The sequence below is a fragment of the Endozoicomonas sp. 4G genome (assembly GCF_023822025.1).
GTDB lineage: Bacteria > Pseudomonadota > Gammaproteobacteria > Pseudomonadales > Endozoicomonadaceae > Endozoicomonas_A.
The window spans coordinates 5088583-5146253 of record NZ_CP082909.1 but is presented as its reverse complement, the minus strand read 5'-3'; the positions used below and the strand labels follow the sequence as shown (position 1 = coordinate 5146253).

The 57671-nt window shown below is 48.4% G+C and carries 56 protein-coding genes and 1 pseudogene (2 of these 57 only partly in view); 32 read left to right on the top strand and 25 right to left on the bottom strand.

Going from position 1 to position 57671, the window contains the following annotated elements; translation table 11 throughout:
- The 3 genes in view from K7B67_RS20365 to K7B67_RS20355 are tightly spaced (at most 10 nt apart) and all read left to right on the top strand, a layout consistent with a single transcriptional unit that may run on beyond the window.
- Positions 1–599 carry the 3' portion of an NUDIX domain-containing protein gene (locus K7B67_RS20365; protein ID WP_252177685.1) on the top strand. The gene continues 16 nt to the left of window position 1, outside the view, so only the last 599 of its 615 coding nucleotides appear in the window; the start codon falls outside the window, past its left edge; the stop codon is at positions 597–599.
- A complete protein-coding gene (locus K7B67_RS20360) occupies positions 589–1170 on the top strand; it encodes a hypothetical protein (protein ID WP_252177684.1) in 582 nt (193 codons plus the stop codon). The genes K7B67_RS20365 and K7B67_RS20360 overlap by 11 nt, the downstream gene beginning before the upstream one ends.
- A 10-nt stretch (positions 1171–1180) precedes the next feature.
- A complete protein-coding gene (locus K7B67_RS20355; protein ID WP_252177683.1) occupies positions 1181–1522 on the top strand; it encodes a hypothetical protein in 342 nt (113 codons plus the stop codon).
- A gap of 5 nt (positions 1523–1527) precedes the next feature.
- Here K7B67_RS20355 and K7B67_RS20350 read toward each other — a convergent pair whose 3' ends face one another.
- The gene (locus tag K7B67_RS20350) at positions 1528–2136 is read right to left on the bottom strand and encodes a peptide deformylase (protein WP_252177682.1); all 609 of its coding nucleotides are present in this window, start codon (positions 2134–2136) and stop codon (positions 1528–1530) included.
- Positions 2137–2210: 74 nt separating this feature from the next.
- Positions 2211–2861 (bottom strand): L-fuculose-phosphate aldolase, encoded by a 651-nt coding sequence (locus K7B67_RS20345; protein ID WP_252177681.1) that lies wholly within the window; start codon positions 2859–2861, stop codon positions 2211–2213.
- A 445-nt stretch (positions 2862–3306) separates the two neighbouring features.
- On the opposite strand from K7B67_RS20345, the gene fucK reads away from it, so the two are divergent.
- The 4 genes and pseudogenes from fucK (at position 3307) to fucU (ending at position 6798) form a co-directional block, all read left to right on the top strand.
- Entirely contained in the window at positions 3307–4725 is a 1419-nt protein-coding gene (fucK, locus tag K7B67_RS20340; RefSeq protein WP_252177680.1) for an L-fuculokinase, read from the top strand.
- A gap of 269 nt (positions 4726–4994) precedes the next feature.
- Positions 4995–5156 (top strand): hypothetical protein, encoded by a 162-nt coding sequence (locus K7B67_RS20335; RefSeq protein ID WP_252177679.1) that lies wholly within the window; start codon positions 4995–4997, stop codon positions 5154–5156.
- A gap of 12 nt (positions 5157–5168) precedes the next feature.
- Positions 5169–6293: pseudogene (fucP, locus tag K7B67_RS20330) on the top strand (L-fucose:H+ symporter permease); the annotation flags it as partial.
- Positions 6294–6369: 76 nt separating this feature from the next.
- Positions 6370–6798 carry an L-fucose mutarotase gene (fucU, locus tag K7B67_RS20325; RefSeq protein WP_252177677.1) on the top strand — a complete coding sequence of 143 codons (429 nt, stop codon included), beginning with the start codon at positions 6370–6372 and terminating at the stop codon, positions 6796–6798.
- Between the two features lie 36 nt (positions 6799–6834).
- Here fucU and K7B67_RS20320 read toward each other — a convergent pair whose 3' ends face one another.
- Entirely contained in the window at positions 6835–7848 is a 1014-nt protein-coding gene (locus tag K7B67_RS20320) for a substrate-binding domain-containing protein (protein WP_252177676.1), read from the bottom strand.
- Between the two features lie 207 nt (positions 7849–8055).
- On the opposite strand from K7B67_RS20320, the gene K7B67_RS20315 reads away from it, so the two are divergent.
- From K7B67_RS20315 to K7B67_RS20285, 7 genes are all read left to right on the top strand, one after another.
- On the top strand, positions 8056–9645 hold the full coding sequence (locus tag K7B67_RS20315) for an FGGY-family carbohydrate kinase (RefSeq protein ID WP_252177675.1): 1590 nt from the start codon (positions 8056–8058) through the stop codon (positions 9643–9645).
- Between the two features lie 60 nt (positions 9646–9705).
- Positions 9706–11355, top strand: a complete 1650-nt coding sequence (locus K7B67_RS20310) for a hypothetical protein (protein ID WP_252177674.1) — start codon at positions 9706–9708, stop codon at positions 11353–11355.
- A gap of 123 nt (positions 11356–11478) precedes the next feature.
- Positions 11479–12432 (top strand): transaldolase, encoded by a 954-nt coding sequence (gene tal / locus K7B67_RS20305; RefSeq protein ID WP_252177673.1) that lies wholly within the window; start codon positions 11479–11481, stop codon positions 12430–12432.
- 276 nt (positions 12433–12708) lie between these two features.
- Complete coding sequence (locus tag K7B67_RS20300; protein WP_252177672.1) at positions 12709–13818, top strand: glycoside hydrolase family 172 protein; 1110 nt, start codon at positions 12709–12711, stop codon at positions 13816–13818.
- Positions 13819–13961: 143 nt separating this feature from the next.
- Complete coding sequence (locus K7B67_RS20295; protein ID WP_252177671.1) at positions 13962–15359, top strand: MFS transporter; 1398 nt, start codon at positions 13962–13964, stop codon at positions 15357–15359.
- 131 nt (positions 15360–15490) lie between these two features.
- Positions 15491–17899 carry a right-handed parallel beta-helix repeat-containing protein gene (locus K7B67_RS20290; RefSeq protein WP_252177670.1) on the top strand — a complete coding sequence of 803 codons (2409 nt, stop codon included), beginning with the start codon at positions 15491–15493 and terminating at the stop codon, positions 17897–17899.
- Between the two features lie 106 nt (positions 17900–18005).
- Positions 18006–18272 (top strand): Lar family restriction alleviation protein, encoded by a 267-nt coding sequence (locus tag K7B67_RS20285; protein WP_252177669.1) that lies wholly within the window; start codon positions 18006–18008, stop codon positions 18270–18272.
- 122 nt (positions 18273–18394) lie between these two features.
- Here K7B67_RS20285 and K7B67_RS20280 read toward each other — a convergent pair whose 3' ends face one another.
- The 4 genes from K7B67_RS20280 to K7B67_RS20265 all read right to left on the bottom strand — a co-directional run bounded on the left by K7B67_RS20280 (position 18395) and on the right by K7B67_RS20265 (position 20542).
- Positions 18395–18802, bottom strand: coding sequence for a type II toxin-antitoxin system HicB family antitoxin (locus K7B67_RS20280; RefSeq protein WP_252177668.1), 408 nt, complete (start codon positions 18800–18802; stop codon positions 18395–18397).
- A 120-nt stretch (positions 18803–18922) separates the two neighbouring features.
- A complete protein-coding gene (locus K7B67_RS20275; protein WP_256484592.1) occupies positions 18923–19120 on the bottom strand; it encodes a type II toxin-antitoxin system HicA family toxin in 198 nt (65 codons plus the stop codon).
- Between the two features lie 110 nt (positions 19121–19230).
- On the bottom strand, positions 19231–20148 hold the full coding sequence (gene znuA, locus K7B67_RS20270; RefSeq protein WP_252177666.1) for a zinc ABC transporter substrate-binding protein ZnuA: 918 nt from the start codon (positions 20146–20148) through the stop codon (positions 19231–19233).
- A 214-nt stretch (positions 20149–20362) separates the two neighbouring features.
- Positions 20363–20542, bottom strand: coding sequence for a hypothetical protein (locus K7B67_RS20265; RefSeq protein WP_252177665.1), 180 nt, complete (start codon positions 20540–20542; stop codon positions 20363–20365).
- A 288-nt stretch (positions 20543–20830) separates the two neighbouring features.
- Here K7B67_RS20265 and uvrD point away from each other — a divergent pair, with 288 nt between their 5' ends.
- On the top strand, positions 20831–22996 hold the full coding sequence (gene uvrD / locus K7B67_RS20260; protein WP_252177664.1) for a DNA helicase II: 2166 nt from the start codon (positions 20831–20833) through the stop codon (positions 22994–22996).
- 53 nt (positions 22997–23049) lie between these two features.
- Here the strand turns inward: uvrD and K7B67_RS20255 are convergent, their stop codons facing one another.
- Complete coding sequence (locus tag K7B67_RS20255) at positions 23050–24465, bottom strand: hypothetical protein (RefSeq protein ID WP_252177663.1); 1416 nt, start codon at positions 24463–24465, stop codon at positions 23050–23052.
- A gap of 58 nt (positions 24466–24523) precedes the next feature.
- A complete protein-coding gene (murI, locus tag K7B67_RS20250; protein WP_252177662.1) occupies positions 24524–25354 on the bottom strand; it encodes a glutamate racemase in 831 nt (276 codons plus the stop codon).
- 159 nt (positions 25355–25513) lie between these two features.
- Here murI and cdd point away from each other — a divergent pair, with 159 nt between their 5' ends.
- Entirely contained in the window at positions 25514–26425 is a 912-nt protein-coding gene (gene cdd, locus K7B67_RS20245) for a cytidine deaminase (RefSeq protein ID WP_252177661.1), read from the top strand.
- Between the two features lie 405 nt (positions 26426–26830).
- Here cdd and K7B67_RS20240 read toward each other — a convergent pair whose 3' ends face one another.
- Positions 26831–26971: a hypothetical protein gene (locus K7B67_RS20240; RefSeq protein ID WP_252177660.1), complete on the bottom strand. Its 141-nt coding sequence runs from the start codon at positions 26969–26971 to the stop codon at positions 26831–26833.
- 354 nt (positions 26972–27325) lie between these two features.
- Here K7B67_RS20240 and K7B67_RS20235 point away from each other — a divergent pair, with 354 nt between their 5' ends.
- Both K7B67_RS20235 and K7B67_RS20230 read left to right on the top strand, forming a co-directional pair.
- On the top strand, positions 27326–28024 hold the full coding sequence (locus K7B67_RS20235; protein ID WP_252177659.1) for a hypothetical protein: 699 nt from the start codon (positions 27326–27328) through the stop codon (positions 28022–28024).
- A 116-nt stretch (positions 28025–28140) separates the two neighbouring features.
- Positions 28141–28419, top strand: coding sequence for a hypothetical protein (locus K7B67_RS20230; RefSeq protein WP_252177658.1), 279 nt, complete (start codon positions 28141–28143; stop codon positions 28417–28419).
- Here K7B67_RS20230 and K7B67_RS20225 read toward each other — a convergent pair.
- Positions 28416–29753: a hypothetical protein gene (locus tag K7B67_RS20225; RefSeq protein WP_252177657.1), complete on the bottom strand. Its 1338-nt coding sequence runs from the start codon at positions 29751–29753 to the stop codon at positions 28416–28418. The genes K7B67_RS20230 and K7B67_RS20225 overlap by 4 nt on opposite strands.
- A 295-nt stretch (positions 29754–30048) precedes the next feature.
- Between K7B67_RS20225 and K7B67_RS20220 the strand changes: the two genes are divergently transcribed.
- Positions 30049–31311, top strand: coding sequence for an FAD-dependent monooxygenase (locus K7B67_RS20220; protein WP_252177656.1), 1263 nt, complete (start codon positions 30049–30051; stop codon positions 31309–31311).
- A gap of 65 nt (positions 31312–31376) precedes the next feature.
- Here the strand turns inward: K7B67_RS20220 and K7B67_RS20215 are convergent, their stop codons facing one another.
- A complete protein-coding gene (locus tag K7B67_RS20215) occupies positions 31377–31553 on the bottom strand; it encodes a hypothetical protein (RefSeq protein WP_252177655.1) in 177 nt (58 codons plus the stop codon).
- A 273-nt stretch (positions 31554–31826) separates the two neighbouring features.
- Between K7B67_RS20215 and K7B67_RS20210 the strand changes: the two genes are divergently transcribed.
- The gene (locus K7B67_RS20210; protein WP_252177654.1) at positions 31827–33683 is read left to right on the top strand and encodes a Na/Pi symporter; all 1857 of its coding nucleotides are present in this window, start codon (positions 31827–31829) and stop codon (positions 33681–33683) included.
- Here K7B67_RS20210 and ppx read toward each other — a convergent pair.
- Positions 33669–35183 carry an exopolyphosphatase gene (ppx, locus tag K7B67_RS20205; protein ID WP_346658240.1) on the bottom strand — a complete coding sequence of 505 codons (1515 nt, stop codon included), beginning with the start codon at positions 35181–35183 and terminating at the stop codon, positions 33669–33671. The two genes, K7B67_RS20210 and ppx, sit on opposite strands and share 15 nt — an antisense overlap.
- Before the next feature lie 317 nt (positions 35184–35500).
- On the opposite strand from ppx, the gene trxA reads away from it, so the two are divergent.
- The 4 genes from trxA to K7B67_RS20185 all read left to right on the top strand — a co-directional run bounded on the left by trxA (position 35501) and on the right by K7B67_RS20185 (position 40011).
- A complete protein-coding gene (trxA, locus tag K7B67_RS20200) occupies positions 35501–35824 on the top strand; it encodes a thioredoxin TrxA (protein WP_252177653.1) in 324 nt (107 codons plus the stop codon).
- A 585-nt stretch (positions 35825–36409) separates the two neighbouring features.
- Positions 36410–37669, top strand: a complete 1260-nt coding sequence (rho, locus tag K7B67_RS20195; protein ID WP_252177652.1) for a transcription termination factor Rho — start codon at positions 36410–36412, stop codon at positions 37667–37669.
- Positions 37670–37734: 65 nt separating this feature from the next.
- The gene (gene ubiD / locus K7B67_RS20190) at positions 37735–39201 is read left to right on the top strand and encodes a 4-hydroxy-3-polyprenylbenzoate decarboxylase (RefSeq protein WP_252177651.1); all 1467 of its coding nucleotides are present in this window, start codon (positions 37735–37737) and stop codon (positions 39199–39201) included.
- A 75-nt stretch (positions 39202–39276) separates the two neighbouring features.
- On the top strand, positions 39277–40011 hold the full coding sequence (locus tag K7B67_RS20185) for an NAD(P)H-flavin reductase (protein ID WP_252177650.1): 735 nt from the start codon (positions 39277–39279) through the stop codon (positions 40009–40011).
- Positions 40012–40119: 108 nt separating this feature from the next.
- Here K7B67_RS20185 and parC read toward each other — a convergent pair whose 3' ends face one another.
- From parC to K7B67_RS20170, 3 genes are all read right to left on the bottom strand, one after another.
- Positions 40120–42369 carry a DNA topoisomerase IV subunit A gene (gene parC / locus K7B67_RS20180; protein ID WP_252177649.1) on the bottom strand — a complete coding sequence of 750 codons (2250 nt, stop codon included), beginning with the start codon at positions 42367–42369 and terminating at the stop codon, positions 40120–40122.
- 143 nt (positions 42370–42512) lie between these two features.
- The gene (locus K7B67_RS20175) at positions 42513–43046 is read right to left on the bottom strand and encodes a hypothetical protein (protein ID WP_252177648.1); all 534 of its coding nucleotides are present in this window, start codon (positions 43044–43046) and stop codon (positions 42513–42515) included.
- Positions 43047–43386: 340 nt separating this feature from the next.
- Positions 43387–43638, bottom strand: coding sequence for a type II toxin-antitoxin system ParD family antitoxin (locus K7B67_RS20170; RefSeq protein ID WP_252177647.1), 252 nt, complete (start codon positions 43636–43638; stop codon positions 43387–43389).
- Positions 43639–44079: 441 nt separating this feature from the next.
- On the opposite strand from K7B67_RS20170, the gene K7B67_RS20165 reads away from it, so the two are divergent.
- Complete coding sequence (locus K7B67_RS20165) at positions 44080–44352, top strand: hypothetical protein (protein ID WP_252177646.1); 273 nt, start codon at positions 44080–44082, stop codon at positions 44350–44352.
- 112 nt (positions 44353–44464) lie between these two features.
- Positions 44465–45598 carry a glycerate kinase gene (locus K7B67_RS20160; RefSeq protein ID WP_252177645.1) on the top strand — a complete coding sequence of 378 codons (1134 nt, stop codon included), beginning with the start codon at positions 44465–44467 and terminating at the stop codon, positions 45596–45598.
- A 43-nt stretch (positions 45599–45641) separates the two neighbouring features.
- On the opposite strand, the gene K7B67_RS20155 is transcribed toward K7B67_RS20160, so the two are convergent.
- Positions 45642–46019, bottom strand: coding sequence for a hypothetical protein (locus K7B67_RS20155; RefSeq protein WP_252177644.1), 378 nt, complete (start codon positions 46017–46019; stop codon positions 45642–45644).
- Between the two features lie 76 nt (positions 46020–46095).
- On the opposite strand from K7B67_RS20155, the gene K7B67_RS20150 reads away from it, so the two are divergent.
- Together K7B67_RS20150 and K7B67_RS20145 are read left to right on the top strand one after the other, a co-directional pair.
- A complete protein-coding gene (locus tag K7B67_RS20150; protein WP_252177643.1) occupies positions 46096–47655 on the top strand; it encodes an FAD-dependent oxidoreductase in 1560 nt (519 codons plus the stop codon).
- A 229-nt stretch (positions 47656–47884) separates the two neighbouring features.
- The gene (locus K7B67_RS20145; protein WP_252177642.1) at positions 47885–48316 is read left to right on the top strand and encodes an H-NS family nucleoid-associated regulatory protein; all 432 of its coding nucleotides are present in this window, start codon (positions 47885–47887) and stop codon (positions 48314–48316) included.
- Between the two features lie 12 nt (positions 48317–48328).
- On the opposite strand, the gene K7B67_RS20140 is transcribed toward K7B67_RS20145, so the two are convergent.
- The 7 genes from K7B67_RS20140 to radC all read right to left on the bottom strand — a co-directional run bounded on the left by K7B67_RS20140 (position 48329) and on the right by radC (position 54064).
- On the bottom strand, positions 48329–49168 hold the full coding sequence (locus K7B67_RS20140; protein WP_252177641.1) for a DUF47 family protein: 840 nt from the start codon (positions 49166–49168) through the stop codon (positions 48329–48331).
- Positions 49095–50375: a tRNA 5-hydroxyuridine modification protein YegQ gene (gene yegQ / locus K7B67_RS20135; protein ID WP_252177640.1), complete on the bottom strand. Its 1281-nt coding sequence runs from the start codon at positions 50373–50375 to the stop codon at positions 49095–49097. The genes K7B67_RS20140 and yegQ overlap by 74 nt, the downstream gene beginning before the upstream one ends.
- 171 nt (positions 50376–50546) lie before the next feature.
- A complete protein-coding gene (locus K7B67_RS20130; protein ID WP_252177639.1) occupies positions 50547–51059 on the bottom strand; it encodes a hypothetical protein in 513 nt (170 codons plus the stop codon).
- Entirely contained in the window at positions 51059–52330 is a 1272-nt protein-coding gene (locus K7B67_RS20125; RefSeq protein ID WP_252177638.1) for an ATP-binding protein, read from the bottom strand. Before K7B67_RS20125 ends, K7B67_RS20130 begins: the two co-directional genes overlap by 1 nt.
- Before the next feature lie 252 nt (positions 52331–52582).
- A complete protein-coding gene (gene rpmG, locus K7B67_RS20120; RefSeq protein WP_252177637.1) occupies positions 52583–52750 on the bottom strand; it encodes a 50S ribosomal protein L33 in 168 nt (55 codons plus the stop codon).
- Between the two features lie 20 nt (positions 52751–52770).
- Complete coding sequence (gene rpmB / locus K7B67_RS20115; protein WP_252177636.1) at positions 52771–53007, bottom strand: 50S ribosomal protein L28; 237 nt, start codon at positions 53005–53007, stop codon at positions 52771–52773.
- Between the two features lie 361 nt (positions 53008–53368).
- Positions 53369–54064, bottom strand: a complete 696-nt coding sequence (gene radC / locus K7B67_RS20110; RefSeq protein ID WP_252177635.1) for a DNA repair protein RadC — start codon at positions 54062–54064, stop codon at positions 53369–53371.
- A gap of 89 nt (positions 54065–54153) precedes the next feature.
- Here radC and coaBC point away from each other — a divergent pair, with 89 nt between their 5' ends.
- The 4 genes from coaBC (at position 54154) to slmA (ending at position 57494) form a co-directional block, all read left to right on the top strand.
- A complete protein-coding gene (gene coaBC / locus K7B67_RS20105; protein ID WP_252177634.1) occupies positions 54154–55398 on the top strand; it encodes a bifunctional phosphopantothenoylcysteine decarboxylase/phosphopantothenate--cysteine ligase CoaBC in 1245 nt (414 codons plus the stop codon).
- Positions 55395–55850 carry a dUTP diphosphatase gene (gene dut, locus K7B67_RS20100; protein ID WP_252177633.1) on the top strand — a complete coding sequence of 152 codons (456 nt, stop codon included), beginning with the start codon at positions 55395–55397 and terminating at the stop codon, positions 55848–55850. The genes coaBC and dut overlap by 4 nt, the downstream gene beginning before the upstream one ends.
- A 116-nt stretch (positions 55851–55966) precedes the next feature.
- Entirely contained in the window at positions 55967–56911 is a 945-nt protein-coding gene (gene argB / locus K7B67_RS20095) for an acetylglutamate kinase (protein ID WP_252177632.1), read from the top strand.
- Entirely contained in the window at positions 56904–57494 is a 591-nt protein-coding gene (slmA, locus tag K7B67_RS20090) for a nucleoid occlusion factor SlmA (RefSeq protein WP_252177631.1), read from the top strand. The genes argB and slmA overlap by 8 nt, the downstream gene beginning before the upstream one ends.
- 66 nt (positions 57495–57560) lie before the next feature.
- Here slmA and pyrE read toward each other — a convergent pair whose 3' ends face one another.
- A protein-coding gene (gene pyrE, locus K7B67_RS20085; RefSeq protein WP_252177630.1) for an orotate phosphoribosyltransferase crosses the window boundary here: on the bottom strand, positions 57561–57671 show its 3' portion. It continues 534 nt past the right edge of the window; 111 of the gene's 645 nt are visible here — the last part of the coding sequence; the start codon falls outside the window, past its right edge — the gene reads right to left on this strand; the stop codon is at positions 57561–57563.

The following is a 57671-nucleotide window of genomic DNA, read 5'->3' as shown; positions in this document are numbered from 1 at the left end:
TGGGAGCCGACGACGTTCGTGTTGAAAGTGAGGAGCGAGTCTGGTCTGGATTCTTCAAGCTTTGCCGATATAAAGTCAGACATGCCCTTTTTCAGGGGGGATGGAGTAAGACACTGGAGCGGGAAGCGGTTTTGCGAGTGCCTTCTGTCGGTGTCCTTCTCTACGATCCGGTTCTGGAAAAAGTCGTGTTGGTCGAACAGTTTCGCATAGGCCCTCTGGTAGGTGATGATGACCCCTGGTTACTGGAAATTGTTGCGGGCATATCCGAGCCGGGTGAATCCCTGGAATCGTTGGCAATTCGAGAAGTAAAAGAAGAAGCGAATTGTGAAGTGAAGCATCTTTTACCGGTAACCAATGTTTACCTCAGCCCCGGTGCAACCAATGAACGGTTGATGCTTTATTGCGGCATTATTGATGCCTCATCGGCTGGAGGGGTTTACGGGCTGGCGGAAGAAGGTGAAGATATCAAAGTGCATGTGTTGACCGCAGAAGAAGCCTGGCAGATGGTTGAAGATGGTCGTATTGCCAACGCTCCGGCTATCATTGCCCTGCAATGGTTAAGGCTGAACCATGGAGAACTTAAAGGTTATGTTCAATAAAATCAGGCCCGGATTGTTAACACTGATTTTTACCACCGCGCTGGCTCTGACAGGTTGTCAGTACTCAGGCTTTAACGACTCTGGTGGTCTGGGCGGTACGGCTGCTTCTTCAGGTCTCTATCTGGAAGGGTTGCCAGGCACGGCTAACTGGGCTGTCCTGCCTTTTGTCAATCACAGTAAAGCGAGCAATGTCACCACCCAGGTAGAAAGAATACTGATGGTTAATTTGCCTTCACAGGGCATTGAAGAGGCTCGTTTGTATCCTGAGTCAGAAGTAACGACCGCCTCAAAATCACTGGCATCGGCGCATCGCTACCAGAATGGCAAGCAGTGGGCTCTGCAAAACGACATCAGCTTTGCCATCGCCGGAGAGATTTTCGAGTGGTATTACGACGACACTGGTCGACCAAAAGTAGCCATGGGGCTCACGGTGATTGATATCCGCAGTGGTGAAGTGATCTGGGATACAAACGGTGCCAGTGAAGGCCAGCAGGGTGACGATGTGTATGATATCAGCCGGAGCCTGATATCGGATTTGCTACAGTCTTTACCTATAAACCGGCGGATTTAGGAGCAGCAGGATGCTATACGCACTTAAAGATGAGAAAGGTGACATTCAGGCGGTTGCTGACAAGCCGCTCACGGAGGACTGGGAACTCGTCAATCTGGAAGATGAAGCGGTTCACGCCTTCCTGCAACGAAACCCGACCATCGGTGGCAAGGTCATGCAGGCAGCAGATGCTGACTTTATCCGGGTACTGGAAGACTTGATCGACCTGCTCATTGATAAGCAGGTCATTCAGTTTACCGAGCTGCCAGACCCAGTACAGAATAAATTGTTGAACCGTCGCCGTTACCGTGAAGAGTTACGTGATCGGGATGACACGACTCACCTGATTGATAATGATGATGAGATCTTTTAACTTGATTAACGAACATCAGACAGCTGGCCACGGATCGTGTTGTGAGCACTTTCTGTTGGCCAGCCTTCCGCCCATGCTTCCTGATGCTCAATCGACTGGTTGGGAATAATCAGACTTTTATCTTCCACGATCATAGGAAACAGCTTCCCGTTAAGGTGATCCAGCTCATGCAGAAACACCCGGGCAGCAAAACCTGACAGGCTTTGTTCCTGTCGCTCTCCCCGCTCGTTATAGCCAACCGCTGTGATGCTTTCAGGGCGCTCAATCCAGGCTCTCATGCCCGGAACTGAAAGGCAGCCTTCCCAGGTCCAACAGGTGTTTTTACTGAAATCACTGATTTGTGGATTAATCCAGAATGCAAAAGGGAGGTCCGGAGCCTGTGGATATCTGGACCGGTTAAGCTCTGAAATCCCCATACTGAAAACACGGGCAGGCCAGCCCACCTGGGGAGCGGCAATGCCCACGCCCAGGGTACTCAATTGCTTTTGCTTGAGAATCTCAAGGTTGTGCTGAAAGTCATCGGAAGTGATGTCTCCGACGGCAACCTGGGGTTGTTCCTGAAATAACAGAGGGTGGCCCATGAGAAGTACGTCGGGGTTTTGATTTAGTCTCATAACTAATAGGTTCCAGAATAAAAAACGTTCTTTGGTTTATAGCCTACTATCGTTGCATCAAGATAGTCTGTTGCTTAACTTTTCTCTCTCAATCCATAGTTTTTAAACTTATCCAGAACTACCGTAATTTCTTCATCGGAAAGCACCGGAATATCAATCCCTGTTTGTAGCAAATTGACGTACATTTTCGCCAGTGTTTCAGTCTCTTCCGCTAACCACATAGCTTTTGCTAATGATTTGCCGGCAGCGGTCATGCCGTGATGCTGCATTAAAATACAGTTTCGGTCTTTAAAACCTGTAGCCACATAATCGGACAGTTCCGGCGTGCCGTAAGTTGCATAGGGTACGCAGGGAATATCCTTGCCACCACTTGCTGCGACCATGTAGTGAATAGCGGGAATACCTTTGTTCATAATGGCAAGCGTACTACTAAAAAGAGCGTGGTTGTGAACCACTGCATGCAGGTCAGTGCGAGTCTGATAAATGATCTGATGAAAGCGCCATTCACTGGAAGGAACCTTGCTTTCCTCGTATACACCATCATCACCCACAAAAACAATGTCGTTTTCTTCCAGTTGCTCATAAGCGATGCCGGATGGAGTGATCAGCATCCCCCCTTCGTAACGGCAACTGATATTACCGGCGGTGCCTTGGTTTAAACCAGAACGGTTCATATCCAGACAGGCTTCTATGATTTTTCTGGATAGTTCGTTTCTTGTGCTCATGGGTATTTGTCCTACATCTTAAACAAAATTGGGAAAGATAAAGTGTTGTCGTAATATGGATGTGACTGAATATGACCGAATGCGTTTTGGAATATACGTCAAACGAATTTAAAGTATCAATATGGAATTTTATATTTGCTGAATAAAAAGCGGAGAAATAAACCGTAAAATTCGGGAAAAACCTGAAGTTAGATGATTTTTTTATACTATTTTTCACTCCTATTGATTTAAATCAAAGATGACCGATTGTGACCGATTTATCGTGTAGCTATTGAGTTGAAGTGTTTTGATGAAAAAATCATCAAAGCGTTCAGTCATGCTTTACGACTCTTCCAAGGTTGGAAAATCGAGCTTATTCAAGCTCTGTAACACCAGTGAACTTGACCAGATTATCACCTGTTAAATTATTTCACATCGACATTATTACTCTGTCGAGGGGGTCTTTATGACGCACGACGCTGTCATTGTTCTGGATTGCGGAGCAACCAATGTCAGGGCAATAGCCGTTGACGTGAAAGGCACGGTTTTAGCCAAAGCCTCACAACCAAATATAACTGTTCCAGCCGAAGAAAATCCTGACTGGCACCAGTGGCCTGTAGAGGGAATCTTTGAAAAGTTCAGCGACTGCTGTCGTCAGATAATGAAGGACATCAGTCCTGAACGCATTAAAGGGGTCACCGTAACGACCTTTGGTGTTGATGGTGCCTTGATTGATCGTCAGGGGAACCCGATTTATCCCGTCATCAGCTGGAAGTGCCCCCGAACCAACGATTCACTACAACACCTGAAGCAGTATCTTGATCCCGATAAGGTCGTTACAGAATCCGGCGTTGGCCACTTTGCCTTTAATACACTCAACAAGTTGATTTGGTTTAAAGAAAACAGACCTGAACTCTTAGCCGATGCGCACGGATGGTTATTTATCAGCTCACTGTTTAATCACAAGTTAACAGGCAGGTTGACCACCGATGCGACAATGGCAGGAACAGCCCAGCTGACGGATCTGAAGTCACAAACGTTCAATACCAGAATATTATCTGCCATTGGCATTGAAAGTGATTTCTTTCCTGAAATGGTACAGGCGGGAGAGATGATCGGTCACTTATTGCCAGAGGCAGCAGCAAAGCTGGGACTGCCTGCCGGTATTCTGGTGATCTCATCGGGTCACGATACCCAATTTGCCGTTTTCGGATCGGGAGCTGAAAAGGGGCAGCCTGTTTTATCATCGGGTACCTGGGAAATTTTAATGGTGCGCTCTTCAGAAATATCAGGGTTGGCACCCGATATGTTTGATAACGGCTTTACCTGTGAGTGGGATTCACATAAAAACCACTACAATCCCGGCATACAGTGGTTGGCATCCGGGGTTCTTGAATGGGTGGGGCGGCAATTCTACCCGGATGTGACCGGTTCAGAAAAATACAAAAAGATGATCAGTGAAGCCTCCGCTGTACCTGAAAAAAGCCACGGCATAACCTTTAACCCGACGTTCCTGCCAGACGGCAATGGTCGTACCCATGGAGCCATTAGCGGATTATCACTGAATACTGAGCGTGGAGCCATTTACCGCTCGGCACTGGAAGCTTTGTCTAAAAAACTGAAAAGTAGCCTGCATCAGCTCGAACAAATAGGTCAGTTTTCTGCATCCGAGATCATACTGGTGGGTGGTGGCTCGAAAAACCCGCTTTGGAACCAAATTAAGGCAGACACATTACAGCTACCCATCAAGATACTCAAAGAGTCAGAAACAACAGTACTCGGTGCCTCAATGTTCGCAATGTCCGGAGCCGGGTTATACGACAGTCCCGAAGCAGCAAGAGTGGCTTTTGATATTCAGTACGAAACCATTCAACCCAACGTTTAACAGTTATTCCCGCTGAATATACGCCTAAAAACCAGGCTCCTGGCATGGCAATAATCTGTTTGGGCTCCCTGGCAAATGCCTTTGATTTTGCAAAATAATCATTGAGCTACTTTATGACTCAGATCATAACTTTATCTTTCGGAAACGGTATTCTTGCTAACATGACTTAGCACGGTATTGTGTGTTTCTGTGTTCTCATTCCGGGATCAGGACAATCCATTGCCGGGTTGGGGCTTGGTCCAAAGTGTGATTGAGAAAGGGAGTATACTGTGAGTGAGCTATCCATAAAGCAACTGGACAATGACAGGCAGGCTATCGGAAACAGAATACCTGTTGTACCAAGGGAACTGCTGATTCCATTTATATTGCTAACCAGTTGTTTTGCCTTGTGGGGACTGGCAAACAACATGACCGATGTACTCATTGCCTAGTTTCGTAAGGTTTTTACTTTAACAGATGCTCAGTCAGGTCTGGTGCAAATGGCATTTTACGGTGCCTACTTCTGCCTGGCTCTCCCCGCGGCCATATATATTAAAAAGTTTTCATACAAATCTGGCGTACTTCTGGGGTTAGGTTTGTTTGCAGTAGGTGCCCTGCTGTTTTACCCTGCCAGCAAGACCATGGAGTATTACCATTTTCTGATAGCCCTGTTTGTTCTGGCTGGTGGGCTCTCAATTCTTGAAACCAGTGCCAATCCATACATTATTTCTATGGGGCCAGAAGCAACGGCTACTCGGAGATTGAATCTGGCCCAATCATTCAACCCTCTCGGTTCAATTGCCGGGGTATTGATTGGAAAGTTCTATATCCTCAGCCAATTAAATCCCGCCACAGACGCAGAGCGTGCTGTTATGCCGGTTGAGCAGATCGAGGTCATTCAGTCTCAGGAGTTAATGGCTGTTATGGGGCCATACCTAATGACTGCCATTGTCATTCTGGGAGTATGGTTCTCTATTGCCTTTTGCAAAATGCCAAAAATGGTCGGTAGCTCTGAATCTTACAGTTATTTTGCATCGTTCAGACGGCTGTTTAAAAAGAAAGTATTTCGCCGGGGGGTCCTGGGTCAGTTTCTTTACATGGGCGCACAAATTGGCTGCTGGTCCTGGACTATCCGCTATGTCATGAACAATGTTGGAGGCAATGAAGCGGAAGCCTCAACCTATTACCTCTACTCCATTTTGTTGTTCAGCGCTGCCCGTTTTGTTTGTACTTCCCTGATGCGTTTCATAGAACCTGCGAAATTATTGGGTGGGTTATCTATAGTTGCAGCTGTTATGACTGGCATTGTAATGATGAGTGACGGTTATGCTGGCGTTTATGCTTTGGTTGCTATCTCCGGTTGCATGTCCCTGATGTTCCCTACTATCTATGGTGTTTCAGTAGCGGGCCTGGGTAAAGATACTCAGTTAGGAGGCAGCTGTATGATTATGGCCATCCTCGGTGGTGCTGTCCTTACTGCTTTGATGGGACAAATTTCAGATACCGCAGGGATTAGCTGGGCCTTCATCGTTCCGCTCGTCGGGTTTGTTTACCTGATATGGTTCGGCCTGAAAGGCATTAAAGCCTGATTCAAAACAGGATACAAATAAATGGCAGGCCAAAAGTACTGTGCCTGCCAGCACTCAAAAGCCAGATGAGGTCAATATGTTAAAAAATATTTCCCCTTTAATTTCACCTGAGTTACTTAAGGTTCTTGCTGAAATGGGTCATGGCGACGAAATTATTTTTGCAGATGCCCACTTTCCTGGTCACGCTCTCAACAATAACGTCATTCGTGCAGATGGCTTGGGCGTGGATCAGCTACTAAAGGCCGTTATTCCATTATTTGAGCTGGACTCTTACGCGCCACCGCTGATCATGATGGCAGCTGCAGAGGGTGATGAACTCGATCTCTCTGTGGAAAAAAAGTACTGTCATGCCCTGTTTGGTGATAACCCTGGTCAGGATATTTTGCGTATTGGGCGTTATGAATTTTACGACCGTGCCCAATCTGCATTTGCAGTGGTTATGACTGGAGAAACCGCCAAGTATGGCAACATTATTTTGAAAAAAGGTGTAACGCCCGCCACCTGAAACCAGAGAATGCACAAGCTAGCCTGCCTCCGCAGGCTATCCTTTTGACAAAGACTCCCTGACCACGATTTCAGGCATAATAATGTATCGTCGTTTATTTACCACCTCACCGTTAATTAGCTGTTGCATCAGCGTTAAAGCTGACCCGGATAAGGCGGGTATATTCTGCTTCATAGCGACAACATGATTCTGGCAAAACTCAAGCATGGGGTGGTCATCGAAAGAGCCTATCACCATATCGGCAGGTACGTTTCCGTAATGCTGGTGAAGAAACTCCATGGCACCTTCCAGTACAGGCAGAGACACTGAAACAATAGCTGGAGGTATTTGGCCCAACCGTTCGCAGAGCTGCTTCATGATCCTGTAACCATTTTTACGCTCACTCTTGCCCTGAATGATGATTTCATTTTCGGTGAGTGTATAACCTTTTTGACTCAACCCTCTGGTGAGTCCCTGCAAACGAGCCTGAGCAGTAGGCAGTGAAAAGTCAGCACCCAAAAAGAATAACTCGGTATTCAGTTGAGCAAGCTTTTCGCCAACCCGCATACCACCGGCATCGTTATCGGTTGCAACCACCGGGCATTCAGATGTTCCAAAATCACGATCCAGAAGGACGATGGGTTTTTTCTGCTTATTGTTACCAATTATTTGCTGTCGTTCAGCGGTCGACGGTGTAACGAACAAACCATCAACATCCCGCATCAACAAGTTTTGAACCACCTCGGTTTCAATGTCCTCATCATCGTCTGAGCAGGCGGTAATCAGCTGGTAACCGGCTTTACGGCAGCCACGCTCAAGTTCTTCTGTTAAAGCTGAAAAAAACGGGTTTGTCAGCCGGGGAACCACCAAACCGAGGGTCTGGGTTTTTTTCAGTTTCAGGCTTCGGGCAGTCTGGTTAATGACATAACCATGCTCATCAATAATACCCTGGATTTTACTTCGGGTTTTTTCACTGATTCGGTACTTCTTGTGTTGGCCATTGATCACCAGGCGGACAGAGGTGACCGACACACCCGCTAATTTCGCTATTTCATCGACTGTTTTTGACATGCTGAGTACTAAGGCACTGTATGGATTTATGAGGCAGGCTCCCAGGATATTAGCTATGACGAAAAAGTGAACCTTCTTTGTTCACTCCCTGAGATATTGACTTGCATCAATCCGGACAACAATTCACACAAGATAACGCTTGATGCCCACTTTCTGCTGCTATAATCTCTAAGCTACTTCGTATTAGCAAATCTCGGTAGTCATATTATGCAACACTTGTACATAGGTGTCGATGTCGGTTCAGGTAGTGCCCGTGCGGGATTGTTCAAAGCAACGGGAGAGAAAATCGCTCTGGCCGTCAGTCCCATCAAACAGTTTCGCCCTGCTGCTGATTTTGTCGAACAATCGTCGTCTGATATCTGGCAACAAGTATGTAAGGTAGTAAAAGCCGTAGTGACTGATGCAGCTATCAATCCAGAACAAGTAAAAGGGATTGGGTTTGACGCAACCTGTTCCCTGGTCTCTTTGGATGCAAATGACAACCCTGTGACCGTTTCACCCACGGAACGGGATGATCAGAATATCATCATGTGGATGGACCACCGGGCGTTAACCGAAACCGACGAGATCAATGCCACCAATAGCGAAGTTCTGAAGTTTGTCGGTGGCGAAGTCAGCCCTGAAATGGAGATGCCTAAACTGAAATGGCTAAAACGTCACCTGCCACAACATTACGAACGGGCGGCACGCTTTTTCGACCTGTCGGACTATCTGGTTTATCGCGCCAGTGGCAAGGATGTTCGAAGCACTTGTACCAAAGTATGCAAATGGACGTATCTTGCCCATGAGCAACGCTGGGACACTTCGCTGTTCCAACAGCTGGATTTGGAAGACCTGATTGTTGGTGAAAAAATCGGCCAGACCATCGTTGATCCTGGCACACCTGCCGGACAACTCGCTGATGCGGCAGCCAAAGAACTGGGCCTGACCACCCAAACCATTGTTGCTGTGGGCATGATCGATGCTCATGCCGGTGGTGTTGGCATTATCGGCGATCAGCCGGAATCCACCCTGGCGATTATTGGCGGAACCTCGTCCTGTCACATGGCGGTCAGCAAAAAACCGGTCTTTGTTGAGGGTGTCTGGGGGCCTTACTGGGGTGCCATGGTGCCGGGCATGTGGCTGAATGAAGGAGGGCAGTCAGCGGTCGGCTCCCTTATCGACCACGTTATTCGTGACCATGCTTTTTATCTGGAGCTTATGAAAATTGCCGAACAGCAAGAGTGCAGTAAATATGAGGTCCTGAACGAAGAGGTTGCCCGGCTTGAGTCTGAAGATCCTCATTTTACCGCCCATTTTCATTTGCTGGGCTACTATCATGGCAACCGTTCACCCCGGGCTAATCCTTATTTGAAAGGCATGGTTTCGGGTTTGTCGCTCAATGAAGACCTGACTGAACTGGCCAAAATTTACATGGCTGCCATTCAGTCAGTGTCGTACGGCACACGTCACATCATTGAAACAATGAACAATGCCGGCCACCAAATAAAACGCATTCATATGTGCGGCGGAGGTACAAAAAATCCTCTCTGGCTTCGTGAGCACGCTAATGCAACAGGTTGTGAAATTGTGCTTAGCGAAGAGGACGAAGCGGTAATCCTTGGCTCCGCCATGCTGGCAGCGACAGCCTGCGGTGATTTTGCCGAGTTAAAGGACGCCATGTCGGCCATGTCATCCACTGGCAAAGTCATCAAACCTCAAACATCAACCCGGGCTTTTCATGATGCCAAGTACAAGGTCTTTCACGAAATGTACGAAGACCAGATGAAGTACAAAACCATGATGAGCGAATTTTAATCAGCTTTTAATCAGCTAACCCGAATTTTGTGTGCTCAAAGCACAATGGAGTTTTAAATTATGACTGCTCTAACACTGAACCTGCCAGAGAAAAAACAACGTATCGCCCTGGGAAATAAAGAAGTATTCGTTATTGCCAATGGCGACTTGAGGGACACGGCTAACCAGACCTGCTGGAACGTTCAGCAGTCTTTTGAAACAAAGCTGGAAGCTGTCTTAAAAGAGAAGTTTGATTTCACAGTCCGTCGTGCTCATCCCGTAAAGGACGAACAGGGACACGGCTTTATCAGTAACCAACGTGAAGGCTCTGATGTATTGGCTTCCATTGACCCTAAAGCGCCAGTTATTGTGCTGATGACGGCATGGCAATACTCACATCATGTAGCGCCATCCCTGGTGCATCACGAGGGCCCTGTTCTGTTGCTGGCTAACTTTGATGGTACATGGCCTGGTCTGGTGGGAGCCCTGTGCATGGCGGGCACCCTGACCAGCCTGGGCAAAGACTACAGCCGCCTGTGGTCTGAAAACTTTGACGATGATTTCTTTTACATGGGTCTGCAATCCTGGCTGGAAAGCGGGCAGATTGAACACGACACTTCTTACCTGAAAGAAATCACTAAAGAACACCCTGTGACTGCTACTAAAGCAGGCAAAATTGGTCAGCAGGTAGGTGAATACATTCTCGAAAACAAGGAAATTATGGGGCTATACGACATGTTCTGCATGGGCATGATGAACGGCGTATTCCCACAGGAGTCCCTGGTCAAGATTGGCATGCCCATTGAAGCCTTGTCCCAGTCTGCCCTTTTGCACGACATGAGTCTTGTTTCAGAAGAGCAGCGTGAAGAGTGTTTGCAGTGGTATATCGATCGTGGCATGGATTTCAAATTTGGTACCGATGCCGCCACTGAACTGACCCGTGAGCAGGTAAAAGAACAATGTGCCATGATGATTGCCATGGCCCGTGCGACCAAACGCTTTGGCCTGACAAGCGTAGGCGTTCAGTATCAACAAGGTTTGAAAGACAGCTGTGCAGCTTCGGATTTTGCTGAAGGTGCCATCGGCTCAAGCGAACGCTTTCCTATTAAAGACGACAATGGCGAAGTGATTTCCGAAGGGAAGCCTATTCCCTGCATTAACGAAGTGGATATGGGAACCGCGATTCCACAAACCATGCTGTTCCGCCTGCTGGACAGCCTGGGTCTGCCATCGGAGACAACTCTGCACGATATTCGCTGGGGCAGTGAGTTTGAAGGTACATTTTACTGGGATTTCGAAATTTCCGGTTCTGTACCTTTCGAACACATCAAGGGAGGGATTGCCGGTGCTATCGGTAACCGTCAGCCTGCCATGTACTTCCCGTTAGGTGGTTCTACCGTGAGTGGCCAGTGTAAAGCAGGTACGTTTGTCTGGGCTCGTGCACATTATAAAGGCACTGACGTTCATCTGCATATTGGCACCGGTACAGCTTTTGAACTGCCTCAAGAAGAGTTCCAGCGTCGTCTTAACGCCACCTCTAAAGAGTGGCCTTTGATGAACTGTGTGCTGGACGGTGTTGGTCGTGATGACCTGATGGCAGGTCACCAGAGCAACCATATCTCCGTTGCCTACGTTCCGCAGGAAAACCTGAAAGAAGTGGTTCAGGCGTTTGTCACACAAGCCCTGACACAAAACATGCGTGTTCATTTAGCGGGTGGTATAGCCATCTAAAACCTTCTGCTGGGGCGTGGCTTCCCACATGGCCACGCCTCTTATTTTGATGCACTGCTCGCCTTTTCAGGAACTTTTCAGTAGTTTCTCGTAATTGAGCCTTTCTCCGGGTCGGACAATCTTATGAACCAACTTGAACAATTAAAATCCATGACCAAAGTGGTAGCAGATACTGGCGATGTTGATGCCATTAAACGCTATCAGCCGGTAGACGCAACCACTAACCCGTCATTAATACTGAAAGCTGCCACACTGCCACAATATTCAACGTTACTTGATAAGGCGCTGGAATACGGTCGTCAGAAATCGGATTTGCAATCAGAGCAGGTACGTCACGTTTGTGACTATCTGACCGTTGGCATCGGTAAAGAAATACAGGGCGTTGTGCCTGGTTTTATTTCCACCGAAGTGGATGCCCGGCTCTCCTTTGATACCGAGGCCACCATCGCCAAAGCCCGTGAGTTAATTAAACTCTATGAAGCCTCCGGCGCCGACACATCAAGAGTCCTCATTAAAATTGCCTCCACCTGGGAAGGCATCAAAGCCGCTGAAATCCTTGAAAAAGACGGTATTCGCTGCAACCTGACATTGTTGTTTAATCTGGCTCAGGCAAAGGCCTGCGCAGAAGCTGGTGTTTACCTGATCTCGCCTTTCGTGGGTCGTATACTCGATTGGTACAAAAACAGCACAGGCACTGAACACTACGCGCCAACTGAAGATCCCGGCGTGATTTCCGTCAGTGAAATTTATAACTATTACAAACAGCATGGTTACAAAACCGTCGTCATGGGTGCCAGCTTCCGCAACATTGATGAAATACGGCAGCTGGCCGGTTGCGATTGCTTAACTATCAGTCCGACCCTGCTTGATGAACTGGAGCAGTCGTCTGAACCTCTGGAGCAGAAACTGTTTTCTGACAACCCTGCCAGTACGCTCAATAAAGAAAGCTTGAATGAAACATCATTCCGCTGGGCGATGAATGAAAGTCCGATGGCAACAGAAAAACTGGCAGAAGGTATTCGAAACTTTGCGATTGACCAGGGTAAGCTTGAAGCCTTGATTGCTGAACAAGTTTAAGTCTTTAAGCTCCATCGCCAAGGGAAATTTCTCCTTCTGGTCTATGAGTTTCAAAGGGATTGATAAGATTTGGCGCTTATTGGTTTACTTTGTATTGATCTGAGTCATAACGATAGAAAGACAATAGCTTATTATAGTTGCTAACTCGAGTAAGTAGAACTCCTTCTCTTGTTGAGGGAATGAACCGTCTCTCAACAAGAAGTACAAACTCTGGAATAGTGCTTGCTCTGCCAGAATGAACACACACACATCTTACATCCAATTTATGGTGCTGGTATGTCTCTTGAAGTATTGAGTTTGCTATCAGATGCACAGTCACGAAGTATAACGGCGGAAAATCCAACGGGCGAAGTCGGTAAGGGAGGGATGGCTACATCCGGATTTGCTGAAAGGCAATCCAGTGAACTGGGACAAGGCTGGAAAGTCAATCCCGCTATTAATATTGAACCAGGTGAAACGGCGGTTATTGCTGATATTAACGATATGGGCAATATTCAAAGTATGTGGATGACTGGCATGGTCTCCCGCGAACTGATTATCCGAATCTATTGGGATAACCAAGAATACCCATCTGTTGAGGTACCCTTCCCCGATTTCTTTGCTTATGGCTGGTGTGACAATACGGATGATTTAGTGGGAGGTTCTTTTCAACCTCTGGTTTCTTTGCCTGTTAGTGTTCTTCCAAAAAATGCCTTTAACTGTTTTTGGAATATGCCGTTTCGTGAACGCTGTTATATGACCGTTGAAAACATTGGTGAACAAACACGTTGCCTTTATTACCAAATCAATTATCAACTGACCGATATTCCTGAAAGGTGTGCTTATTTTCATGCCAGTTTTCGACGGACTAACCCGGTTCCCTTTAAAGGTGTTCACACCATTATTGATGGCATTGAAGGTGAAGGGCATTATATTGGTACAGCTATGTGTGTTGGCCTCAATGGCGCAGGGGGTTGGTGGGGTGAAGGGGAAGTCAAATTCTATATTGATGAAGACGACAAATTCCCAACCATTTGCGGAACCGGTACGGAGGATTATTTCCTGGGTGCATTCAACTGGGAGGTTGAGGATAAATACGCTCCCTATAACTCGCCATACGGTGGCATGGCGCAGGTCATTGAGCCAGATGGCCTCTACCATTCGCAGCCTCGCTTCTCAATGTATCGCTGGCATATTCAGGACCCAATACGTTTTAAATCAAAACTAAAAGTCACCGTTCAGGATCTGGGCTGGAAAAACTTTAATGCTAAAAAGTTTGATCATGTGCCTGATCGCAAGTATTTACCAAGGCAGGATGATATCGCTACCGTTTCATTCTGGTATCAAACACTTCCAACCGCGAAATTAGCACCACTGCCCGATTGGGATGGCCTTCAAAATCATTAAAAAACAGTAAGAGCATGCAAAGGGGTCTGATATGGAATAAGTGATTCACTTTGCATGAGAGGTTTTTAACCACTGCCAGGACTTAACTTAAATTAGTTGATTTACTGTCTTGACAGTGGGACCCACTTTAGAAGGAAACAAAAATGGAAAGCACGATTAGTGGCTATAAAGCTGCATCAAATGTAAGTAGTGATCGCTTAACTATGACCGAAAAAATTGGTTATAGTCTGGGAGATATGGCAGGAAACTTTGTTTATGCCTCGGTCACCATACTGCTTGGATTTTTTTATACCAATATTTATGGTTTGGATGCGGCAACGGTCGCCAGTATATTCCTGGTCGTTCGTATTTTCGACGCAGTCAACGATCCACTCGTCGGGTATTTTGTGGATCGGACCAAGTCCCGCTGGGGACAGTGTCGGCCATGGATACTGTTTGCCTGTATTCCCTACGCAATATCCAGTGTCCTTGTTTTCACTGTGCCTGATTTTGGTGAAACGGCAAAAGTCATTTATGCCTATGCCACTTATGCAGTACTGATGACATTATTCACTGCCACCAATATCCCCTACGGGGCGTTGACCTCAAAAATGACAGCCGACCCCAGCGAACGTGAAAGCTTAAACTCTATGCGTTTTATGTTTGCGACCGGTGGTGGTTTGATTATCACCTCTTGTGCATTACCTCTGGCAGAATGGTTTTCAGATGACCCTGCCATCGGTTACAAATATGCGATGGCAGTGATGGCTGTGATCTCAGTGGTCATGTTCTTTATTACTTTTTTCACAACAAAAGAGCGTGTTGTGGTAGAAGCTGATCGGGCAGAATCCATCAACATTAAAGAGTCCCTAGGTCTGTTATGGAAGAACAAGGAGTTCGTTTTATTAGCCATTACTACATTTGTTATGGTTAGCTCACAGATCGCCAAGGGGACCGTACAAATGTTTTATATCAATGACTACGTCATTGGTGGTGCAAAATACGTTACTTACTTCCTTTCTGCCTGGATGGTCGGCGGGATGATTGGTGCTAATCTTTCCAGCAAACTGTTAACCTTCATGTGCAAAAAGAAAGCCTGGATAATGTTGCAGATTGTTAGTGCAGTGCTATCAATGGCAGCGATTATTATTGGTAATACCAGCATCTATTTAATCATTGGGTTAAGCTTCCTGGTTGGTTTTTCAAATCAGATGATTGCCCCAATTTGGTTTACTTATTGTTCTGATACTCAGGATTACAGCGAGCTTCAGTTCGGTAAGCGCCAGGATGGACTGGCCATATCATTCGTCCTCTTTGCCCTGAAAATGGGGCTATCCGTAGGTGGTGCCGTGGCAATGTGGGCGCTCTCACTCTACGGTTATGAAAGTGGTGGTGTAAAGCAAAGTCAGGAAGCTATTGAAGGAATACTCTACACCTTCTCAATCGTGCCTGCCATCGGCTTCATCCTCACGGCTGTGTTAATTGCCAGATTTAAACTGAATTCAAAAACCATTGGAGAAAATGCAGAAAAAATAAAACAGATTCGTGCTAGAAAAGCTTAGAGGTAACTGACTCTTCATTAAGCTGCGAATGATTAAAAACAAGCCTTAAAATTCAACAAGAAGAGAAAGTTTTAATTTCTCTTCTTGTTGAATAAAAATCAAATCACCATAAACCTGGAAACAGCGGAAACATGAAAAATAGAAAAGTAATATCTACTTTGGCTCTATCTGCTTTGGCAGTAGCTATAAGCGGTTGTGATAATGAATCCAATGATCCTGTAAACAGTGACTCTACATTTTATGTATCCCCACAGGGTGATGACAGTAACTCAGGCTCTATTGAATCCCCATGGAAAACATTAGAAAAAGCAAAGGAGCATGTACGCTCAATTAACACAGGTATGTCACAGGATATCGAAATTATTCTTGCTGATGGTGTGTATCAGTTAGACTCCACTTTTGAACTCACATCCAGTGATTCAGGTTCTAATGGATTCAATGTAGTCTACAGGGCTGCAGAAGGGGCGTCTCCTGTTATTAGTGGTGGTGTTGAAATTACAGGATGGTCGGATACAAATAGTGATGGTGTCTGGGAAGCTCCTGTGCCTGCTGGAGCAGAAAGCCGTCAGCTATTTATTGATGGTCAACGCGGGGTGAGAGCCAGGAGTGTTAATGGGGAAGGCTGGATAAGAGATGAACCATCTAGTTCAGAGGGGAATAACCGGAATGCTGTAAACACCTATCAGGCTCCGGGAGAATATGCAGATTTTAAAAAGCCGAAAGATTTAGAAGTTGTTTCTGTAATGCGCTGGAAAATGTATCGAGGTAGTGTATCCCGATTTGAGGGAAGCACCGCCTATATGAATGATACTTACTGGGCTCTCGCACGAATGGGACCTTTCGGAATACTGGAACCGTCCACAACTGTAAACTGGGTTGAAAATGCTTTGGAGCTGCTTGATCAACAAGGTGAATGGTATCTGAACAATGATATCAGCCAGCTCTATTATATGCCTTCGGCAGAACAAGACCTTGAGTCTGGTGATGTTACAGTAGTATTACCCGTTTTGGAAGAGCTGGTTTCCGTAACCAATGCTAAAAACATAACCTTCCAGGGGTTAACGTTTGCCAATGCAACCTGGATGGGGCCCAGCGATCCGGAAGGTTATGTGAGCATTCAATCGGGTGCCCGATTGACTGACCCCGGATATGAATCAATTGAAGACTCATTTGAGGGGCTATCGGAAACCCCTGGAAATATTCAGTTAAATGGTTCTGAAAATATTATTTTTAGGGAAAATACTTTTAAAAACCTTGGGGCCACAGCATTACGAATGGCTCAAAAAAATAAAAATATTACGGTTTTCAATAACCGTTTTGAAGATATATCTTCCAGTGCAATTACGGTAGGTGACCTTCAGGAACATCACATCAGTAAAGATGAGTTGAATTCTAGAATTGTTATTGACAACAATCAAATTCATGATATTGCCAATGAATTCTATGATGCTGTAGCTATAAAGGTTAATTATGCCGATACAGTGGCAATTGTTAATAACTCAATAAATAAAACATCGTCCGGTGGTATTTCCCTGGGATGGGGATGGGGAAGGTACGATGTAGAGAATTTTGCTTTTTGGTATGATCATACTGACAAAGGATATAACTCTCCCATAAGTTCTAATAAGTATTTAGTTGCATTTAATGAAATCAGCAATATTACCAGGAAGGTGGGTGATACAGCAGGTATATATAACCTGGGTGCATCTCAAAACTCCAGGTGGTATGGCAATCTTGTTTATGATGCTAAAAGTCCTTCTGCTCCAGGTGCTGCTACGTGTATGCACGCTTTTTATATTGATAACGGTTCCAGAAATATCGAGATCACCGAAAATGGTTCATATCGAATAGCAGGTGACTCATTTTTGGCAAATGGCTCTATTGGATATAATACAATTGGTACTGAGTATTATAACAGTCATGGTAGTGGATCTGAGGACTCAATACCGGAACATATCTTAGAAAATGCTGGTTTTAAAGAGGGTATTGTTGATATACGGACTATTGAAGATATTGAAAATACATTACCAGCGAGATTACCAGTTGAAGATGAGAAACAGGAGATTCCGCAAGAGAGCCTGTTGATTGGTAAAGTGGCCGATGCTTCAACCAACCCAAGTGAAGCCGTTTTTGCTATTGATGGTAAAACGGAAACATTTTGGTCTGCAGGAACCGATTCAGGTTGGCTATCTGTTGATCTTGGTGAGCCGACTAACGTTGAAAGTCTGATCGTAGCATTTGGTGAAATAAAAGAAGGACGTGAATTTTATCATAAAACTGGCTATGACTTTAAATTTGAAGGAAAAAGAACAAGTGGCAGTGAATGGGAAGAGATACCTTTACAATCTACAGGAAGCGTAACTGAGCCAACAATCCCGACAACTCAAGCCATTAATCAACATTATACTCTGCCATCTTCAGATAAAATGTATCAAGAAGTTAGAGTTAATGTATCTGCATCAGTCAACTACCCTGTTGGAATTCTGAGATTCAAGGTTTACGATAAAACTTTGGATCCAGATGAAAGGGAATTCCGTTAATCGTTAGGATGGGTAGGGTAGAGCCAAATGGCTCTACTTGTGGATAACCTGTTAAAACATGTGGAAAAAGCTATCACTGATATGTGAATAAATGCAAGGAGCTGTGATGAAGCTGGAAAAGTGCCCCTGCTGTCTGGGCGAAGCCGAACTGGCAAACATGATGGTTGGCGACACTGAAATGTGGCAGGTGACCTGCTCCAGCTGCGGGTTATCCACAGAGCTGGATGATGATCAGATCTTTTCGGCAGAACGCTGGAATCGGCGTCTGGAACGCTCAAGGCTGAAAATGTGGGTAACTCTGCTGGCTTCTCTTCTGCCTTTTCTGGTGGTAGCCGCATTTCTTGGTGGTAGTTTTATGGGGCTCAGGATTTAGCGAATCGACGGGAACCTGAAACTCTGGTTTCCATGCTTTTAGCCTTTTGCACCGTCAGTGCATATTTTTCGGTTTTACTGGCCGTATTTGAGAAAAAAGCGTTGTCATTTAATCCACTCTTGTTATTCCATTGAGCGCAGCTTGTCGCGCGCGACTTCCTGAAGGAAACCAGAGCGGGTTCGGTACGCCGGGTCGGCTTCCACCAACTTATCAATCTGCCGCAACAGCAGGATCGGCAAGGTGATGTTGATACGCTCTGACTTGCCCAGGAATGGCGTGATGTCTACATCCACCAATGCCCAAATACCACCTTCATAGTCGGGGTTGTTCTGGTGGTCGGCAATACGGCCTGCTTCGGGTATTGTCATTTCATCTTCCGCCAGGATCTCAAGATGACCTTCGATGGCTTCTTTGGCGTTTGCCAGGGCTTCTTCGATACTGCTACCGGCGGAGAAGCATCCTTCGATGTCGGGCACCATTACGCTATAGTTTTCGCCATCGTCTGTATGCAGAACTACTGGATATTTCATGGCTATCACCTCCGGGGGGGTTCATTATGCCTTTTGATGCCGCTGCGGTTTCGCCCGGCCCGGCATTTCAGTATTCATTACCAGCCTATACATTTATCCGTGACTGGATAGCACTGACAACTATCCTGCTGGTGGGTTCTTCATGCCAGCCTGTTTGCGAATACTGTCCAGCGTCTTTTTGGATATGTCGTGTTTCGGATGGGGGACTGTCACTAACCCTGGGCGCTCAGAATGCTTGAAGTGATGGTGACTTCCTTTCACTCGGTGCAAAACCCACCCTGCATCCTCAAGCATGCGTATAATTTCTCGGCTTTTCATACAACCTCAACCAAGCTTCCCGGAAAGCCGCAACCATACGCACGACAAGCACTATAGCGTCAATATTAGAATACACACAGTGTGTATTCAAGAAGGATTTTAAACAATGACTACTGCTCCAGACAGCTGACAATGCTACTCGTCAAACTATCCATGAACTCTACATAGCCATCGGGGCCGACCGCTACATCAGTGGCCAGAGGGTCAAGCACGGCAACATGGGCATTGGTGCCTTCAATGATCCGGTCAATATAAGCAGGCTGGAATTGTGGTTCTCGGAAAACACAGCTGTTACCGGCGTCGTTTAGTTTTTCCTGCAACTGAGTCAGATGTTTCGCACCCGGCTGCTGTTCCGGACTGACCGTGAAGTGATCGACAATATTCAACTGGTAATGCTTTTGCAGGTAACCGTAAGCGTCATGGAAAACAAACATGGGCTGATTATGGTAATCAACCAGTTTGCTGTTATTACGCTTGTCTGCTGCCTGAACTGCTTTTTCGAATGCTTTGTAGTTATCCTGATACTGTTGTTTATGTTCAGGATCCAGCTTGCTCAGCGTCTCTGACATGGTTTTGGCCATCGCTATGGCATTATTTGGGTTCAGCCAGATATGAGCGTCGTACTCGCCGTGGTGATGATGGTGGTGGTGATCGCTTTCTTCGGCATGATGGTGATGGACTTCTTCATTTCCTTCATTCATCTTCAGAAGCTCCAACTGGCTTTCCTGCATTAAGGGTACGGAGACCGCTTTTGTCGAACCTGACAGGGTTTTATCGAGAAAGGTTTCCATATCAGGCCCGACCCAGAAAACAACATCGGCTTCGTACAGCTTTCTGGCGTCTGAAGGCTTCAGGCTATGACTGTGGGGAGAGGCACCCGGAGGAAGCAGCACATCAGCCGGAGTGACACCTTCGGTGATGGCAGCGGCAATCAGCTGTACCGGCTTAATGGACGATAGTACTTTGGGTGGCTCTTCACTCCAGGCTGGCAGGGCCAGAGAGAGTAAAAGGCCAGCCAGCCAGATCATTGTCTTTGGTTTTCTTGAGAGTGTCATAAGAGGCAGTTGATTCAGCTTGTAAAGGAAACGTTATATTATAACCATTACTGTTCGTGAATGCCTGTGTTTTTAATAGATGGGTTTGTTGGCCAGATGTTCGGTCAGGTCACGGTAGAGAGTTGGGTGATATTAAATGGTATAGGGAGGTTTCAGCCCCTTGAATAAGAGGCTGAAGAATGGACTGTCAGACATCGCCCCAATAGCTGTCGCCAAAGAACGAACTGAGTCTTTTGGTTTCTTCTCTGTCTTCCAGGGCTCTTCGAATCTGCAGTGCGCGTTTTGAACCTTTGTTTGGTAAATCGTCTCGAATAATTTCTTCTTCCTGAAGATAATCTTTCTTGAGTTGTTTATCTTTGTTAGCCATGCCGACACCCCTTTGTTTTTTATAGTTTTTTATGATGCTTCCTGACCATTACGAAGTTATGAAAAATGCTTAAGGAGAACAAGAGAAAAATACGACAAAGTATGTGAGACATGTCTCACAACCGTGATTTTTGGCAGTTGGTTTTTTCAGGAGAGTGGTAGTAAACCCTCGTCCAAAATAGAGTTTACGACGATGTTGCTAAAAACCTGTACAATTCCATAGCAGCTCCGGTTTCAAATTGAGCAGCCGGACTGCATAGTGTTTATCTAGCTGGAAAGAATGCTGTCTATGGACGTAACCCCTATCATTGACTCCCTGAACGATGCCCAGCGACAGGCGGTCACAAGTCCTCCGGGTTCACTGCTGGTTCTGGCAGGGGCTGGTAGTGGTAAAACCCGGGTTCTGGTGCACCGTATTGCCTGGCTGATTCAGGCTGAAGGCATGTCGCCCTACTCTATTATGGCCGTGACCTTTACCAACAAAGCGGCGGCGGAGATGCGAAGCCGTATTGAAGAGCTGCTTGGGATTCCACCCCGCGGCATGTGGGTTGGGACGTTCCACGGTTTGGCTCACCGGTTGTTGAGAACCCATTATCAGGATGCAGGACTGCCCGAGAACTTTCAGATACTCGACAGTGATGATCAGCTCAGGGTCATAAAACGTCTGATGAAGGCCATGAATCTGGATGACCAGAAGTGGCCGCCCCGACAGGCTCAGTGGTACATCAACAGCAAGAAAGACGAAGGGCTGAGACCTGACTATATCGATCCTGGTTACGATCCTTTTGAGAGAACCATGCTGGATGTTTACCGGGCTTACCATGATTACTGTAACCAGACAGGCGTCGTTGATTTTGGTGAGCTGCTGTTACGTTCACATGAACTCTGGCTGAAAAGGCCGGATATTCTTCAGCACTATCAAGAGCGATTCCGTTACCTGCTGGTGGATGAATTTCAGGATACCAACGCTATTCAATATGCCTGGTTGCGAATATTGACCGGTGATCAGGACAAAATGATGATCGTTGGTGATGACGATCAGTCGATTTACGGCTGGCGTGGCGCCCGTATTGAAAACATACGACAGTTCTCACAAGATTTTCCAAAAGCCCAAACCATCCGGCTGGAACAAAATTACCGTTCTACCAGCAACATCCTGCGTGCGGCCAATGCGGTGATTGCCAATAACCCGGACAGGCTGGGTAAAGAGCTATGGACCAGCGGCAATGAGGGAGAGCCCATCCGGCTTTATGCCGGTTTTAACGAAGTGCAGGAAGCTCAGTTTATTACCGATCGCATCCGTGACGCTTCGGAACAGGGAATGGATCGCAGCGGTATGGCGATACTTTACCGCTCTAATGCCCAGTCCCGTATTCTGGAAGAAGCTCTGCTCAAGGCAGCTATTCCCTATCGAATTTATGGTGGTCAGCGGTTCTTTGAACGAGCGGAAATCAAGAATGCCCTGGCCTACCTGAGACTGGTCAGCTCGCCCAATGACGATACTTCCCTGGAAAGAGTTATCAATATCCCTACTCGTGGCATTGGTGAAAAAACCGTTGAAAAGCTCCGTGAAACAGCCCGTTCACAGGGCTTGAGCTTATGGGGTGCTATCAAAACGGTGGTTGCGGCCAGTACGATTGGTGGCAAAGCCGGTCGTTCCCTGGGGGAATTTGTTGAGTTAGTAGAAAGCCTGAGTGCTTCCGGTGATGCGCTGAATCTGGGGGAATTAGCTGACCATGTTATATCGGTCTCTGGTCTGATCGATCATCACCAGAAAGAGAAAGGGGAAAAAGGTCGTGCCAGGGTAGAAAACCTGGAGGAGCTGGTCACCGCCTGTAGTGAGTTTGATATTGACGACATGGATCAGGATGAAGAGGCCGAGCCTATGTCTCCCCTGGATGCGTTTCTGGCTCATGCGGCTCTGGAAGCCGGGGACAATCAGGCTGACGCGTTTGCAGACAGCGTCCAGATGATGACGCTTCACTCGGCCAAAGGGCTGGAATTTCCGCTGGTTTTTCTTGCCGGTCTGGAAGAAGGTTTGTTCCCTCACAAGATGTCTCTGGAAGAAGGTAACCTGGAAGAAGAAAGACGACTCTGTTATGTCGGGATTACCCGGGCGATGGAAAAGCTCTATCTCACCTATGCAGAGAGTCGCAGGCTTTATGGGAATGACACCCTGAATCGCCCTTCCCGCTTTATTCGGGAAATACCCGGTGAGTTGCTGCAGGAAGTGCGTCTGGGTGGAACAATCAGTCGTCCTGTTTCTGTCCAAAAATATGTTCCAACCTCTGACCGTGGACTGGCTTTGGGCCAGCGGGTTCATCACGATGTCTTTGGTGAAGGCGTGGTCCTGAACTATGAGGGTGAAGGCAGTCAGGCAAGAGTCCAGGTGAACTTTGATTTAGAAGGCTCAAAATGGCTGATGATGGCTTATGCCAACCTGAGCCCACTGTAGGTATCGGTGCCTGGCCAGTTAGGCTTATCTCCAACTGGTTAGGCAAATGATAATTATTTCATTTGAAGCAGAATATCACCATTACCAGAAGTATAATCGTTCCCAATAAGGTGATCGTTCTGGTTGTTTTGGTAATGACGAGCAAAAATGAGAAGACGCGCAGCTATAGCCACTATAACCGCACCTGTGGGGATTCCTATGGCGATTCCTGCTCCTATTCCTTCACCGTAAGTTCGTGATGACGTTTTCTGTGCCGGGTCAGGATAAAGACAGCCCTGTTGAGATTGCTGCCCAGTTATTGGTGCATGGGTAGCGGTGGGTAAGCTGAGTTTAATCGTCAGAGCTTTTTTTCTGCTGGTAGTCTCACCGGAAGTAGTCCTGTCAGAAGTAGTCCCATCGGAATGGAGAGCATGGGTTTTCGGAGCTGGACTTTGGCTTGATGATTCTATCATCTCAGGCTCGGTGAGACTGGCATTGACAATAAGGTTTGTGGTGAGCGTATGAAGCGTTTTTAGAGAGCGTGTCACTTCTATATCACAAAGATAACGACCAGTATCGTTTACATTGACTCCATGCAGAATGACAGCGAAGGTATAGTTTCCAAGATCTGAAAGATCCAGTGATATAGTTCTTGGATTGGAAAGGCTCACTGGAAGGTGTTTTTCAGCATTTTCATGGAGGCCACTTTCTCCCTCGTCTTTCTGCCAGTAAAGATAGGTTTCGATACTGCCATTTTTTTGTTGGGGGCCAAAGCGAACTGAATCCAGTGAGGGTATTTCATTATCAACCGTAGGATTGAATCTATATTGGAACCTGGCTTCATTGCCCTTAAGAACAGCAATATTTGGACGCACGGGTCCATGAAAAATGTGTCTCAGCTCAACCTTGCATGTGAACATAACTGACGGCCAGGAATCATAACGGAAGCGTACACCATAAAATCCGGCTTCTTCTTGTTGTACATCCTTAAAAACTATTTGGAGGTTAGCGCCCTGATTCTCTACTTTATAAGAATAAGAAAAGCGTCCACTATAATCCTTTATTGTTGACAATGTGCCGTTCATTTGTATTTTCATCATAAATAAACCGATGAAATTCAATTCATGATCCCAGTCCCCAAACCAAATCTCCTTTTGATCATCAAATTCATCAAAAATGCGGTGTGCGCAAGGGGATTGAACGGCCCTGACAAAAAGAACAACGCTGCTGCCTTTAAAGTATTCATGCAGCTGTGGCTCAAACTGGCAACTACCGCGGCAAGAGCCAACACTGCTGGCGTCTGCTAAACCGGCATTGTGATGACCGGGAGGGTTAATAGCGGAGTGAAGAACAAACATGGTTGCCAGAGAATTTAGCCAAGAATTCGAGCCTAAATACGGAGAAGAAAAGGCAGAAGGTGAAGCAAGTGACAGTATAAACAGCATGAATAGTGGCGTGTAATTTGAATATCTCAATTTTTGAATAAGCATAATATCGTCTCTCAAGTTGTTTTAAAAACATGGCATTGAGAGTAGACGATAATCAGGGTTACTTCAGGCGGGTTATTTCCGAAAAATTCATGGCTGCCAGAGTAGGCAGCAAGGGTGTGACCGATTTGTCAGAACCTGTATAAAAGAAGCGATGTTCAGGTTCTTCATGGTGGGAATGGAGCGTCTGCAGCAAAGAGGCCACTCTGCGGGCAATAGCCTCTCCTGAATCAACCCAGGTAACGGGAGCAGGTACGATAGAATCCAGAAGCCCCCGAATCAGTGGAAAGTGGGTGCAACCCAAAACAATACAGTCTGGCCAGTTGTTGCCACTGAACAGCGGTTCAATAATCTTTTTCAGATCATCTGGATTGATTGTTTCACCGCGCAGATGCTGTTCAGTAAGATGCACCAGTTCAGTGCTTCCGACCTTGATCACCTCACAGTCTTTGGCAAACTCATGGATCAGCTGATCGGTATAATCTCTTGCAACCGTTCCCGGTGTCGCCAGAAGACCAATGATGCGCTTTTTTGACCTCTGGCTGGCAGGTTTGATGGCTGGCACCACGCCAACAACAGGAATGTCCAGTAACTGTCGGGCCCTGGGCAATGAAACGGTGCTGGCCGTATTGCAGGCGATGATGGCCAGGGCTGGCTGAAATTTAACCACCAGTCGTGTCAGGCAATGCAGGGTTCGGTCAATCACATCATTCTCAGGCTTAGGGCCATAGGGAAAGCCTTCGTTGTCAGAGCAGTAAATCACAGGCATAAACGGCAGCTTTGCTCTGATTTCCTGGTAAATACTGAGACCCCCGACTCCGGAGTCAAAAATGATGATAGGCTTCTGTTGCATGGGTGGCAGAGACACCAGTGAAATGAATACAGACAGCATAGACTAGAGCCTTTGTTGCTCTTTGAAAATAGTTGGCTGCCAAATACTTCCTTAGAGGTACCATCTAAAGAATATAGGGGTAAGAGTGGTTTCCGGGTGGAAAGAAATCCAGATTGAGGTATGGTTGCTTTCCGTACATCATTGCAGCCGGAAAACGCAATGCAAATCACTTCAGACTTTAATCAAAAAATTGCCGAATTTCCTGCCTCTGCTGTGCCTCTGCTCGAGAAAATCCCTGCGCAACTGGGTAAGCTCGATGCTGCTCAGGTTGAGGCATTAAAAGAGGCTCTGGATCTCTCCCTGGAAGGGCTGATGATCCGGTTATTATCCGTGGCAGCCTCCTTGAGCGTGGCTGAAATCTCTGATTTTCGGGTTGGTGTCGTGGCGGAAGGGCTGTCGGGTTCGCTCTATCTGGGGGCCAATCTTGAATTCACCGGGCAACCCTTGAAAGTGACAATACATGCTGAGCAATTTGCCGTGGTCAATGCCTGGCATCGTGGTGAGCAAAGCTTGAAGCGTCTGGTGGTGAATGAAGCCCCCTGCGGTCACTGCCGACAGTTTCTGAATGAGTTGTGCCGAGCCGATCAACTGGAAGTCATTGTTTATCGTCATGCCCAAGATACGGTTCAGCGCTATAGGCTCGATGACCTGCTTCCGGACCGTTTTGGACCGGCTGACCTGGGCATGGAAGACGGTGCCCTGATGTGCGATCTCAGTTACCCACTGGAACTGCCAGCAGAGCTGGAAGGAGATGAGCTGGTAGAGGTCGCTCTGTTTGCAGCTTCCAAAAGTTATGCGCCTGTCTGCCAGAGTCGTGCCGGAATAGCTTTGAGATTAAGGAGTGGACGAATTGTGACGGGGCGTTACGGTGCCAATGCGGCCTTTAATCCTGGTGTTACCGCTATGGAGTCCGCTGCCGTAAACTGGCGGCTGGCGTTGTTGAATAATCCTGAAGATACCATTGTAGAAGCGGTTATGGTGGAGCAACCGGTTAAGTCTTCCCAGAGAGAGCTGGCCGCTTCTTTCCTTAACAAGTACGGTATCACCCTGCGCTATATCCAGCTCTGTTGACATCTTTTAAACGACCGGTATTCCTGATCAGGCTTCCTGATACAACATGCCTTCCCCGGATGGTTGCTTATGCAGCCATCCCAGCCTTAGAAAGCGCGCACATTTCCCTTTGTCTATCCTTACCGGTTCTGATTTGTAGAAAAACGAAAGGACAGGGTCATTAAATATCTAATCTTCCACTTATTAGTCTTGGTGCCTTTCGCCTGTCTGGCTGAGTCGCAGACCCACGGTTTTATCGTTGAGGTTGACCGAAATACCGCCTCGACAAGCCAGCCTTTTTCCTGGGTTCCAATCATCACTTTGATGGGCAACACTGGCGGCGGCAACGATTTCTGGACAACGAGTCCAGGGGATTACGGTCAGCCCCTCAATATACATTCAGGCAGCGCAGGCAGCTCGTATTTTTCACTCATTAACGATGGTCATGATGACCATTCGGGCTGGCCCACTCACTCTGGACATACCTATGGCGAAAATTGCTACGAACAGCCATGTGGTAGCCAGCAAGGATTCTGTATCTTTGCTCCGGATGTTTTTGACAGACATCCTTTGAATTGTTTTTGCCAACAGTGCTGTGAGGTACTTGAAAACATTGTGGCTCCCTGCGCAAGCTCCCAGTGCGACTCAACCTTTAATGTTCTTGACAGGCATCCTTTGGAGTGTTTTTGCAACCAGTGCCGTGAGGCGCTTGAAAACATTGTGTTTCCCTCCACAAGCAGCCAGTATTCAACCTCGGATGTTCTTTACAGACATCCTTTGGAGTGTTTTTGCAACCAGTGCCGCGAGGCGCTTGAAAACTTTGTGGTTCCCTCCACAAGCACCCAGTGCTATTCAACCTCGGATAACTCTTTCGCTTGCAGAACAGATAGCTATCCGCAAGCAAGTGGCCAGGAATCTGACTTGAATTTGGTAAGCCACTCTGCTGAAGTTCTTGCTGCTTGCAGAGAAGCTGACAGTACAACTAACGATCTGACCCCCCCTCCCACTAAAAGAAGGAAAACGTCCGGGAAAACCGGCTCTGCAGATGGGCATGGCGCGGGAGGGGGCGAGTGCGGTATTGATGGCTGCACCTACTGGTACAAGAAGCCTGCAGATTTTGCTTCTCATAAAGCTCATAAACATCGTATGGGGGGTTATGAGTGCGACATTGATGACTGCAACTACCGATACACGAAAAGTTCAGAGTTTGTTGTTCACAAAGCTCATAAGCATGGCTTGGGGGGTGAAGAGTGCGGCATTGATGGCTGCACCTACCGCTACCACCCCACGACCCCTTCAAGCTTAGCTGCTCATAGAGCCCAAAAGCATGGTCTGGGGGGGTGCGTGTGCGGCATTGATGACTGCACCTACCGATCCACGAAGCCTGCAGATATAGCTTCTCATAAAGCCCGAAAGCATGGCGTGGGGGGGTACGAGTGCGGCATTGATCGCTGTACCTACCGGTACACGAAGCCTTCAGATTTTGATACTCATAAAGTCCGAAAGCATGGCGTGGGGGGTTACGAGTGCGGTATTGATGGCTGTACCAGCCGGTACACGAGACGTTCAGAGCTTGATGCCCATAGAGCCAGAATGCATGATCAGGATGGAGGTAAGTAGGGGAGGAAGTCAAAAAAATCAATGCGCCTACCAAGTACCTGATCAGGTACTGGCTCTTGGTGGTAAAAGATTTTTCAGGGTACACTCTCTTGTAGGTCAGCAAGGAAGCGCAGCGAATGAAGATCAATCCATCTTCTACTTCTACGGCCCTGGACTATGGCGAGAACCCAAACAAAAGCTCAGGCGACCAGAGTAAAAGTGCTGAACAGGCAGGTGATGAGTATCAGCCTATAGTCCCCCAAAAAGAGCGGGGGCAGGAATCTGGCCGTAACCTGCGATCCAGAAAAGCCTCAAAAAAACGTAATAAAAAACGTGGGGCCCGAAAGCTTTCTGAGCGGCGGGCCCGGCAAAAAGACGAAGACGAGGATCACGATGAGAGCGATCCGGACGTTTAGATGCTGCCAATATCAACGAACTGTTTTCGTTCTTTGGATGACATACCTTTCTGCTGTTCTCTTTTGCTCGAATGATCGACGGGCTTCTCTGCATTGTCCGATAGCGGTGCGCTTGTGTCAGGAGTATCAATGGTTGTTTCTGTTTCAGGAGATCCCTGATCAGAATTACAAGGTGTTTCCGGGGGGGAGGGTGTCCTGGACGAAGCTCCCTTCGCACTACCGGATTTAACACCGAGGATATCCAGTCGCAGCTTCCCTTTTCTTTTGCCTTGAACGGCACGACGTGTCAGCCTGTCATTGACAGACATTTCCTCGTCAGATCTTACCTGGGCATCTTGCTGTTCAGCTTCATCATCCGTAGGTATCAGGAAATTGGTCTCATCATATTCTTCAAATTCTTCAAAGTCGTTTTTGTCTGCCGGAAGTGTTTTGGAATAATCTGTCGGTTTTCTCGGTGGTTCATTGTCTTCACCGTCAGAGCTGGAACCGGACCCAAGCCTTTGATAAGAGCCGCGAGTATTCCCTATCCGAAAGTTAGTAAAGTCGGCAGGAGCAGGTGTATAGGTCGTCTTTCGTTTGTTGCTATTAGACCCTTTTCCTTTTTTGCCATCCGAAGGTTCATCGGAGGAATAAGGATCGCTGATAATGGCCGCTTTTCCGTGCCCTGAATAAACCAGCCAGGCGTATTGGCCTAGGGGAATACAGTGACTGCTGCCTCTGCAAAAGCTTGTGTTGGGATAAGTAGGAAACAGAGGAAAGTCGGAAAAAATCAAATACTCATTCACATCAGTCTGTTCGAGCATTCCTCCGGCGAAAGCTTCCTCTCCTTCTATACCTTCAGGGTGCTCATTCAGGTGCTGGATCAGGTTTACGACCAGTTGGAGGACTTCCGGCATTAATAAGACCGCCGGGACCAGGAATGACTGATAGGGTTCAGAAAGTTCAGAATCGCTGAATTCGCGAATAATGAACGTGTTTCCGTGAAAAGAAAATCTCAGGGTGTTGTCCTGAGTGTCAAACACCAGCCTTATCTTATTCAGTGTCAGTGTATCCAGCTGATTCAGATAGACCTGCCCTGATGTGGATGTTGCTCTGGAGTCGCTTTCTGAGGTTTTAAAGTCAGTGACGAAAACACCGTTACTGGCTTTGGAAATCTGAATGGTTGAGGCAGAAGGAGTAACAACTTCCAGTTGTAAAGATTCTTTTATCCGATCATTGGCTGTTGGTTCGGATGGGTAAAACAACTCATCATTCTGATGTTGTTTTAAAGGGACAAGAAGCGGCAATACATTAGCCAACGGTTCAGAGAACCTGGTCAGGTCATGCAATAGCATTGCCTGATGTTGATGGTAAGACGCCGGTCGTTGGGTTAAACCCTGCCATTGCCCAGCCTTGCTGTGAAATGACACAAGGAAAAGAACTATCGGAAGAAACCGATACTGCATTTTAATACTCACTTAATAAATTTTATTTATGATGACATTGTATTTAGCAGTAGTTGATAAATATGCAAGATTGATTTGGGTGGTTTGATTTGGTTGGTTTAATTTGAGTAGTTGAGCATTCAGTAACCTTGTGGTCATATAGGCCAGCCGTTCACAGACTCTGAGCTAATGGGAAAGTCAGGCTATGGTGAAATCAGAAAACTACGATGTAATAGTGGTTGGCGCAGGTATGGTAGGTGCTGCAATGGCCTGCGCTTTGGGTCTCAAAGGTATTCGGGTTGCGGTTTTTGACCGGACTTTACCTTCAGCATTTAAACCTGATCAGTTACCGGATCTGAGAGTCTCGGCGCTGAGCTATGCATCGGAGCAGATTCTGAAAAACCTGGGAGCCTGGCCCCACATGCAAGCCATGAGAATGTGCCCTTACCGACGCATGGCGGTGTGGGAGAAATTGCATTTCCCATCCGGAAGAGAGTTGGCTAAGCGTTCTAATCAAACCCTATTCAATGCGGCAGATATCAGGCATGAGCAGCTGGGTTTTATTGTTGAGAATCGTGTCACTCAGCTGGCGCTGTTAAGAAGGCTTGAAGATATAGAGTCGGTATCGGTGTTTGCCCCGGCAACCATTGAACGTATGAATCTCAAGGGTGAAAAGCCTGAAGTCATGCTGCAGGACGGACGCCGGTTTACTGCGAATCTGCTGATTGGGGCTGACGGTGCCCGGTCCAGGGTCAGGGAGCAGGCTAATATCCGTCTGAGCACTCGTGAATATGAGCAGCAGTGTCTGGTGGCGACGGTTGAAATTGAAGGGGGCTTGCAGGATATTACCTGGCAGGCTTTCACTGCCACGGGACCGGAAGCCTTTCTGCCATTGCCTGATATTGATGGCAAAAGTTATGCGTCTATCGTCTGGTATAACCTGCCTGAGAATGTCCGGAAACTGATGAAGCTTTCGGACGGGGAGTTTCTGGAAGCGCTTTCGACGACCTTTCCCAAAGAGTTACCGCGCTTGGTCAAGCTGCACGAGAGAGGATCGTTCCCGCTGGCCCGTCGTCATGCCATGAACTATTTTACCCATAGCGTAGTGCTGGCAGGTGATGCTGCACACACTATCAACCCTCTTGCGGGTCAGGGGGTCAACCTGGGTTTTCAGGATGTTGCCTGGCTGGCAGAGGTACTGACTGATGCTTTTCAAGCGGGTGAGTCCCCTGGAGATCAGAAGGTGTTATCGAGGTATGAAAAGGCTCGTCGCACAGACAACCAGGTCATGATGAGCACCATGGATGCTTTCTATCTCGCTTTCAGCAACAACAATGCACCTCTGAAAATGTTGCGAAATGTGGCACTGGGTATTGCGGGTAAATCCAAACCGGCTGTCAGGGAAGTGATGAAATACGCTATGGGTATTTCTGGCCGACAAGCTCAATTGGCCAAAGGGCACTGGTGAACGGTTTACTTTTGAACAGCCAGCAGAGCCATTTGTCTCTGTGGCTGCTCCTCTGTTCAGCTTCATTATTGTTTTAGACGACGCCTTTCTGAAGGCCCCGTCACAGGACTGTTGGCGAGCGTACCCACCAGGTCTTTGGCAAAGTACTCTCTGACCTCGCCACTGTCCATCAGTACCCTGACCCGACCATTTCGCAGGCATTGATACAACCGCCCCTGCTCGCAGGTGACTCGATCTTTCACTATCAGATTTCCGGCCATCTTCTTAACCTCATCACTCAACTATCTGAACGAAGTTCCCTGTTATGAAACTTGCCGTCACAGCCTTTTAAATACTTAATATCTTTCTATGAGGTTGTCAGTCATTGTTGATGAATGGGTCAAACCTCGTGGAAACCCTATTATCGGGCCTGACTCCTGACTCTTTAGTGACAGTTCTGTTACGGATAAATTAATTGAAAAGTCCAGACCAAAACGCCGATAACGACGGTAATGAAGTTACTCTTCGGACGGCTTATGAGTTTTCAATCAGGCATGCTGGGTCGGCTTTTTTTACCTTTTATCATCGTTATCCTGACCTATGGTTTCTGGGTAAGCCCCCAGTTTCGTGTGATAGCGGCGGGTGTTGCCATTTTTTTGTTTGGTATGGTTTACCTGGAGCAGGGCTTCAAGGTCTATACCGGAGGGCTGCTTGAGACTCTGCTCAAGAAAACCACCGATAAGATATGGAAAAGCTTGTCTTTTGGGGTGATTTCCACCGCTTTTCTCCAGTCCAGTTCCCTGGTCTCGGTTATTGTCATCTCCTTTCTCAGCGCCGGATTAATAGGGCTGACGGCAGGCATTGGCATTATTTTTGGTGCCAACCTTGGCAGTACTGCTGGTGCCTGGCTGGTGGCTTTGTTTGGCTTGAAGGTTAAATTGTCGGCCTATGCCATGCCGCTGCTGGTGATAGGGCTGATCCTGAAATCCAATAAGCACAGGAATATTAATGGGTTTGGCTACATCCTGCTCGGGATAGGGTTTCTCTTCCTCGGTATTGATTTTATGAAGGTGGGTTTTGATGCCTTCAGGAGTTCCATTGATCTGGCTGAATTTGCCATGCAGGGCTTTCTGGGCGTGTTGGTGTACACCGGGGCAGGTATGCTGGCCACCATTATTATGCAGTCAACCAATGCAACAATGGTGCTGACATTCTCGGCTCTTGCGGCAGGCCAGCTCAGCTATGAGAATGCTTTGGCACTGGCCATCGGTTCAAATATTGGTACCACCATTACTGCTATCCTCGGAGCCATCAGTGCCAATGCGGAAGGAAAAAGGCTGGCGGTTGCCCACCTTGCCTTCAATATCATCACCGCGTTCATTGCTATTGTTGCTCTCAAGCCTTTGATGGGGGCGGTGGACTATCTGGCTTCCGCATCTGGCATTGCTGCTAATAACTACACCCTGAAACTGGCCATCTTTCATAGCTTGTTCAACATCATTGGCATCATGGCCCTGTTACCCTTCCTCAATAAAATGGTGCACTGGCTTCAGAAGCTTTTTACGGATAACACACCGCAGGCTCCGTTGAATCTTGCGGGAGACGAATCTCTGAAGGTAGAAAGAGCCATTTACCTGAACCCGGTCACACTCAGTTATCCCGATACCGCATTGAGAGCCATTACCAAGGAGTGTGGCCACCTCTATCGCAATACTCTGGAGCTGATCTGTTATGGCATTTATCTCAGTGGTGAGAAGCTTCGTGAGTCTGACAACCTTGAAGAGTTGGTTCAAAGCTGGCGCAGGGAAGATCAGCCCTGGACCATCAAGGAACTTTATATTCGCCATGTGAAAGGTATCTATGCCGATATTATCCAGTACTCTGGTGCCCTGGAGGGAAAACTTCCCAGGCAGCAGGCCCAGGAGCTGTTTGCCTTGAAGGTGGCCTGTCGTGACTTTGTTCAGGCCATTAAGCACGTCAAGCATATCTACAAGAATATGGGCAAATACACCCAGTCGGAAAATGAGCAGATTCGAGAGCAGTACAACCAGTTGAGGCTCTGTCTGGCTTCTGTGCTCAAGCTGGTTGATATTTTGGGCGTTCGACGCAGCTACAGCCATATTCGTGAACACGCAGACCAACTGAAGAAAGAACTCAGGGAACGAGACGGGCAAACCCACGAGACTCTGAACAAACTGATTCGCTCCGGACAGGTAGACCCGTTTATTGCCAGCTCGCTATTGAATGACAGCGCTCATGTTCACGATGCCTGCACCAACCTCATTGATGGTGCCGTCATCATGCTGACAAGAGACAGGGAAGAGTACCATGAGTTTGACATCTCTTCGGAGCAGTCTTCGGAGCAGTCCCCGGACCCATCAGCTCACAGTTAACTTGAAGCCGACTTTGTTCAGATACATTTTTTCTCGTTCAAAGTCCGCTGCTGTCAGTGGATGATCCCTTAACCAGTCTGGCTCAAAGCTGACCTTTAAAGTACGGTTGCCCGCTGTTAAATCATAATGGGAGAATGTCCCGTCCCGTATATGGTTGAGTACAATCGCCGTACGCAGGAGCACGGTCAGTTTTAACAGCAGGTGGCTGTCTGAATGTTCAAGCAACCCTTTTGGAAGGGTCCTGCGATGACCATGCACCAGTAGGGCCAGTTTTCTCTGCTGCTCTTTATTGAATCCCATCAGGTCCGAGTGCTGGATCAGATAAGCGCCGTGGCGGTTGTATTGTGAATGTGAAATATCCAGACCCACCTCGCACAGCAGTGAGGCCCAGTTCAACAACTCCCGGTCCGAAGCCTCCAGTCTCCAGCTTTGGCTGACCTGATCAAAACAGGCCAGAGAATATCGGTTAATGCCTTCGGCATTGGTGCGATCAACATGATAGCGCTCCATCAACGCCGAAAGGGTTCGGCCCCTGACATCCTCATGACGATCCCGCCCCAGCATGTCATAAAGCACACCCTCCCGAAGAGCACCGTCTGAATAATGCATCCTTTCTATCTCGAATGCGTCAAAACATGCCATTAAAATGGCCATCCCGGCTGGGAAGATAGCCTGACGATCTGGTTTCAGACTGGGGAAGCGGACTCTGCCGGTATGCGAGAACTCCAGAATCCGGCTTTTCAGCAACTCCATTTTTTCCCGGGTAATGACTTCACCGTGACCCATGGCCGAGAGAATTGTACTCACTGCCCGAATAGAGCCAGAGGATCCCACTGTGTCCACCCAGCCAAGTTTTTTGTAGGCCTGTTCAATGTTCAGGAGTTCCAGGCGTGCGGCATAGTAAGCCGACTGAAAGCGTTCGGAGGATAGCTCCCCACCAGAAAAAAAACGGTCGGTATAAGCGACACAACCCATATGAAGGCTCTCAAGTAACCTGGGCTCGAAGCGTTCACCTATAATCAGCTCGGTACTGCCACCACCAATATCGATCACAACTCGACGATCGTTGTCGTCTGATTGAGTTTGAGCCACGCCCAGATAGATCAGGCGTGCCTCTTCCCGACCGGCAATGATTTCAATAGGATGATTGAGGATTTTTTCGGCTTTTGCGACAAAATCGCCGCTGTTTTTCGCTTTTCGAAGAGCGTTAGTGCCCACCACACGGAGTGCTTGAAAGCGCCTTCCCGACATATACTGGGCAAACTGTGCCAGGCAATTCAGCCCCCTGGTCATGGCCTGTTCAGAAAGGCGGTCATCCTTACTCAGGCCGGCAGCCAGCTGCACTTTTTCTCCAAGCCGTTCAATCGGCCTGATTTCTCCCTGCTCCACTTTGGCGACAATCATGTGAAAGCTGTTGGAACCCAGATCGATAGCTGCCACCAGAGGCTGGCTATCGGACTCAATACGACCCTGGTCTTTCATAATATTTTTCTGCGACACTCCCGTCGCCAGTCGGCTGACGGACGGTTGGTTGAATGATCGGGCCAGAATATGCGAAAGCAACTGGCCAGTACTTAACTACTCAGCAATATAACAGAAGGCTCTCGTTACGGCACATTATCCGGTGAGTACGGCGAATGACCCACGAATTTACGGGCAGTGGAATCTAATTCGGACTATCAGCCGTATACAAACAAAGATAACCCTGTAAACTACCGCTTACTACTAAAATCAGAGCAACGAATTTGTTACCGGGACGATCCCTTTGCTATGATTCGTGCTCTGACATTAAGCAAAATGGCTAGGAGATTCGTTCCATGAGCGAAATTGTCAATGTGACAGACGCTACCTTCGAAGAGGACGTACTGAAGGCAGAAGGCCCCGTACTGGTCGACTACTGGGCTGAATGGTGTGGTCCCTGTAAAATGATCGCACCCGTGCTGGACGAGATCGCACTGGACTACGATGGTAAGTTGAAAATCTGCAAACTGAACATTGATGACAACGAAGCCACACCACCAAAGTATGGCGTTCGCGGTATTCCAACACTGATGCTGTTCAAAGGCGGCAATGTTGAAGCAACCAAGGTCGGGGCCCTGTCCAAATCTCAGCTGACAGCATTTCTTGACAGCAACCTGTGACCAACCCACCTTTCTGTCTCAGAAGTCCCAGAGTTTTTCTGGTACTTTCGTCAAAAGGCGGCTGAGCCACAGAGAGTCAGCCGGGTGGTTTGCTATCATCCGGCCTGCTTCAGGGCTCTGTTTGTTATCCAGCAAGAACCATGAATAATCAGGTGTCTTCTCAGGATGTGGTTTGTGGAAGCCAGAGACAGGGGTGAGGCTGCGGTTTTTATGCCTGATCCGGTCGTGAAGTTTTCTCAATAAAATGTGTCTGAAAAGTTGACGTAACAGGAGTTCTTGATTATTTTCCAGAAAAGGATATAGACTGTGAATTCGGGAGTTATCAGATCTGCCTGTTTCGGGTGTAACTGTTGATGTGTTCCTGGAGCCTTGGTGGTTCTTCTGATAGTAGTAGACAATACTCCGGCCACGTTTGTTTCGAGCTTGCCCCTCTCGATTTACAGGGTATAGCTTGAAAGCCGTTTTTTTAATGAGCTTAGGCAGGCATCGGTATTAAACGATGCTGAATATAATAATCTCAATAATATCTGATCTTCCTGCAACTACGACGGCCATTACCTTTCAATTTAACGTTCGCGAACTCTTATGCATCTTACCGAACTGAAAAAAAAATCTGTTCCTGAACTTCTGGCGATCGCAAATGAAATGGGCCTGGAAAATCTGGCCCGTTCCCGGAAGCAGGATGTCATTTTCTCAATCCTCAAGCGCCATGCCCGCAGCGGGGAAGACATCTATGGCGATGGTGTTCTTGAGATCCTTCAGGATGGCTTCGGCTTCCTGCGTTCCTCCGATAGCTCGTATCTGGCGGGACCTGATGATATCTATGTTTCACCCAGTCAGATTCGTCGCTTTAATCTGAGAACTGGTGACAGCATCGCGGGTAAAATTCGACCACCCAAGGAAGGTGAACGCTATTTTGCACTGCTGAAAGTGAATGAAATTAACTTTGACCAGCCAGAAAACGCCCGCAACAAAATACTCTTTGAAAACCTGACCCCATTGTTCCCACAGAATCGTCTGGTTATGGAGATGGGTAACGGCTCCACCGAAGATTTAACCGGTCGTATCATCGACCTGGTGGCTCCGATCGGTAAAGGCCAGCGTGGTCTGATCGTGTCCCCGCCCAAAGCGGGTAAAACCTTGATGCTGCAAAATATTGCAGCCAATATCACCCGTAACAACCCTGAATGTCACCTGATTGTTCTGTTGATTGATGAGCGTCCAGAGGAAGTGACCGAAATGGCTCGCTCCGTGCGTGGTGAAGTAGTGGCCTCTACCTTCGACGAGCCGCCATCACGTCACGTGCAAGTGGCTGAAATGGTTCTGGAGAAGGCCAAGCGTCTGGTTGAACACAAAAAAGACGTGGTCATCCTGCTGGACTCCATTACCCGTCTGGCTCGTGCCTACAACACGGTTATTCCTTCTTCCGGTAAAGTGCTGACGGGTGGTGTCGATGCTCATGCACTGGAGCGCCCCAAGCGTTTCTTTGGTGCTGCCCGTAACATCGAAGAAGGTGGCAGCCTGACCATCATGGCTACCGCCCTGGTGGACACGGGTTCCAAGATGGACGAAGTGATTTTCGAGGAGTTCAAGGGTACCGGTAATATGGAGCTGAACCTTGATCGTCGTATCGCTGAAAAGCGTGTCTTCCCTGCCATCAACTTCAACAAGTCCGGTACCCGTCGGGAAGACTACCTGACCACCGAAGAAGAACTGCAGCGTATGTGGATTCTGCGCAAGATCCTGCACCCTATGGACGAAATTGCCGCCATTGAGTTCTTGCTGGACCGTATGAAGCACACCAAGACCAATGAAGAATTCTTCCAGTCTATGAAGCGGAAGTAATCCGTCATTTTCCGGGGACAGGCCAGCCTGTCCCTTTCCTCTTTCAGCCTCGGCTTATACTTCCAATGAAATACAGGGACCTCCGGGACTTCATCAGGCTACTGGAAAAGCAGGGTGAACTCGTCAGAATCAAGACCGAAGTCGATCCGTATCTGGAAATGACCGAAATCAGCGACCGAACCCTTCGCAGGAAAGGACCAGCACTGCTGTTCGAAAATCCAAAGGGTTACGATATGCCGGTACTGGCCAACTTGTTTGGCACAGAGCGCCGGGTTGCCCTGGGCATGGGGCAGGATAATGTCAGCGCCCTTAAGGAAGTTGGTCAGCTTCTGGCCTACCTGAAGGAGCCCGACCCACCCAAGGGCTTCCGCGATGCCCTGACCAAGCTGCCTGTCTTCAAACAGGTATTGAATATGGGACCTAAAGTGGTCAGTAAAGCGGCCTGCCAGGAAGTCGTGCTGAAAGGTGATGAGGTCAATCTGAAACAGATCCCTGTTCAAACCTGCTGGCCCGGCGATGCAGGCCCTCTGGTCACCTGGCCTTTGGTCATCACCAAAGGACCTGAAAAAGATCGCCAGAACCTCGGAATCTATCGTCAACAGCTGATTGGTCGTAACAAACTGATTATGCGCTGGCTCTCTCACCGGGGGGGCGCCCTGGACTTCAGGGACTGGCAGCAGCAACACCCTGACAAACCTTTCCCGGTGACAGTGGCCCTGGGGGCCGACCCGGCGACTATCCTGGGTGCTGTCACCCCGGTGCCTGACAGCCTTTCTGAGTACGCCTTTGCGGGCTTACTGAGGGGCAGTAAAACGGAACTGGTCAAAAGCATCACCAATGATCTCCAGGTACCTGCCAGTGCCGAGATTGTGCTGGAAGGGCATATTTATCCGGGAGAGATGGCTGACGAAGGCCCGTTTGGTGACCACACCGGTTACTACAACGAAGTGGAGCGCTTCCCGGTCTTTACCGTAGAGTGCATCACTCACAGAAGGAATCCCATTTATCACAGCACTTACACCGGCAGACCTCCCGATGAGCCGGCGATTCTGGGGGTAGCCTTGAACGAGGTGTTTGTTCCTATTCTGAAAAAGCAGTTTCCGGAAATTGTGGACTTTTATCTGCCACCGGAAGGGTGTTCTTACCGAATGGCGGTAGTCACCCTGCGCAAGGAATATCCGGGCCATGCCAAACGGGTCATGCTGGGTGTATGGTCATTCCTGAGGCAGTTTATGTACACCAAGTTCGTGATCGTCACTGATGATGACGTCAACGCCAGGGATTGGAACGATGTGATCTGGGCCATGACAACGCGTATGGACCCTAAGAGGGACTGTGTTTTTGTTGAAAACACTCCCATTGATTATCTGGATTTCGCTTCACCGGTTGCAGGTCTTGGCTCCAAAGTCGGTTTTGATGCCACCAATAAGTGGCCTGGGGAAACCGACCGTGAATGGGGTCAAACCATCACCATGACACAGGAAGTCAAAGATCGGGTTGAGGCACTCTGGGGTGATTTAGGTATAGACTGAAACGGTTACTTTAATCCAGTCAGCAGGGGCTTCCCGGACATCCCTGCTGATGGTGACATTCAGGAGGGAAGCATTGTGCAGACAGCCAAGTCGTTAAAGCTGCAATGTTCAGTTGCCGATACCCAGCTGCTCAGTTCCGACATCTATCGGGTCAGACTGAGGGCTGACTCAGATGGCTTTCCTGACTATTACCCAGGCCAGTACCTTATTGCTCATCTTCAGAATAGTGAAAGCTGTTGTTTTTCCATTGCTTCGGCGCCGCAAAAAAACCAGCAACATCTGGATCTGCACATCCAAAGGTTGAAAGGCAGTCCTAACTCTCAACAGCTCTTTCGGGAAATAAGAGAAGGTTTACTGACTGTCAGTATGCCCGCAGGAAATTGCTACCTCCCTGGCTCCGTGAACCAACAGCAGGCTCTGCTTTTTATTGCGGCTGGCACCGGTTTTTCGCAAATGAAAAGTATGATCGAGTATTGCCTGCGTTGCCATCATAGCGGAGAGATGCATCTCTACTGGGGAGCCCGGACGCCGGCCGACTTCTATCTGCCCAATCTTCCAGTGCAATGGTCGGGCCAGGGCCTTCACTATCATCCAGTGGTCAGTGAAGCCAGCCATGAAGATGACTGGTGTGGACGCCACGGATTGCTCTATGAAGCGATACTGGCCGACCGCGAAAAGCTACTTGATTGCCAGACTTATATCAGCGGCTCACCACAAATGGTTTATGCGACACATGACGTAATGATTGACAACGGATTCCCGGAAGAAAGCCTGCACTCTGATGTTTTTGACTATGCCCCCAGAAAATAACATCACGATAAGCCTTGCTGGCTCCCTGAATTCCACACGAAAGTGCTGACCCATAGTCCGAGGTTGCAGCGGAGCATCTTTGCAACCTCGTCATCGTGGTTTGTGGGGTCAGCTCTGAATAACCTCAACACGGTCCACTTTCTGGAAGCCACGGGGTAGCTTGTTGCCTCTGCGCCCTCTTTCTCCGTGATAATGTTCCATGTCTGCCGGTTTCAACGTCACATGACGTTTTCCTGCGTAGAGAACCAGAGCGTCACTTGAGTGCATCACCGACAGATGAACCATCAGTTCGATTCGGTCCGATGCCCGTGCCGCAGGAATATTAATGATCTTGTTGCCCTTCCCTTTTGCCAGCTTGGGCAGTTCAGACAGCGGAAAGACCAGCATACGCCCCTCGTTGGTAATGGCGGCCAGCACCTGACCCTCGCCTGTTACCGGTATAGGCGACAAGACCTGGGAATATTTGGGCAGAGTCAACAGAGCCTTACCGGCCTTGTTCTTGCTGATCATATCGGAATGCTGAACGACAAAACCATAACCGGCATCGCTGGCCAGCAGATAACAGTCGTGACTGTCACCGATACACAGCCCTTCAAAGGTTGCCCCGGAAGGTGGATTAACACGACCGGTCAGTGGTTCACCCTGACCCCGTGCAGAGGGAAGCGTATGAGTCTGAATAGAATAAGCACGACCGGTGGAGTCTATAAAGACCGAAGACTGGTTACTCTTGCCTTTGGCAGACAGTCGATACTTATCCCCTGCCTTATAGTTGAGGCCGACAGGATCAACCTCATGCCCTTTGGCGCACCGCACCCAGCCTTTTTCAGACAGCACGACCGTCACTGGGTCGGATGTCATCAGATCCATTTCCGAGAGCGCCTGGGCCTCCTGACGAATCCGCAGAGGTGAACGACGATCATCGCCAAACTCGGCAGCATCGGCCTTGATCTCTTTTTTGACCAGAGTTTTTAATCGGCGCTCGGAGCTGAGGGTCAACTCAAGATGCTTGCGTTCGTTTTCCAGCTCTTCCTGCTCGGCACGGATCTTGATCTCTTCCAGTTTGGCTAACTGGCGCAACTTGATTTCCAGGATGGCATCCGCCTGAACTTCAGAGAGAGCAAACCGGGTCATTAAGACTTCTTTGGGTTTGTCTTCATTGCGGATAATGTCGATAACTTCATCGATATTCAGGAAGGCTGCCAGCAACCCCTCAAGGATATGAAGCCTGGCCAGCACTTTATCCAGACGGTGCTGCAGGCGACGCCGGACGGTATCGGTTCTCCAGACCAGCCACTCCTTGAGCAGAGTGTCCAGGGCCTTGACCTGGGGCTTACCGTCGACACCGATCATGTTCATATTGACCCGATAGGTCTTCTCAAGATCGGTGGTGGCAAACAGATGATTCATCAGGCCATCCACATCAATACGATTGGAACGGGGAACGATCACCAGTCGGGTAGGATTCTCATGGTCTGATTCGTCTCTCAGGTCCGCCACCATGGGCAATTTTTTGGCCTGCATCTGGGCGGCCACCTGCTCCAGAATTTTCGCCCCGGAAGCTTGGTAGGGCAACGCTGTGACAATGATCTCCCCGTTATCCTGCTGGTAGACGGCTCTCATTCTCAGAGAGCCTCGCCCCTGCTCGTAGATCTTAAGAATGTCTTCGCGGGGGGTAATGATTTCAGCTTCGGTGGGGAAATCCGGCCCCTGAATATGCTCAACCAGCTCGGCAGTGCCAGAGTCCGGATGATCCAACAGATGAATGCAGGCGTTTGCCACTTCTCTCAGATTATGGGGAGGGACATCCGTCGCCATGCCGACGGCGATACCAGTGGTACCGTTCAACAACAGGTTAGGTAATCGGGCGGGTAGAATGGACGGCTCTTCCAGTGTTCCGTCAAAGTTAGGCACCCAGTCCACGGTGCCCTGCCCCAGTTCACCGAGCAGCACATCAGAATATCGAGTCAGCCTGGACTCGGTGTATCGCATGGCAGCAAAAGACTTGGGATCATCTGGCGAGCCCCAGTTTCCCTGGCCATCCACCAGTGGGTAGCGGTATGAGAAGGGCTGCGCCATCAATACCATGGCTTCGTAACAGGCTGAGTCGCCATGGGGATGAAACTTACCCAGCACATCACCCACTGTCCGGGCTGACTTTTTAAACTTGGCGGTATTTTTCAACCCCAACTCGCTCATGGCATAAACAATACGACGCTGTACTGGCTTCAGGCCATCGCCAATATGGGGCAGAGCGCGATCCAGAATGACATACATGGAGTAATTCAGGTATGCGCTTTCTGTGTAGGCTCTCAGTGACTGACGTTCTATTCCATCATCACCGATGAAGGTCTGTTCCATTCTTAATAAACCTTGGGGGCTTTAAAAGTGAGCTAATCGAAATATGATAATACCCTGATCGTGGATAGGACAGTGGAATGAGTGCATTCGTTCCTGTAAGTGCCCTGTGGCGCAATAGGGGAGCGCAAACAGAGTAAGGATAGTCAGTGATCTTCTCCATCAGATCGAATTATTGCTCTTCGGCGAAGCCTCTCGTTATGCTCAGATTCATCATATGATGGTGGCGCATTGGTTCTGTCTTCATTCCGGGGGATGCTTGAAGTCAGGTTAGAGCCTCCCTGTGGCTGAGTAGTAACTGCTTTTTCAAGATCTTGTAATCGCTGACATTCTCTAATAAAAGCTGCCTCGGCCAGATAACCTGCCTGACCGCCGAGAATGAGCCCAGTTGCTGCAGAACCCATTATTCCTAAAGGGCCAAGTGACATTTGTCGCGCGGCAGCCAAACCGCAAGTGACACCGATAGGCATACAGATTCTCCTCATTAGTAAGCCCGGACCACGCTGTATATCATCAGGATTACTATGTCTCCACTTACGGGCATCCCAGAGGTAGTTTTCGTAGAGTGATCTTTTTACGGTCAGCCGCAGAAACTTGCCAAGATTTGAGTCTATGCTCAATTCTGTTTGTGTGCCCCGATCAATTGTTTGATGACTGGGTGCTTGAATGTTTGGATTCATAGTAAGATACCTCCTGTTTCTAAATTATGAATCGTTCAAATTACTTTACCTTCATAATGAAATTAAACTGATTCCTTTAATCCCTTTAGCTCTAGACAGTGCAACTACAAACTAGTTCCACTAATAGTATTTTCAGACTCTAATCATTTATCATTTCTAAAAAGTCCGCTTTCAAACCTGCCTGCAAGGCGTCAAACAGAGTAAGAGCTGGTGACCCAAATCCACAGCAATTCAGACGGGTCACAGTTAATGAAGACTGGAAAATTAGTGATTAAGCCAGCTTTTCAAATCGGCTTTCTGATGAACCACGCCAATAATGTCTGGTCGGTATAACCCAAACTCACCCATGTTTTCTTCTCATGTTTTCCCGAAACTTTTCAGGATCAAAGTCTTCCACTACTGGACTGTTCTCGCCTTTTTCGAGCTTGGCCCTCAGGGCTTCGAGCTTGTCTTGCTTCTGGTATTTCTGCTCAAGCTTGCGCAAAGCATCCCTAACAACTTCATTAACTGTCTGATAAAGCCCCTGCTTGATCAGGTCTTCCACAAACCCGTCAAAGTATTCACCCAAAGTAATGGGTGTATTTCTAGCCATCAGCTGCCTCCCTTATCAATACCTGTTACACCTGTTACATATTAATTCAGATTTTAGAAATATGGTCGTCTATCTGGAGGTAAGAGACCGCATAGATTACCCTACATGGGCGTCAGCTCATACTTCTGCCTTTTGAAAAACCAGGCCTGCTGAAGTTTTGTCCTGTACATAGCTCATTGAGATAGGCCGTTTAACCCCCCCCCTTTAACGAACGGCTGAAGGAAGTCTCTAAAGCCCTCTTTAATTTTTGGGTATGAATCGCTACCATGCTCCAGCGTGGGAGCGTGAGGCACTGCCGGTATGCATTCCCACGCAAAGCGGTGTGCCACAAGGTGAAGCGCGAGGCTGCCAAGTGGCGCACAGTATGTGTGTCGGTGTTGAGCGAAACGGAATCGTGAACTACCTTTCAGTTTCCTTCAATGCAAATAAGGTGGCTGAGCCATGTCAAACCTGACAGAAATCGTGAGCCGACTCCAAAAAGTCGAGTTCAACCAAGAAAACACTGATAAGATTTTGTCGGGGCACCAAGCGATTTTGTTGGAAATGATTAAAGAGCAGAAAGAGTTTAGGGAAGAGTTTAAAGAGTTTAGGAAAGTCGCAAAAGAAAGATTCGAACAAAACGAATTAACAATAGTTGAGCTGAAAATAATGGTAGAAGAACAGAAAAAGTTCAACCTGGAAGTCTTTAAGAGATTTTTAGACTTGAATAAGTGAAGAAAAATAGAAAGCAAACAGGATGGCCCTGATTTCTCAAGCCGCCTTCCGGCGGAGCGTCTACAAAAGACAGAATAAAATTTCCGACGATTTAAGGGAAGAGTAAAACCCAATGAAAATAGTCATCGCCCCCGATTCCTTCAAAGAATGCCTGACTGCCGCCCAGGTCGCCTCTGCGATCGAAACCGGTTTTAAGGAAATTCTTCCTGATGCCCAGTACGTCAAAGTACCGGTTGCCGACGGTGGCGAGGGAACCCTTCAGTCACTGGTGGATGCCACCGGCGGACGTTTTGTAGAAGTCCCTGTTACAGACCCTTTGGGCCATCGGATTAAAGCTGAGTTTGGCCTGCTGGGCGACGGCAAAACGGCGGTCATCGAGATGGCCAGGGCATCCGGATTGGAGTTGGTCAGTCCTGATCAGCGTGATCCGATGACTGCGACCACATTGGGTACCGGCGAACTGATTCGCAGTGCATTGGATCAGGGCGTTGAGAAAATCATCGTCGGGATGGGTGGCAGTGCCACCAATGACGGCGGTGCTGGAATGATGCAGGCCTTGGGAGTCCGTTTATTAAACGACGATGGCAAGGAGCTGCCTTACGGTGGAGGGCCGTTACAAAACCTCGGCAAAATCGATACTTCTGACATGGATCAACGCCTGCGATCGGTTGAGATCATTGCTGCCTGTGACGTTGATAACCCTCTGATTGGTGAAAACGGAGCTTCTGCGGTTTTTGGCCCGCAAAAGGGTGCTACACCTGACGCGGTGGCAGCCCTCGATCACTCCCTCGGACATTATGCCAGGATTATGGAGCGTGATCTTGGTGTCTCAGTCTGTGACGCGCCGGGTGCTGGAGCAGCCGGTGGCATGGGGGCGGCATTGCTGGGCTTTCTCAATGCACGGCTTGAGTCGGGTATTGATATCGTCATGGATGCCGTTGGGCTGGCGGAAAAAGTCAAAGGAGCCAATCTGGTCATTACTGGCGAAGGCCGCATCGATGGTCAAACCGCCCAGGGTAAAACCCCTGTGGGTGTTGCCCGTATCGCCAAATCCTTTGATCTGCCGGTGGTGGCACTGGCCGGTTCTGTGGGGCAAGGTGCGGAGGCCGTTTATGCCCGGGGCATTGATGCCCTGTTTCCTGTGGTACATGGAGCTGTGACTCTGGAACAGGCATTGATGAAAGGGGAAGAAAACCTGATCAGGGCTGCCAGAAACCTGGCCATGGCTTTGACGATGAAACTTTAAACATGTGTGTTGACAGCCCCTTAATAAAATCTTTGAGAAACGATCATTCCTTAGCCGGTACCAGTACCTCAGATAAATGGCAGCTGGCCATGCCAGCAATGAAAACAGTCAGGGCAATACCCGCACCTGATTGTGCCGAGGCCCAGAGGGAATCCCCCTGTAAAACATAGTAATACGCGGTACCAATAAATAACCAAAGCCACCAGAAACTCAGTGAAGCAATAGCTGCTACTTTCAGCAGCGCTGACAATGCAATCCTCATCCTGATTTTTTCCTCATTTTTGTGATGCCAGTGAAGTATCAAAACAATGAGCGACAAGACTAGCGCCGGGAGTTGCAATGAGGCATCAGGGTTTAACGCAGTTTTTGGTGTAGTCCCTGATAGTGGTGAGAGAAAGACTTCAAATTTTGGAAATAGCATTCACAAATCAGAAATCTGCTCTATTTTTTGAAGAAAAACTCTATAACAAGCTGTGAATGGCTAAATACTTGAACGAATGAAGTCTAAAAATATCCACAAGGTAGCAGCCTGTCTGCTCTTAACTGTGTTCCTGAGCCCGGCACTCAGGGCGCTGACGCCTTCTGTCGTGATTGTCGGTGGCGGACCTGCAGCCATGACAGCCGCCCAAACCATTGCCAGATTCAACCCATCGGTCACAATACGGGTGATAAAGAGTAATAAGAGCCAAGGTCAGCTTGAAGGGGCTGGCATTATTGAAAACTGGCCCGGCAGTCTGACCATTCAGGGAGCAAGCCTGCAACAATTGATGGAAGACAAGGCAAGAAGCCATCCTAATGTCCAAATCATTGAAGATCATATTGTTGGCACGCAACTGAAGAACACCCTTAAGGTGCTACAGGGTGAGCGCGCTACCTATTACGCCACTCTGGTCATATTGGCATCGGGGGCGGTGCCTGATCTGCCGACGGTTCTGAAGCCTTATAAAGGCAACGGGGTATTTACCTGCACCGATTGTGATGGCCCCAGGTTTGCGGAAAAAGAGGTGCTGGTGGTTGGTGGTGGAGCTTCAGCCATTGAGCAGGCCATCAGCCTGATCAGCCTTAATGCTCACAAGGTTCACCTCGCTGTTCAAGGTGATCGCTTCAAGGCCGAAAGCGTGATGATCGATCTTCTCTACAGTACGTGGGAGAGAAGCAAAAAGGCTCTTTTTCTCTATTTCGGACACCGCTTGGAGTCTGTTTACACCAATCAGAATGGCTTGCTAAACGCCAGTACGTTGAGTTTTGAGGGCGGTCGGCGCAGGCTGAGCCTTCCCATCTCAGGCGTATTCTCAGCCATTGGCCAGAGGCCGCAGTCTGGTATGTATCCCGATGTTTGTGTGAATAACAAGGGCTATATCCAGCGCTTTGATCCTGACAAAACGCTATGGTCTCAGCCCTTGTTGAAGAGCAATATGCTGACACTGGGTTTTGTTGACGCCCCGACGCTCCTGATGGCTGCGGCCAGGGGAACAGCTTCTGCCCAGTTGCTGCATAAAAGGGTGACAAAAAGTAGTTGGCCGAAAAGGAGGGTCGCTATTCTTGGTGCGGGGATAGGTGGAAAAACCGCCGCCTTATACGCCAGTCGATCAGGATTTGAAGTTGTTCTTATTGATACCCGAAACAGAAAACCGCTGAAAAACGTCTGGCCGGTTTTTGAGAGTGAATCCAGCCTGCTCAGAAGTCTGGATCAGCAGCTTCTTAAGTTATCCGTTTCTACCATCACGGCAGATACTATTACCTTGACGTCTTTAGAACATCTCTACTATGTTCAGGCTGACAAGATTTCCATCACGGTGGACGGCATTATTGCCAATACACTGGAATACTCTTCAGAAAGTCTGGGTATTGGCTCGATAACGCCTGAAAGTTTCGACAACGAATACCGTTGGAGCCATACCTGTCGCAGTGGGGTGTTAACTGCTGGAGATGTTGCTGTCCAGTACGATCTGCCCAGACAGGCGATTACCGCCGCTTATTCTGGCTACCTTGCTGGCTTGCAGGCACTTGAGGAAATCCTGATTACGGAAGCACAAGAACCTGTTCAAAGACCCTGAGCCACTGTTCAACCAAAAGCACCGCAATTGGATTCAGACTTGTTACTGTGAAAAAATAACATCAACTTTATTGATGACGACTATGATAGTGAAAACGGGTTTGATCGGGTAAGGCTGTTAGTAAGAGTAAGCCTCAGGATCGCCCAAGAATTAAACGACTTTCAGGTTTTATGTTTAATGTTGAATAGCGCCTTCTTACGGCGTACGTGTCATACATTGAGGTCCGATAATGAATATTTTTGATGAACTCCTACATCGCTTGGGAAGTAAAACCAGAATCCGTTCTCTCTTCAAAGACGTGGGGATGGATGAGATGGAGCGTGTCATTAGCCGAATGAATGAGGTTATGGAAGAAAAAAATCAGGAAAAAGAAGCTGAAGACCTGAAACGAAAAGAAAAGCTGGAAAGTGTAGAAGAGATCAAGAAAGTCATGGAGGCCAAAGGTCTCTCAATGTCTGACCTGAATCTTCTTCAGGAAGCAGGCAGGGAAGGCAAGCGTAAGAGAAATGTTTCCAAGCACAACTTCGAGTATCAGACCAGCACCGGAGATACGGTGCGCTGGTACGGCTCAACAACAGGACGTCTGCCTAAAAATTTTCAGGACTACCTTGATCGTACCGGTAAAAAGCGGATTCAGTGTGTTGTTGTTGATGAAGAGTGAACGTGAACCTTATCAGGCTTGCAGGTGAGTGATCAGGGAACGCATCCATAAAGACAGGTCACCGATGTCGTCCAAAATAAGAAAAAGCAGGGCGACATCGACCGGATCTATCTCGCTTTCCATCAGGCAGGTTTGTTCCCGGATGTCATGACTGATCTTTCTGAGTCTATCGACATCATCGGTCAGGCTCTTTCTGAAGCCATTTTGAGATTTATTGTGTTGTTTTCTGAATCCGCCCTGACTGAGTGTATTTAATTCCATGACCCCTTGTCTCAGTTGATAAACCGTCTCAGCAAACTGTCGGGTCAGGTTGTTCAGTGGCACAATCATTTCGGCGGGTAATCGAAGGGGGCGATAACTTAATCGTTCTGAAAGTCGAAAGATTTGATGAGCCAGTTGGTTCTGGGTCTGCAATAAATCGATGACCACTTCTCTGGGCTGAGCCATCAATGATGGTTTTTGCAGTCGGGAAAGCACTTCCTGCTCCATGGCTTCCAGTTGATGTGGAAGCTCTTTGATCCAGGGCGTGCAGGCCGGAGCCTGTATGTGTTCAGAGACCAGGCTTTGCATCTGCCGGTTAAGCTGCAACAGGGCATTCAGTACGGCATTACGATGTCGTAGCAGGGGTTTGTACGGTGAGCCTGAGAACAGGCTGGCAAAGGTTTCAAGATCCATAAGGCCGTTATCGACCAGACAGAGCGTTGCCGTAGTGAATTGAGTTGAGTTGAATTGAATTGAATTGAAAGAAGCACTGCCACCAGAACAGTGCTTTTTATCGTCAGGGCAGGTTGCGAACCAGTAAAGACATCTCGTCAGGCTCAACGCCTTCGGGTAGGGGAATCTTGACGACATGGCCTGAGCCCGGCGCCACAGAAACGGATTCGCCTTTTTTGTTCTCTATATTGTCGAGCGTAAAGGCAACATTGCCTCTGGGAGTCATCAGTTCCATTGTGTCACCCGTCTCAAAACGGTTTTTCACTTCGACCGTGATTTGCTGGCCGTTGTTGTCCAGAATCTCACCGACAAACTGCTGTTTGGAACCTCTTGAATTGCCATACTCGTAGTTCTGATATTCATCGTGGACATGACGGCGGTAGAAACCTTCGGTGTAGCCGCGATTGGCGAGGTTCTCTAGTGTATCCATGGCACTCATATCAAAAGGAATGCCAGCGGCGGCATCATCAATCGTTTTGCGATAAACCTGAGCGGTTCTGGCCACGTAATAAAAAGACTTGGTTCGTCCTTCGATTTTCAGGGAGTGAATGCCCATGCCCGTCAGACGATGGACGTGTTGAACCGCCCTGAGGTCTTTTGAGTTCATGATGTAGGTGCCATGCTCGTCTTCAAAGGCTGGCATGTACTGGTCGGGTCTGCCCTCTTCCTGCAACAGGACGATCCGGTCCGATGGCTGGCCGTCTCCCAGGGTCGGTTGAACGATTTGGGGTTCTGTGCTGACCGGCACTACATCACCACTGTCGGTTTCTTTGGCGTCGTGAGCCTGATAGTTCCAGCGGCAGGCATTGGTGCAGGTGCCCTGGTTGGGGTCTCGTTTGTTGATATAACCGGATAACAGGCAACGACCTGAGTAGGCAATGCATAATGAGCCGTGAACAAAGACTTCCAGCTCCATTTGTGGACACTCTTCACGAATTTCCTGAACCTCTTCCAGGGACAGTTCACGGGACAGGATGATTCTCTCAACGCCCTGTTTTGCCCAGAACTTAACGGTGGCAAAGTTTACAACATTGGCCTGCACGGACAGGTGCACGGGCATCTCGGGAAAGGCTTCCCTTACCATCATGATCAGACCGGGGTCGGACATAATCAGGGCATCCGGCTTCATGGCAATGACCGGCTCCATATCCCTCAGGTAGGTTTTTACCTTGGTGTTATGAGGTGCGATGTTACTGGCCAGATAGAACTTTTTTCCCAGCCCATGGGCTTCATCAATGCCTTTTTGCAGGTTTTCATTTTTGAAGTCGTTGTTACGAACTCTGAGGCTGTATCGGGGTTGCCCTGCGTACACTGCATCTGCGCCATACGCGAATGCGTAGCGCATGTTTTTTATGGTTCCGGCAGGGGATAGGAGTTCCGGTTTCATAGGTCTGCAAGTGCTCTGTTATCAATGCAAGGGCGGGCAATTATATCAGGGTGATAACGATAGAAAATAAGCAGTTTGTGAATGATAGCCAGACAAAAGTTTGCAAAATTTCTATCGACCTTGATTTTATTAGCGTCTTCTTCTGGGTTTAGGAGCTGGGCTGACAGGTTGGTGGCTTTTTAGTCCTTTGTCCCCAGTTAAGATTTCCACTTCTATGGCGCTGGTACTGGCATAATAATCCGCGACATCTTTTATCGTTGTATCGCCAATCCCTAAACCCTGAATCGCGAGATCCGGCCAACTTTCGGCCAGTTTTATCAGCTTGTCTGCTCCCCATAGCTCTGATTGATGGCCAAACGCTGCCCATGGGTCCGTATCGGTAGCAGCTTTGTGGATATATTTTGACAAGTTTTTTGCCAATGAATACCTGTCACCTGATGCAAAGGCAATATGATTTCCAGTTTCTATGATGGTCGCTAAAGGTAATACAAACGTACTGCCTGCCTGTAACTCCTCTGAAACTTTTTGTTCTATGCGTTCAAAGTTCCAATGGTCACCTTCTGGGCCACAGGTATCTTTTCCTGGCACCTGCAACCAGCAACATAGTACAGAAGTATCAAAGATAATGACTTTACTGCTCATTACTGACCCATCCCCCCAGACCGTTGCTCCTGGTGAAGCGCTTGTTCAAGCTTTCCCTGGCTTGAAAGAGTACCAACAGGGCCTGTAGCCAGCAGTTTGGGGAGTTTTGATACATCTTCCAGAAGAGTCAGACGACTGTGCCCTGTTTCATTATCACGATGACTGATCGTGATAAAAGGCGTCATTTCCGGCCCCAGACTATCCAATAGTGCCGGATTGTGTGTGGTCACCAGGATATCGATATGACGTTGTTTTCCAATAGACCTCAAAACGTTCAACAGGACACTGGATCTTGAAGGATGGAGACCATTATCAATTTCTTCCACTACCAGAAGGCTATGCTCCGGGCGGGTGAGTAAAGCAACCAGTATGGCCAAAAACCTTAATGTGCCATCTGACATACCTCTGGCATCGACGGAAATCTTCTTGTCGCCCCATAACTCATCGCAATATAACATGGCATCGGAGTTGAAATGGCCAACCGTTTCTGAGTATATACGACTAATGTCTTTTTCTGGCAATAGGCTGACATGCTTTGTCAGTGTTTCTTCAATTTGTTGTTTCTGTTGCGTATCAAGAGCGGCAATAACTCCGGCCATATTGGCTGCATCGCTATCCAGATCTTTTGACAAGGGGGCGTAGTCCCTCATGTGAGATGGGATGGGATCAAGAATAAAAATACTTTTTAGTGCCCTGATAACCGCTTCAATCCCATCGGTAATATCTTTACTCAGATTTTGAGAGAATGCTTCCGGGTGTAGCTGACTCAAAATGGTGGATTGTCGTGCCGAGGGTCTTGGTTTACCTTGTTTTCTGTTGTAGAGGCGGGCCGTAATAGCGGGTGCATCAAGTGTGCAATCATCAGTTCTGAATAAATAGATATCTGAAGAGACGGTTTGGGCTCGTGGTCTGTACTTCACTCGTCTCAAGCTTTCTGATGCAATTTTTGGCAAGCCCTCAATATTGACTTCAAGCCTGTAAATATAATCAATGATTTCATTGCTCCCAGGCACCTTTACTTCAAGAGCAAACTGTTGCGTCCCCGAGCGACATGCCCATTCCGTGCTGCCACGTAATCCCGGGAAATGACTATCCCCCTGTAGAATAATATGCAAAGGCATGCCTGATGCACTGAGGTTCAGGAATAGTAAGGCATCCAGCACATTGGACTTACCACTGGCATTGGTGCCGATGAGAACCGTGAGAGGATCAATATACAGGGTCGAGCTCTCGAAGCTTTTCCAGTCTTCTACTCGGATTTCTTTTATCATAAAGCTACCGTTTACTTAATCTGCTGAGAGAAAAGTCCTCTTGTCTTTGTCTTTTGACACTTCTCCAGATAGTAAGTGCTGGAACGTTTGGAATGAATAGTGGATTCAGGGTCGGCCAAACTGGTCCAAAATAGACAATCCAGTTAAGAGTAGTTGCAGATTATATAAAATCAGAAGGTATTTGAAGGAGAGAAGGGGCTGGGGAAGAAAAGCGGGCCCGACAGAACATCGGGCCAGAAAGAACTCAGGATCTTACTTGATCTTGTATTCTTTGTACTCAACGTGCTGGCGTACAACCGGGTCGTACTTCTTGAATACCAGCTTGTCTGGAGTGTTACGCTTGTTTTTGGTGGTGGTGTAGTAGTGACCAGTGCCAGCCGATGAAACCAGCTTGATCTTTTCACGAATACCTTTAGCCATGACTTATTGCTCCCGCTATCTTAGACTTTTTGACCGTTAGCACGCAGTTCGGACAGAATGGTGTCGATACCCTTCTTGTCGATGATGCGCATGCCTTTAGCGGATACACGCAGGCGAACGAAACGCTTCTCGCTCTCTACCCAGAAACGCTTATGGTGCAGGTTTGGCACGAAACGACGCTTGGTCTTATTGTGCGCGTGGGAAACGTTATTCCCGGTAACCGGGCGCTTGCCGGTAACCTGACAAACTTTGGACATAGTAGTGGCCTCTCAAACCAAAAAAACCCAGCCATGAGGCCGGAGGATTCCGTTGTTCGTTTTTCGGGCAGGTCTGCCCAAGGTTAAGAGTCAGAACTCTCAGCAGCTACCCATATACAAAGACCGCGCTTTATATCAAAGTCAAGGCTTTGGTGCAAGTTGGGTGCTATTTTTGGTCAGGCTCCTGCAAAACTGAAAGAGTCAGTTCTACAGGAGCCGCGGGCTGAATTATCCACTGATTTCAATAGAATCTGTAGTCGTAAAAAACGATATTTACGGTGTCAGGGTTTCTGATTATCACCTATATTGTGTGTCGCGAGTGTGTCGCAATTGTGTCGCAGGATTTTTCAGCAGGGTTCATTCACATAAGACCCTGCTCGGCCAGCGAAACCGAGACGCCTTTACCGATGATAATATGATCCAGTAGCCTGATATCCATCAATGCCAGGGCTTTTTTGAGGGTGTCTGTGATTCTGATATCCGCCTGGCTGGGCTGTGGATCACCCGATGGGTGGTTGTGGCTGGCGATAACGGCTGCGGCGTTCAGCTCCAGAGCTCTTTTTACCACTTCCCTGGGATAAACCGGTGCGGCGTCGAGTGTCCCCTGGAACAGGGTTTCCAGAGCCAGAACCCGGTGTCGGGTGTCCAGGAAAAGACAGGCAAACTCTTCTCTGTGACAACCCCTGAAATGAAGTTGAAGGTATCGACGGGTGGCATCCGGGCTGTTGATCGTGCTTTGTTCCGACATTTTTTCCGAGAGCACTCTCTGGCAGATTTCAAGAATGGCACTGAGTTCAGCCGCCTTTGCTTTCCCCAGCCCTTTTAATGCTTGAAGTTGAGTAGGGGTCGCACAAAGTAAGCCATCCAATGATTGAAAACGCTCAATCAGCTGGGAGGCAAGGGCCAGGACATGAGTGCCTTTGTAACCGGTGCGCAGCAGAATGGCCAGCAGTTCCGCATCGCTGAGTACAGCAGGCCCCCGGGCGATTAACTTTTCCCTGGGACGCTCTTCTTCCGGAAGTGCTTTTATGGCGGTGCCCTGAGGGTGATGCGTCATAAGTCTCAAGGATCGACTGTTAAGTTGGTACCATTTCAGACACAATAAAGCCCAGAAAATTCCCTGATTTATTATCTTCAAGGCCATTCATGCAACGTTTAAGAAAGAAGCGGATTTTGCTCGGCGTGACCGGTGGCATTGCTGCCTATAAGAGTGCTGAGCTGATCCGCATACTTCGCAAATCGGATGCCGATGTTCGGGTAGTCATGACCAAAGCTGCCTGTGAATTCATCACGCCTCTGACGCTTCAGGCGCTTTCCCACAATCCGGTACATCTGGACCTGCTGGATGCCAGGGCCGAAGCCGGAATGGGTCATATTGAACTGGCTCGCTGGGCTGATGTGGTGCTGGTGGCTCCGGCTACGGCTGACTTTATTGCCCGGCTGACCGGCGGTCAGGCCGACGACCTGCTGACCACGCTGTGTCTGGCGACCAGTGCTCCTATCTGTCTGGCACCGGCCATGAATCAGGGCATGTGGCGTGACCAGACCACACAGCAAAATATTGAACAGTTAAAAGAACGCAGCGTTCGTATCTTCGGCCCTGATAATGGCAGTCAGGCCTGTGGTGATGTGGGGCCGGGTCGAATGCTGGACCCTGAACTTATTGCCCGGCAGACCGCCGACCTGTTTGAGCATGATGCCTTGAGCGGCCTGAATGTTCTGATTACCGCCGGGCCTACCCGGGAAGCATTGGATCCGGTACGTTTCATTTCCAACTACAGCTCCGGAAAAATGGCTTACTCTCTGGCGGTTGCCGCCATGGAAGCTGGCGCATCGGTGAAGCTGGTCAGTGGCCCGGTTGCCCTGGAGACTCCTGACCGGGTTGAGCGTATTGATGTTATCAGTGCCAGAGAGATGCACCAGGCTGTTCTGGATAATATCGAAGGCGTTGATATCTTTATCGGTTGTGCGGCGGTCTGTGATTATCGTCCTGTTGAAATTCAGAAAGACAAGATCAAGAAGAATCCTGATTGTCCCTCTGAAACGTTGGAGATCAAGCTGGTTAAGAACCCGGATATTATTTCATCGGTAGCCGATCTAGAGGATCGCCCCTTCGTTGTCGGGTTTGCGGCTGAAACTCAGAATGTTCTGGGTTTTGCGGCGGATAAACTGCGTCGCAAGAAACTGAACCTGATTGTTGCCAACGACGTGTCGGACGGTGACATAGGTTTCAGCAGTGACAATAATGAAGTGACCGTTTTGGGTGAAGATTTTGAAGAGCCCATGCCAAGAGCGTCCAAGACCGTTCTGTCCAGGAAGATTCTGAAAATTATTGCACGTCGTTTTGGCAAATGGAAAAGAGAGCAGGAAAACACGTTAGGTGACCAATGAAAGCACTGAAAACCCGAATTCTTGATACACGACTGGGCTCTGAATTCCCAATGCCAGCCTACGCGACCGATGGCTCTGCGGGCATTGACCTGCGGGCTATGCTGGAAAAGCCCCTGAACCTGGAGCCGGGTCAGACGGAGCTGCTGCCTACCGGTATGGCCATTCATATTGAAGACGCTGCCCTGGCGGCTATGATTCTGCCCCGTTCCGGGTTGGGACATAAGCACGGTATTGTGCTGGGTAATCTGGTGGGGCTGATTGACTCTGATTACCAGGGTCAGTTGATGGTGTCCTGCTGGAACCGGGGGCAATCGACGTTCACCATTGAGCCCGGTGAGCGCATTGCTCAGCTGGTGCTGGTGCCGGTAGTCCAGGCCAGGCTGGAGATGGTTGACAGTTTTGATGAAACCGATCGCGGTGCCGGTGGCTTTGGTCACTCAGGCACTCGATAACACTGTGCAGGCGGCGTGTGTCGCCTGACTTCCAACGTTTGCCCTGCTATTTTTTCGGTTGATTGTTTTTTTGGTTGATTGTTTTTTTGGTTGATTGTGTTTTGTGAGGAGTATTGATGGATAAAGCGGCCCAACTGCCATTGCATGATCGTGCCCGGGTACTCACTGAGGCTCTGCCCTACCTGCAGCGCTTTTCAGGCAAAACCATTGTCATCAAGTACGGTGGCAACGCCATGGCAAGTGAAGAACTGAAAAATGCCTTCGCCCAGGGGGTCGTGATGCTCAAAGCAGTGGGCATCAATCCTGTTGTGGTTCACGGGGGTGGCCCTCAGATCGGGTCTATGCTGAAGCGCCTGAACCTGGAAACCCGGTTCGTGCAGGGAATGAGGGTGACAGACTCCAGCACTATGGATGTTGTCCAGATGGTGCTGGGTGGACTGGTCAACAAAGAAATTGTCACGCTGATTAATAACAACGGTGGTCGTGCAGTGGGTGTGACGGGTAAGGATGGTTGTTTCATCCGGGCACGTCGTCTGAAAGTGACCCACAAGACGCCGGAAATGTCAGCACCGGAAATCATAGATATTGGTCATGTGGGTGAGGTGGACTCCATCGACACCCGCATTGTTGAAATGCTGCAGAACTCAGACTTTATTCCCGTGGTAGCGCCTATTGGTGCTGATGGCTCGGGCCTGTCCTACAATATCAATGCCGATCTGGTAGCGGGTCATCTTGCTGAGGCTCTGAAGGCAGAAAAGCTGTTACTGCTGACCAATACTCCGGGGCTGCTCAGTAAAGAAGGTGATTTGTTGACCGGGCTGGATGCCGGACAGGTTGAGAAGCTGATTGCGGATGGCACGATTTATGGGGGTATGCTGCCAAAAATCCAGTGTGCCCTGAGTGCCGTCAATAACGGGGTAAACCGGGCTCATATCATTGACGGAAGAGTCCCTCATGCCCTGTTGCTGGAGCTTCTGACCGATCAGGGGGTGGGGACTCTGATTACTGGCGGTCAGTCTTGGAAAAAAGATAGTAAGAGTGTGTCGAGAAGTAATGGATAAAACCAGAAAGTTTTCCCGAAAGGATCAAATTCTGCAGGCACTGGCTCATATGCTGGAAGATGCCCCGGGAGAGAGGATTACTACCTCCTCTCTGGCCAAAGCAGTGGGGGTGTCTGAAGCAGCGCTCTACCGCCACTTTCCCAGTAAGGGCAAAATGTTTGAAGGGCTGATCGAGTTTATCGAAGACTCTCTGTTCTCAAGGGTTAACCTGATACTCGAAGAAGAACAGCAGGCTTTGCAGCGCTGCAGCAAGATTCTGCAACTGCTGTTGGGTTTTTGTGAAAAAAACCCCGGTTTAACCCGTCTTTTAACGGGCGATGCCCTGGTTGGAGAGCCTGATCGCCTGAGACAGAGAGTTTTCAAGCTGTTTGACCGACTGGAAACCCAACTCAAGCAAGTCCTGAGAGATGCTGAACTGTATGAGGGGCTGAGAACTCAAGCCACCCTGGCTTCTACGGCCAATATGTTGCTTTCAGTGGCTGAAGGACGTATCTACCAGTTCGTGCGCAGTGAGTTCAAGCGAAAGCCAACCGAGCAGTGGTCAGTGCAATGGCAAGTGCTGGCAACGGTAGTTTTCAGGTAAACACTCTACGTAAAACTCCGTGCTTTGATTGCCTGAGGCTGGCAGCACAAGCCTCAGGCTCTCGTTTCAGGAGACCCCGTAACGCTCCCTGTATTCCCTGATGGCAGGGGCGTACATTTTTATGTCCTGGTTTTCCTCGGCATACGACAACAGGTCACTCAGTGTCACAATGCTGAT

Bases quoted from the DNA above. Each gene is read 5' to 3' on its own strand.
- slmA (WP_252177631.1), top strand. From the start codon at position 56,904: ATGGATAAAACCAGAAAGTTTTCCCGAAAGGATCAAATTCTGCAGGCA.
- K7B67_RS20240 (WP_252177660.1), bottom strand. From the start codon at position 26,971: ATGTCTGTCAAAAACATCCGGAGCAAAGATACAGAATCCTTGCTGGCT.
- rho (WP_252177652.1), top strand. From the start codon at position 36,410: ATGCATCTTACCGAACTGAAAAAAAAATCTGTTCCTGAACTTCTGGCG.
- K7B67_RS20165 (WP_252177646.1), top strand. From the start codon at position 44,080: ATGTCAAACCTGACAGAAATCGTGAGCCGACTCCAAAAAGTCGAGTTC.
- rpmB (WP_252177636.1), bottom strand. From the start codon at position 53,007: ATGTCCAAAGTTTGTCAGGTTACCGGCAAGCGCCCGGTTACCGGGAAT.
- K7B67_RS20130 (WP_252177639.1), bottom strand. From the start codon at position 51,059: ATGAGCAGTAAAGTCATTATCTTTGATACTTCTGTACTATGTTGCTGG.
- K7B67_RS20255 (WP_252177663.1), bottom strand. From the start codon at position 24,465: ATGCTTATTCAAAAATTGAGATATTCAAATTACACGCCACTATTCATG.
- K7B67_RS20175 (WP_252177648.1), bottom strand. From the start codon at position 43,046: ATGAATCCAAACATTCAAGCACCCAGTCATCAAACAATTGATCGGGGC.
- uvrD (WP_252177664.1), top strand. From the start codon at position 20,831: ATGGACGTAACCCCTATCATTGACTCCCTGAACGATGCCCAGCGACAG.
- K7B67_RS20170 (WP_252177647.1), bottom strand. From the start codon at position 43,638: ATGGCTAGAAATACACCCATTACTTTGGGTGAATACTTTGACGGGTTT.
- K7B67_RS20155 (WP_252177644.1), bottom strand. From the start codon at position 46,019: ATGCTATTTCCAAAATTTGAAGTCTTTCTCTCACCACTATCAGGGACT.
- K7B67_RS20285 (WP_252177669.1), top strand. From the start codon at position 18,006: ATGAAGCTGGAAAAGTGCCCCTGCTGTCTGGGCGAAGCCGAACTGGCA.
- rpmG (WP_252177637.1), bottom strand. From the start codon at position 52,750: ATGGCTAAAGGTATTCGTGAAAAGATCAAGCTGGTTTCATCGGCTGGC.
- K7B67_RS20160 (WP_252177645.1), top strand. From the start codon at position 44,465: ATGAAAATAGTCATCGCCCCCGATTCCTTCAAAGAATGCCTGACTGCC.
- coaBC (WP_252177634.1), top strand. From the start codon at position 54,154: ATGCAACGTTTAAGAAAGAAGCGGATTTTGCTCGGCGTGACCGGTGGC.
- K7B67_RS20315 (WP_252177675.1), top strand. From the start codon at position 8,056: ATGCAACACTTGTACATAGGTGTCGATGTCGGTTCAGGTAGTGCCCGT.
- K7B67_RS20145 (WP_252177642.1), top strand. From the start codon at position 47,885: ATGAATATTTTTGATGAACTCCTACATCGCTTGGGAAGTAAAACCAGA.
- tal (WP_252177673.1), top strand. From the start codon at position 11,479: ATGAACCAACTTGAACAATTAAAATCCATGACCAAAGTGGTAGCAGAT.
- K7B67_RS20350 (WP_252177682.1), bottom strand. From the start codon at position 2,136: ATGAGACTAAATCAAAACCCCGACGTACTTCTCATGGGCCACCCTCTG.
- K7B67_RS20280 (WP_252177668.1), bottom strand. From the start codon at position 18,802: ATGAAATATCCAGTAGTTCTGCATACAGACGATGGCGAAAACTATAGC.
- parC (WP_252177649.1), bottom strand. From the start codon at position 42,369: ATGGAACAGACCTTCATCGGTGATGATGGAATAGAACGTCAGTCACTG.
- K7B67_RS20140 (WP_252177641.1), bottom strand. From the start codon at position 49,168: ATGTCGTCAAGATTCCCCTACCCGAAGGCGTTGAGCCTGACGAGATGT.
- K7B67_RS20265 (WP_252177665.1), bottom strand. From the start codon at position 20,542: ATGGCTAACAAAGATAAACAACTCAAGAAAGATTATCTTCAGGAAGAA.
- K7B67_RS20310 (WP_252177674.1), top strand. From the start codon at position 9,706: ATGACTGCTCTAACACTGAACCTGCCAGAGAAAAAACAACGTATCGCC.
- K7B67_RS20220 (WP_252177656.1), top strand. From the start codon at position 30,049: ATGGTGAAATCAGAAAACTACGATGTAATAGTGGTTGGCGCAGGTATG.
- K7B67_RS20125 (WP_252177638.1), bottom strand. From the start codon at position 52,330: ATGATAAAAGAAATCCGAGTAGAAGACTGGAAAAGCTTCGAGAGCTCG.
- K7B67_RS20150 (WP_252177643.1), top strand. From the start codon at position 46,096: ATGAAGTCTAAAAATATCCACAAGGTAGCAGCCTGTCTGCTCTTAACT.
- yegQ (WP_252177640.1), bottom strand. From the start codon at position 50,375: ATGCGCTACGCATTCGCGTATGGCGCAGATGCAGTGTACGCAGGGCAA.
- K7B67_RS20355 (WP_252177683.1), top strand. From the start codon at position 1,181: ATGCTATACGCACTTAAAGATGAGAAAGGTGACATTCAGGCGGTTGCT.
- murI (WP_252177662.1), bottom strand. From the start codon at position 25,354: ATGCTGTCTGTATTCATTTCACTGGTGTCTCTGCCACCCATGCAACAG.
- K7B67_RS20360 (WP_252177684.1), top strand. From the start codon at position 589: ATGTTCAATAAAATCAGGCCCGGATTGTTAACACTGATTTTTACCACC.
- znuA (WP_252177666.1), bottom strand. From the start codon at position 20,148: ATGATCTGGCTGGCTGGCCTTTTACTCTCTCTGGCCCTGCCAGCCTGG.
- trxA (WP_252177653.1), top strand. From the start codon at position 35,501: ATGAGCGAAATTGTCAATGTGACAGACGCTACCTTCGAAGAGGACGTA.
- K7B67_RS20275 (WP_256484592.1), bottom strand. From the start codon at position 19,120: ATGAAAAGCCGAGAAATTATACGCATGCTTGAGGATGCAGGGTGGGTT.
- K7B67_RS20225 (WP_252177657.1), bottom strand. From the start codon at position 29,753: ATGCTATTGCATGACCTGACCAGGTTCTCTGAACCGTTGGCTAATGTA.
- ubiD (WP_252177651.1), top strand. From the start codon at position 37,735: ATGAAATACAGGGACCTCCGGGACTTCATCAGGCTACTGGAAAAGCAG.
- K7B67_RS20290 (WP_252177670.1), top strand. From the start codon at position 15,491: ATGAAAAATAGAAAAGTAATATCTACTTTGGCTCTATCTGCTTTGGCA.
- K7B67_RS20210 (WP_252177654.1), top strand. From the start codon at position 31,827: ATGAGTTTTCAATCAGGCATGCTGGGTCGGCTTTTTTTACCTTTTATC.
- fucK (WP_252177680.1), top strand. From the start codon at position 3,307: ATGACGCACGACGCTGTCATTGTTCTGGATTGCGGAGCAACCAATGTC.
- K7B67_RS20320 (WP_252177676.1), bottom strand. From the start codon at position 7,848: ATGTCAAAAACAGTCGATGAAATAGCGAAATTAGCGGGTGTGTCGGTC.
- argB (WP_252177632.1), top strand. From the start codon at position 55,967: ATGGATAAAGCGGCCCAACTGCCATTGCATGATCGTGCCCGGGTACTC.
- K7B67_RS20295 (WP_252177671.1), top strand. From the start codon at position 13,962: ATGGAAAGCACGATTAGTGGCTATAAAGCTGCATCAAATGTAAGTAGT.
- cdd (WP_252177661.1), top strand. From the start codon at position 25,514: ATGCAAATCACTTCAGACTTTAATCAAAAAATTGCCGAATTTCCTGCC.
- K7B67_RS20345 (WP_252177681.1), bottom strand. From the start codon at position 2,861: ATGAGCACAAGAAACGAACTATCCAGAAAAATCATAGAAGCCTGTCTG.
- K7B67_RS20300 (WP_252177672.1), top strand. From the start codon at position 12,709: ATGTCTCTTGAAGTATTGAGTTTGCTATCAGATGCACAGTCACGAAGT.
- dut (WP_252177633.1), top strand. From the start codon at position 55,395: ATGAAAGCACTGAAAACCCGAATTCTTGATACACGACTGGGCTCTGAA.
- K7B67_RS20230 (WP_252177658.1), top strand. From the start codon at position 28,141: ATGAAGATCAATCCATCTTCTACTTCTACGGCCCTGGACTATGGCGAG.
- radC (WP_252177635.1), bottom strand. From the start codon at position 54,064: ATGACGCATCACCCTCAGGGCACCGCCATAAAAGCACTTCCGGAAGAA.
- fucU (WP_252177677.1), top strand. From the start codon at position 6,370: ATGTTAAAAAATATTTCCCCTTTAATTTCACCTGAGTTACTTAAGGTT.